Source organism: Microcoleus sp. EPA2 (assembly GCA_020882975.1).
Lineage (GTDB): Bacteria > Cyanobacteriota > Cyanobacteriia > Cyanobacteriales > Microcoleaceae > Microcoleus.
In genome coordinates this window covers 57,672-108,349 of record JAHRFD010000013.1, presented here as the reverse complement: position 1 = coordinate 108,349, position 50,678 = coordinate 57,672, and the positions used below count along the sequence as shown (strand labels likewise).

Annotated in this window: 45 protein-coding genes and 2 pseudogenes (1 of these 47 only partly in view); 28 read left to right on the top strand and 19 right to left on the bottom strand. The window is 44.1% G+C overall.

Annotated features, from left to right (window positions below):
* Positions 1–607: 607 nt before the first annotated feature.
* The 5 genes from AAFP14_RS13935 to AAFP14_RS13915 all read left to right on the top strand — a co-directional run bounded on the left by AAFP14_RS13935 (position 608) and on the right by AAFP14_RS13915 (position 7,079).
* Positions 608–4,123, top strand: a complete 3,516-nt coding sequence (locus tag AAFP14_RS13935; RefSeq protein ID WP_341732845.1) for a HEAT repeat domain-containing protein — start codon at positions 608–610, stop codon at positions 4,121–4,123.
* Positions 4,124–4,151: 28 nt separating this feature from the next.
* Complete coding sequence (locus AAFP14_RS13930; RefSeq protein WP_341732844.1) at positions 4,152–4,406, top strand: hypothetical protein; 255 nt, start codon at positions 4,152–4,154, stop codon at positions 4,404–4,406.
* 7 nt (positions 4,407–4,413) lie between these two features.
* Positions 4,414–4,854, top strand: a complete 441-nt coding sequence (locus AAFP14_RS13925) for an HNH endonuclease (protein ID WP_341732843.1) — start codon at positions 4,414–4,416, stop codon at positions 4,852–4,854.
* A 405-nt stretch (positions 4,855–5,259) separates the two neighbouring features.
* Positions 5,260–5,961, top strand: coding sequence for a Uma2 family endonuclease (locus AAFP14_RS13920; RefSeq protein ID WP_341732842.1), 702 nt, complete (start codon positions 5,260–5,262; stop codon positions 5,959–5,961).
* A 353-nt stretch (positions 5,962–6,314) separates the two neighbouring features.
* Positions 6,315–7,079, top strand: coding sequence for an ABC transporter ATP-binding protein (locus AAFP14_RS13915; protein ID WP_341732841.1), 765 nt, complete (start codon positions 6,315–6,317; stop codon positions 7,077–7,079).
* 423 nt (positions 7,080–7,502) lie between these two features.
* On the opposite strand, the gene AAFP14_RS13910 is transcribed toward AAFP14_RS13915, so the two are convergent.
* The 3 genes from AAFP14_RS13910 to AAFP14_RS13900 form a co-directional block, all read right to left on the bottom strand.
* Complete coding sequence (locus tag AAFP14_RS13910) at positions 7,503–7,883, bottom strand: hypothetical protein (RefSeq protein ID WP_341732840.1); 381 nt, start codon at positions 7,881–7,883, stop codon at positions 7,503–7,505.
* A gap of 50 nt (positions 7,884–7,933) precedes the next feature.
* Positions 7,934–8,608 (bottom strand): lysophospholipid acyltransferase family protein, encoded by a 675-nt coding sequence (locus tag AAFP14_RS13905; protein ID WP_341732839.1) that lies wholly within the window; start codon positions 8,606–8,608, stop codon positions 7,934–7,936.
* A 224-nt stretch (positions 8,609–8,832) separates the two neighbouring features.
* Positions 8,833–9,333, bottom strand: a complete 501-nt coding sequence (locus AAFP14_RS13900; RefSeq protein WP_341732838.1) for a nucleoside deaminase — start codon at positions 9,331–9,333, stop codon at positions 8,833–8,835.
* A gap of 237 nt (positions 9,334–9,570) precedes the next feature.
* Between AAFP14_RS13900 and AAFP14_RS13895 the strand changes: the two genes are divergently transcribed.
* A complete protein-coding gene (locus AAFP14_RS13895) occupies positions 9,571–10,179 on the top strand; it encodes a TerB family tellurite resistance protein (protein WP_341732837.1) in 609 nt (202 codons plus the stop codon).
* 88 nt (positions 10,180–10,267) lie between these two features.
* The gene (gene menB / locus AAFP14_RS13890) at positions 10,268–11,101 is read left to right on the top strand and encodes a 1,4-dihydroxy-2-naphthoyl-CoA synthase (protein ID WP_341732836.1); all 834 of its coding nucleotides are present in this window, start codon (positions 10,268–10,270) and stop codon (positions 11,099–11,101) included.
* Between the two features lie 122 nt (positions 11,102–11,223).
* Here menB and AAFP14_RS13885 read toward each other — a convergent pair whose 3' ends face one another.
* A complete protein-coding gene (locus AAFP14_RS13885) occupies positions 11,224–11,514 on the bottom strand; it encodes a hypothetical protein (RefSeq protein WP_341732835.1) in 291 nt (96 codons plus the stop codon).
* 511 nt (positions 11,515–12,025) lie between these two features.
* Between AAFP14_RS13885 and AAFP14_RS26695 the strand changes: the two are divergent.
* From AAFP14_RS26695 to AAFP14_RS13865, 4 genes and pseudogenes are all read left to right on the top strand, one after another.
* Positions 12,026–12,155 (top strand): annotated as a pseudogene (locus AAFP14_RS26695) (transposase); the annotation flags it as partial.
* A gap of 268 nt (positions 12,156–12,423) precedes the next feature.
* The gene (locus AAFP14_RS13875) at positions 12,424–13,755 is read left to right on the top strand and encodes a hypothetical protein (RefSeq protein WP_341732834.1); all 1,332 of its coding nucleotides are present in this window, start codon (positions 12,424–12,426) and stop codon (positions 13,753–13,755) included.
* A 126-nt stretch (positions 13,756–13,881) separates the two neighbouring features.
* Positions 13,882–14,586, top strand: a complete 705-nt coding sequence (locus AAFP14_RS13870; protein WP_341732833.1) for a PspA/IM30 family protein — start codon at positions 13,882–13,884, stop codon at positions 14,584–14,586.
* Between the two features lie 294 nt (positions 14,587–14,880).
* A complete protein-coding gene (locus AAFP14_RS13865) occupies positions 14,881–15,666 on the top strand; it encodes a PspA/IM30 family protein (protein ID WP_341732832.1) in 786 nt (261 codons plus the stop codon).
* Positions 15,667–16,197: 531 nt separating this feature from the next.
* On the opposite strand, the gene AAFP14_RS13860 is transcribed toward AAFP14_RS13865, so the two are convergent.
* Positions 16,198–16,776, bottom strand: coding sequence for a D-glycero-alpha-D-manno-heptose-1,7-bisphosphate 7-phosphatase (locus AAFP14_RS13860; RefSeq protein WP_341732831.1), 579 nt, complete (start codon positions 16,774–16,776; stop codon positions 16,198–16,200).
* Positions 16,777–17,042: 266 nt separating this feature from the next.
* Entirely contained in the window at positions 17,043–18,005 is a 963-nt protein-coding gene (locus tag AAFP14_RS13855) for a glycosyltransferase family 9 protein (RefSeq protein ID WP_341732883.1), read from the bottom strand.
* A gap of 173 nt (positions 18,006–18,178) precedes the next feature.
* On the opposite strand from AAFP14_RS13855, the gene ispD reads away from it, so the two are divergent.
* Together ispD and AAFP14_RS13845 are read left to right on the top strand one after the other, a co-directional pair.
* Positions 18,179–18,874 (top strand): 2-C-methyl-D-erythritol 4-phosphate cytidylyltransferase, encoded by a 696-nt coding sequence (ispD, locus tag AAFP14_RS13850; protein WP_341732830.1) that lies wholly within the window; start codon positions 18,179–18,181, stop codon positions 18,872–18,874.
* 262 nt (positions 18,875–19,136) lie between these two features.
* Positions 19,137–19,802, top strand: coding sequence for a Uma2 family endonuclease (locus AAFP14_RS13845; protein WP_341732829.1), 666 nt, complete (start codon positions 19,137–19,139; stop codon positions 19,800–19,802).
* Between the two features lie 19 nt (positions 19,803–19,821).
* Here AAFP14_RS13845 and AAFP14_RS13840 read toward each other — a convergent pair whose 3' ends face one another.
* Positions 19,822–20,754 (bottom strand): LysR family transcriptional regulator, encoded by a 933-nt coding sequence (locus tag AAFP14_RS13840; protein WP_341732828.1) that lies wholly within the window; start codon positions 20,752–20,754, stop codon positions 19,822–19,824.
* A 16-nt stretch (positions 20,755–20,770) separates the two neighbouring features.
* Here AAFP14_RS13840 and AAFP14_RS13835 point away from each other — a divergent pair, with 16 nt between their 5' ends.
* Positions 20,771–21,616, top strand: coding sequence for an energy-coupling factor ABC transporter ATP-binding protein (locus AAFP14_RS13835; protein WP_341732827.1), 846 nt, complete (start codon positions 20,771–20,773; stop codon positions 21,614–21,616).
* A gap of 99 nt (positions 21,617–21,715) precedes the next feature.
* Here the strand turns inward: AAFP14_RS13835 and AAFP14_RS26690 are convergent.
* The 5 genes and pseudogenes from AAFP14_RS26690 to AAFP14_RS13815 form a co-directional block, all read right to left on the bottom strand.
* Positions 21,716–21,802 (bottom strand): annotated as a pseudogene (locus tag AAFP14_RS26690) (formyltetrahydrofolate deformylase); the annotation flags it as partial.
* Between the two features lie 58 nt (positions 21,803–21,860).
* Positions 21,861–22,154 (bottom strand): DUF1816 domain-containing protein, encoded by a 294-nt coding sequence (locus tag AAFP14_RS13830; protein WP_341732826.1) that lies wholly within the window; start codon positions 22,152–22,154, stop codon positions 21,861–21,863.
* A gap of 329 nt (positions 22,155–22,483) precedes the next feature.
* A complete protein-coding gene (locus AAFP14_RS13825) occupies positions 22,484–23,239 on the bottom strand; it encodes an LmeA family phospholipid-binding protein (RefSeq protein ID WP_341732825.1) in 756 nt (251 codons plus the stop codon).
* A 155-nt stretch (positions 23,240–23,394) separates the two neighbouring features.
* Positions 23,395–23,985, bottom strand: a complete 591-nt coding sequence (locus tag AAFP14_RS13820; protein ID WP_341732824.1) for a pentapeptide repeat-containing protein — start codon at positions 23,983–23,985, stop codon at positions 23,395–23,397.
* A gap of 116 nt (positions 23,986–24,101) precedes the next feature.
* Positions 24,102–25,511 (bottom strand): HD domain-containing phosphohydrolase, encoded by a 1,410-nt coding sequence (locus AAFP14_RS13815; RefSeq protein ID WP_341732882.1) that lies wholly within the window; start codon positions 25,509–25,511, stop codon positions 24,102–24,104.
* A gap of 275 nt (positions 25,512–25,786) precedes the next feature.
* Here AAFP14_RS13815 and AAFP14_RS13810 point away from each other — a divergent pair, with 275 nt between their 5' ends.
* Together AAFP14_RS13810 and AAFP14_RS13805 are read left to right on the top strand one after the other, a co-directional pair.
* Positions 25,787–26,527: an LmeA family phospholipid-binding protein gene (locus AAFP14_RS13810; RefSeq protein ID WP_341732823.1), complete on the top strand. Its 741-nt coding sequence runs from the start codon at positions 25,787–25,789 to the stop codon at positions 26,525–26,527.
* Positions 26,528–26,766: 239 nt separating this feature from the next.
* A complete protein-coding gene (locus AAFP14_RS13805) occupies positions 26,767–27,339 on the top strand; it encodes a DUF6658 family protein (protein ID WP_341732822.1) in 573 nt (190 codons plus the stop codon).
* 207 nt (positions 27,340–27,546) lie between these two features.
* On the opposite strand, the gene psb35 is transcribed toward AAFP14_RS13805, so the two are convergent.
* Positions 27,547–27,741: a photosystem II assembly protein Psb35 gene (gene psb35, locus AAFP14_RS13800; protein WP_341732821.1), complete on the bottom strand. Its 195-nt coding sequence runs from the start codon at positions 27,739–27,741 to the stop codon at positions 27,547–27,549.
* A gap of 165 nt (positions 27,742–27,906) precedes the next feature.
* Here psb35 and AAFP14_RS13795 point away from each other — a divergent pair, with 165 nt between their 5' ends.
* Entirely contained in the window at positions 27,907–31,014 is a 3,108-nt protein-coding gene (locus AAFP14_RS13795; protein WP_341732820.1) for a glycerol-3-phosphate acyltransferase, read from the top strand.
* Positions 31,015–31,122: 108 nt separating this feature from the next.
* Here the strand turns inward: AAFP14_RS13795 and AAFP14_RS13790 are convergent, their stop codons facing one another.
* Both AAFP14_RS13790 and AAFP14_RS13785 read right to left on the bottom strand, forming a co-directional pair.
* On the bottom strand, positions 31,123–31,902 hold the full coding sequence (locus tag AAFP14_RS13790; RefSeq protein WP_341732819.1) for a Tat pathway signal protein: 780 nt from the start codon (positions 31,900–31,902) through the stop codon (positions 31,123–31,125).
* Positions 31,903–31,905: 3 nt separating this feature from the next.
* Complete coding sequence (locus AAFP14_RS13785; RefSeq protein ID WP_341732818.1) at positions 31,906–32,418, bottom strand: hypothetical protein; 513 nt, start codon at positions 32,416–32,418, stop codon at positions 31,906–31,908.
* Positions 32,419–32,573: 155 nt separating this feature from the next.
* Between AAFP14_RS13785 and AAFP14_RS13780 the strand changes: the two genes are divergently transcribed.
* The 5 genes from AAFP14_RS13780 (at position 32,574) to AAFP14_RS13760 (ending at position 38,607) form a co-directional block, all read left to right on the top strand.
* Positions 32,574–34,268 carry a helix-turn-helix domain-containing protein gene (locus tag AAFP14_RS13780; RefSeq protein ID WP_341732817.1) on the top strand — a complete coding sequence of 565 codons (1,695 nt, stop codon included), beginning with the start codon at positions 32,574–32,576 and terminating at the stop codon, positions 34,266–34,268.
* Positions 34,269–34,365: 97 nt separating this feature from the next.
* Positions 34,366–35,010: an SMI1/KNR4 family protein gene (locus tag AAFP14_RS13775; RefSeq protein WP_341732816.1), complete on the top strand. Its 645-nt coding sequence runs from the start codon at positions 34,366–34,368 to the stop codon at positions 35,008–35,010.
* A 68-nt stretch (positions 35,011–35,078) separates the two neighbouring features.
* Positions 35,079–36,320, top strand: coding sequence for an exonuclease SbcCD subunit D (locus tag AAFP14_RS13770; RefSeq protein WP_341732815.1), 1,242 nt, complete (start codon positions 35,079–35,081; stop codon positions 36,318–36,320).
* 104 nt (positions 36,321–36,424) lie between these two features.
* Complete coding sequence (locus AAFP14_RS13765; RefSeq protein ID WP_341732814.1) at positions 36,425–37,750, top strand: AAA family ATPase; 1,326 nt, start codon at positions 36,425–36,427, stop codon at positions 37,748–37,750.
* A complete protein-coding gene (locus tag AAFP14_RS13760; protein WP_341732813.1) occupies positions 37,747–38,607 on the top strand; it encodes a DUF4435 domain-containing protein in 861 nt (286 codons plus the stop codon). Before AAFP14_RS13765 ends, AAFP14_RS13760 begins: the two co-directional genes overlap by 4 nt.
* Here AAFP14_RS13760 and fmt read toward each other — a convergent pair.
* Together fmt and AAFP14_RS13750 are read right to left on the bottom strand one after the other, a co-directional pair.
* Positions 38,597–39,610: a methionyl-tRNA formyltransferase gene (gene fmt, locus AAFP14_RS13755; protein ID WP_341732812.1), complete on the bottom strand. Its 1,014-nt coding sequence runs from the start codon at positions 39,608–39,610 to the stop codon at positions 38,597–38,599. The genes AAFP14_RS13760 and fmt overlap by 11 nt on opposite strands.
* Before the next feature lie 602 nt (positions 39,611–40,212).
* Complete coding sequence (locus AAFP14_RS13750) at positions 40,213–41,142, bottom strand: OmpA family protein (protein WP_341732811.1); 930 nt, start codon at positions 41,140–41,142, stop codon at positions 40,213–40,215.
* Positions 41,143–41,377: 235 nt separating this feature from the next.
* Here AAFP14_RS13750 and AAFP14_RS13745 point away from each other — a divergent pair, with 235 nt between their 5' ends.
* Positions 41,378–42,049: a hypothetical protein gene (locus AAFP14_RS13745; RefSeq protein WP_341732810.1), complete on the top strand. Its 672-nt coding sequence runs from the start codon at positions 41,378–41,380 to the stop codon at positions 42,047–42,049.
* 10 nt (positions 42,050–42,059) lie between these two features.
* On the top strand, positions 42,060–44,069 hold the full coding sequence (locus AAFP14_RS13740) for an abortive infection protein (RefSeq protein WP_341732809.1): 2,010 nt from the start codon (positions 42,060–42,062) through the stop codon (positions 44,067–44,069).
* 25 nt (positions 44,070–44,094) lie between these two features.
* Here AAFP14_RS13740 and AAFP14_RS13735 read toward each other — a convergent pair whose 3' ends face one another.
* A complete protein-coding gene (locus AAFP14_RS13735) occupies positions 44,095–45,429 on the bottom strand; it encodes an LCP family protein (RefSeq protein WP_341732808.1) in 1,335 nt (444 codons plus the stop codon).
* A gap of 263 nt (positions 45,430–45,692) precedes the next feature.
* Between AAFP14_RS13735 and AAFP14_RS13730 the strand changes: the two genes are divergently transcribed.
* Entirely contained in the window at positions 45,693–46,265 is a 573-nt protein-coding gene (locus AAFP14_RS13730; protein ID WP_341732807.1) for a Uma2 family endonuclease, read from the top strand.
* Between the two features lie 339 nt (positions 46,266–46,604).
* Here the strand turns inward: AAFP14_RS13730 and AAFP14_RS13725 are convergent, their stop codons facing one another.
* A complete protein-coding gene (locus tag AAFP14_RS13725; protein ID WP_341732806.1) occupies positions 46,605–47,687 on the bottom strand; it encodes a PIN/TRAM domain-containing protein in 1,083 nt (360 codons plus the stop codon).
* A gap of 373 nt (positions 47,688–48,060) precedes the next feature.
* Here AAFP14_RS13725 and hemW point away from each other — a divergent pair, with 373 nt between their 5' ends.
* The 3 genes from hemW to AAFP14_RS13710 all read left to right on the top strand — a co-directional run.
* Positions 48,061–49,386: a radical SAM family heme chaperone HemW gene (gene hemW / locus AAFP14_RS13720; RefSeq protein WP_341732805.1), complete on the top strand. Its 1,326-nt coding sequence runs from the start codon at positions 48,061–48,063 to the stop codon at positions 49,384–49,386.
* Positions 49,387–50,116: 730 nt separating this feature from the next.
* Complete coding sequence (locus tag AAFP14_RS13715; protein WP_341732804.1) at positions 50,117–50,389, top strand: DUF1830 domain-containing protein; 273 nt, start codon at positions 50,117–50,119, stop codon at positions 50,387–50,389.
* Positions 50,390–50,582: 193 nt separating this feature from the next.
* On the top strand, positions 50,583–50,678 hold the beginning of the coding sequence (locus AAFP14_RS13710; protein ID WP_341732803.1) for an FAD-dependent oxidoreductase. 1,470 nt of this gene lie beyond the right edge of the window; the window shows 96 of its 1,566 coding nt (coding positions 1–96); its start codon is at positions 50,583–50,585; the stop codon falls past the right edge of the window.

The window sequence follows — 50,678 nt, the reverse complement described above, 5'->3', positions numbered from 1 at the left end:
TTTTAGTTTTATGCGAAAGTTGTCGGTTGAGAACTAATAAGTTCTTTAGATTTTTCCAGAAAAGCAAGTCTGGGGTACGCAGGATGCCTACCCCAGATAAATTATTAGAGATATTTTTTAGTCCTCTTTAGAGGACTGATAAGTTTTTTAGTTTTATGCGAAAGTTGTCGGTTGAGAACTAATAAGTTCTTTAGATTTTTCCAGAAAAGCAAGTCTGGGGTACGCAGGATGCCTACCCCAGATAAATTATTAGAGATATTTTTTAGTCCTCTTTAGAGGACTGATAAGTTTTTTAGTTTTATGCGAAAGTTGTCGGTTGAGAACTAATAAGTTCTTTAGATTTTTCCAGAAAAGCAAGTCTGGGGTACGCAGGATGCCTACCCCAGATAAATTATTAGAGATATTTTTTAGTCCTCTTTAGAGGACTTTCGCTTTGAGGCAGGGGTTTGAACCCCTGCCGGACTGTGGGTATAACGAGAAGTTGAATGCGAGTTTAACGCAATTTTTGACACCAATCCCACTGGAATTACCCTACAGTTGTTTGAGCTTCACAAATCATTGATAATTGCTATATTATAGAGATAAATTTATTGGTCGGGCTAGCTTTATGATTGATTGGCTTGTGGTCTGGGGAGTAACGCAAGGAGTCGGCATTCTCGTCAAACCCATCTTAGAAGAGTTGGCAGTAAACGGCGCGAAGGATTTTGCTAAAGATTTTTTCAAAGATTCCCTAAAAAACGTCTTATTTGGCGAAAAAGATCCGCGACAAGTCGCAGGAGGTAAAGCGCTGAAAAAGTTTTTGGAGTTAGTGCAACAACAGTTGAAAATCAGCGGACTTTCCCAAGACCAGATTAAGCTGTATATTAAAGATGTTAAAAAGTTTATCAGCAACAAGTCAGTTAAGGAAATTTTGGGTAAGGCCTTTGAGAGCGATCGCGAATCCCTCGATGCAGAACTTCTCGAACAAACCTGGACTCAACTAGATTTAGCAGCTTTGCCCGCCAGATTTAAGTGGCAAACCATCGCCAATCAGTATCTCGCCGAAGTTCAAGAAATTCTCTTTGACTCAAAAGACTTGCGGGATATCTTGAATGCTCAAAATCTGGACAGCATTCAGAAAAACTCTCAAGAAATTGCTGGGATAATCCCCGATTTTGATTTGAGGCAATATCAAGAGGCTTTGTGTGAACGTTACAGCAATCTGGATTTAAGCAGCGTCGATAGCAATACCTACGATTATCGCGAAAAGCTGAAAGTTTGGCAAATCTTTATTTTCCAAGATGTGCGCTTAATTTACGAGTCATTTCTGCCCCAAGCTTACGAAATTCCCAAGGAACATCAACGGCGGTTGGAAGATAGCGATCGACTAGAGGCGATCGCACTTGAGAATCTAGAGAAATATCGACGCGGTTATTTTTCTCAGGCGATAGTATCCGTGTTAGATGTCATCAATGACAAGTCAAATTATCCCTACATTGTGATTTTAGGCGATCCGGGTGCGGGCAAATCTACTCTGTTACAATATTTAGCATTAACCTGGGCGCGATCGCCTTTAAATAGCGTAACATCTCTCCCGATTCCGCTGTTAATAGAATTGCGGATTTACATTCGCAACCTGGAATCAGGACATTGCCAGAATTTCCTGGAATTTTGCCATAAAAACTCAGGTTTTATTTGTGACTTGAATCAGCATCAATTGCACGAACAACTTAAAGCCGGCGACGCTGTGGTGATGTTCGACGGATTAGATGAAATTTTCGATTCCGGGAAACGAGAAGATGTAATTACCGCAATTCATCGGTTTACTAACGACTATCCGCGCGTGCGGGTGATTGTCACCTCTCGGATTATTGGTTACAAACCTCAACGGTTGCAGGATGCGGACTTTCATCACTTTATCCTCCAAGACTTGAATCCCGCACAGATTCAGGATTTTGTGCACCGCTGGCATGAATTGACTTTTACGGATGCTAGGGAAAAAGTGCGAATTTGCGATCGGATGAAAAGAGCGCTAGAGTATTCATCAACAATTCAAGATTTAGCCGGAAATCCGTTATTGTTAACGATTATGGCAATTTTGAATCGCAGTCAAGAATTGCCGAGAGACAGGGCAGAACTTTACAATCAAGCTTCGCGAGTATTGCTGTATCAATGGGATGTGGAAAGGTCTTTAGTAGAGGATAGCAGACTCGATCCAAAAACGATTGATGCCAAAGACAAGCAAGAAATGCTGCGGCGAGTTGCTTGGAAAATGCAAGCAGCACCTGAAGGCTTAGCTGGCAATATTATTAGTGCCGAAGATTTGGAAGATATTCTGACAGCATATCTGAAAAATAAAGATTTTGACCAACCGAGAAACCGGGGGAAGTTAATCATCAATCAACTGCGAACTCGCAACTTTATTTTATGTTATTTGGGTGCGGACAGTTACGGGTTTGTGCATCGAACTTTCTTGGAATATTTCTGTGCATCGCAAGTGGTGAATAGGGTTCAGGCTTTAGAACTATCGCTGGATGAGTTGAAAGCAGAAGTTTTTGGCCCGCATTGGGATGATGAATCTTGGCAGGAAGTTTTGTGTTTGATTGCGGGGTTAATTGCTGGAAAGTTGACAGGGGAAGTGATTCAGTTTTTGATGGCTCAGGATGGGGAAGCGCAAAAGTTTACCAACCTATTTTTGGCGGCGAAGTGTTTGGATGAGGTGAGGGATAGAAAGGAGATTGCTGCCGTTGACAGTCAATTGCTTGAACGATTAAAAGAGTTAACCAAATACGATCTCATTTACCATTATGAGTGTTATGAAGAAGAAGCAGATCTAGTTCAGGAAATTCGCACTCAAGCAGTAAATGCGATCGGCTTTACTTGGCAAGATGACCCGGGAATTTTACTTTGGCTAAAACAATTAGCTCAATCTGATGATTATTCAGATGTGCTAAAAGCAGCCGTCCAAAAATTTGTACGGGGGTACAAGAACAAATCAGAAACCTTAACTTGGCTCAAACAACAGGCTCAATTTGCTAATGATTTAGGTGTGCGAGAAACAGCCGTTCAAGAATTAGCACGGGGCTGGAAAGATGACCCAGAAACCTTGCCTTGGCTCAAACAACGGACTCAATTTGACGATAGTGATGGTAGTCCGTTTGTAAGACAAGCAGCAGTCCAAGAAATAGCACATGGGTGGAAAGATGACCCAACAACTTTATCTGTAATCAAACAAATAGCTCAATCTAGTGATGATTTCGAGGTACGAGAAACAGCCGTCCAAGAATTAGCCCGGGGGTGGAAGGATGACCCCGAAACCTTACATTGGCTCAAACAATATGCTCAATGTGATAAGAATCATCATGTGCGAGAAACAGCCGTTCAAGAATTATCACGGGTGTGGAAAGATGACCCAGAAACCTTACCTTGGCTCAAACAATGTGTTCAATGTGATAAGAGTCATCATGTGCGACAAGCAGCACTTCAAGAATTATCACGAGGCTGGAAAGATGACCCACAAATCTTACCTATAATCAAACAAATAGCCCAATCTGATGATGATTTGTTTGTGCAACAAGCAGCAGTCCAAGAGTTGGCCCGGTGGTGGAAGGATGACCCCGAAACCTTACCTCTTCTCAAAAAATGTACTCAATCTGATGATTTTTGGGTTGTGCGACAAGCAGTCCAAGAATTAGCACGGTGGTGGAAAGATGACCCCGAAACCTTACCTATCCTCAAACAATGCGCTCAATCTGATAATAATCATTTCCTGCAAAGAGCAGCAATCCAAGAATTAGCACGGGGGTGGAAAGATGCTCCCGAAACCCTACCTTGGCTCAAACAACTTACTCAATCTGATGATAATTCGTTTGTGCGAGATGCAGCAATCGAAGAATTATCACAGGGGTGGAAAAATGAAAATAAAATATTTGAATTATTGTGCGATCTTGCTATAAATGATCCTTTTGAAGGTAATTCGCACATTCAAATTAACCCGCGAAAAACAGCACTTAAAATCATGGTTAAACAATACCTCGATCGCCCAAAAACATTAGAAATACTTCGCGATCGATTTGTCAACGATCCAGATGAAAAAGTCCGCAACTTTGCCGAGAAACAATTGGCAAAATTAGGCAAGTTGTGATATAAACGAAAAAAAGGAGCAATCAATTATGACTGTAGCCACTAAGATTCCCCAAGCATATTCAGAAATAGTAGAGTTTTTTGCTGCGGGAACCACTCCCGAAAGCATCATCAACTTTCAACTATCCGAAGAAGCAAAAGAACATATCGCCGACCTAATTTACGCACACAACAATGAAGGCTTGACCCGCGAGGATAAAATCGAATTAGACAATTTTCTAGTAGTAGAACATCTGTTGAGGTTAATCAAAGCAGTCGCTCGCAAACACATCGTTAAAGAGTAAGTTTTTTATGTCTCGTCCTTATATTAATGTCGAACTGCGACGCTTAGTTGCTGTTCGTGCCGATCGACTTTGCGAATACTGCTTAATTACAGAAGCAGATAGTTCCGGCTGTCAAGTTGACCACATCATCAGCATCAAACATGGTGGAGAAACAACAGCCGATAACCTCGCCTATGCTTGTATTTTCTGCAACCTCCAGAAAGGAACCGATTTAGGCTCAATTGTTTGGCGCACTGGAGAATTAGTGCGTTTTTTCAATCCGCGCAGAGATTCTTGGGGAGAACATTTTCGCTTAGATAAAGCTGCGATTCAACCAATAACAGATATTGGAGAAGTGACAGCAAGAATTCTAGAATTTAATCATAATGAGCGGATTAGAGAGCGACAACTTTTGATAGAAGTTGGTGCATATCCGTCACCAGCCGCGCAACAACGGATGACTCAGTAATATCGTTTCCGGTAGCGTCGGAATTATTAGTAGCGAAAATTAGGACACGGCAGTGCCCATTGGTGTCAACTTAAGCCTGAAAGCCCTGAGAAATCTGGTTTTTACCTGAGTCTAGATCCCCCTAAATCCCCCTTAAGAAGGGGGACTTTGATCGGACTCCTGTCCCCCCCTTCTTAAGGGGGGTTAGGGGGGATCTGGCCTTAATCGTCAAACAACATTCTCTGACTGGGTTTGACCTTAAGTTGACACCAATGGGCAGTGCCGTGTCCCTACGGGTATCGCGTGTAGGGACACGGCACTGCCGTGTCCTCTATATCATTCCGGCGCACCCGGAATTGATATAACTCAATAAATATCACCCAATCTAGTATAATTAAACCTACATAGTTCTCGGACACAACCACAATGCAAGTCACGAATGAACAAATTATTTATCCATCCAGCGACGGTCAACCAATAGCAGATAGTACAACTCAATTTGATTTAATTGTCAAAATTCAAGAAGGCTGCGAATCGCTGTTCAAAAATGACCCAAACGTCTTTATAGCAGCCGATTTACTGTGGTATCCAGTTGAAGGTAGACCAGATATTTCTCAAGCACCGGATACAATGGTAATATTTGGTAGACCCAAGGGCGATCGGCCTTCCTATATGCAATTTCGCGAAGAGAATATTGCTCCCCAAGTCGTATTTGAGATTCGCTCTCATAACGATCGCCAAATCAAGATGTACAAAAAACTTGCATTTTACAATCGCTATGGAGTTGAGGAATATTACCTTTACGATCCAGAAAACAACGATTTGAGTGGTTGGCAAAGAATTGAAGGAAACTTAGAAATAATTGAGCCGATGGAGGGCTGGATTAGTCCTAGATTGGGAGTAAGATTTGAGTTGGGCGAAGATGGGCTAGAAATTTATCGGCCAGATGGACAAAGGTTTCTTTCTTATGCGGAATTGGAGGAACAGGGTGAATTAAACCGCCAGCGTGCTGAACAAGAATCTCAAAGAGCCGAACAAGAAGCTCAAAGAGCTGAACAAGAATCTCAAAGAGCCGAACGTTTGGCCGCAAAATTGCGCGAATTGAACATAGATCCCGATCGCATTTAAGCCACAAATTGTTTAAGAGAACTCTTGCAAAAATCCAAAGCACCCCACCCCAACCCGGACCTTACTAAGGTCCGGGAGCAAGATTGTTCTTGTTTCCCCCCTTAATAAGGGGGGACTAAGGGGGGTAAATTTGACTTTTGCAAGAGGTTTAATTTAGGACTTACTCACCCACACCAAAGAAACCGGGTTTTTATCGTTTCCGCGCGCTCTAACGAATTATTACGTCAAAAAACCCGGTTTTTGACTACCCCTGCGTAAGTCCCGCAACCGTCTAAACATCGCCCTTCCACCCCCGAAAACCGCTCAGAAGTGTTAAGTTAGTAGTTAGTTGTGTCGATCGCACATAAAAACAAATGCCTGAACTACAAACCGATACCTACCAAGAAGTCAACGAGGAAGTCCTCTCAAAACCAGTTATTGTCGGTCTCGAAGATATCACCAAAGTTTATGGGGTTGGCGACTTAGAAGTTCGCGCCTTAAACGGTGTCAGCTTGACGGTGAGACAGGGAGAATATTGTGCGATTATGGGCGCATCGGGTTCTGGTAAATCTACAGCTATGAATATTATCGGTTGTCTCGATCGACCTACGAGCGGCAGTTATTACCTAGACGGCGTAGATGTCGCCCAAATGCCCGAATCAGACTTGGCCGGAATTCGGAATTTAAAATTAGGTTTTGTCTTCCAGCAATTTCACCTGTTGTCTCAGTTAACAGCATTAGAAAATGTGATGTTACCGATGGTTTATGCCGGTGTTGCTTCAACCGAAAGACGGGATCGGGCTGTAGACGCTTTAACGAAGGTAGGCTTGCAAAGTCGGCTGCAAAATAAACCAAATCAACTTTCAGGAGGACAGCAGCAACGAGTGGCGATCGCGCGCGCCATAGTCAATCGTCCTGTATTATTACTAGCAGACGAACCTACAGGTGCATTAGACACTAAAACCACCCAAGAAGTAATGGATATCTTTACAGAATTTAATGAAAGTGGCATGACAGTGGTGATGGTAACGCACGAACCGGAAGTGGCGCGCCAAACTCGGCGAGTTGTGTGGTTCCGCGATGGTAAAGTAATTCACAATAATCTCAACCCTGAAGAACTTTCCCACGCGGTATTTTAAAATTTTGTGATTAGTTACAGCGGTTCCCGCTGCAAGAGCGACACACTTAATGAATCCTCAACATTTAATAAATTGGTTTGTTATATGGTTGACCGTTGCATGGTCATGATTTAACCACAGAGAGCACAGAGAACACAGAGAGATCGGAGAGAAATGAATAATTCCGATGAAGAGAGGAATTGATATTAATTGCTCCTCGAAGCATCCTGATTTGGGAAACACGCCTAGAGGGGCGAAGCATTCGCGTTGAAAATCTGTGATATATCTATAGGATATGGGCGCGAATGCTTCTCCCCTACAAAAATGTGATGGACTCCGCTTTTGTACTTCATAACAGCAGGAACCGCCGCGCCGTAGTTGCGTGCGTTCGGTTAGTTATTATTAGTTATCTGTTACAAATAACAAATAACAAATAACCAATAACTAATGAAAAGCTGTGGGAAAAGCTGTCCAAACTCGATCGACAAAATCCCGAAGTTGCCTAGATGCAATCACCCCATCCTTTTTTTCAGAATCCAGAGAGTGCAACTGAGTCAATAGCGCAATGACTTCTGTATCTAAAGCAGCCCGAAACAAATTCAAAGGCCACAGCAAATCCGAACCATCCCGCAAATCTAACAAACTGTATTCTGGGGAAAGGCGATCGCCCAAATCCTGTGGTGACGAGAATATAACTAACATTAAAGGGCGCACCCAACAAACTTGACGCGCCTCAACCACCTGAATTACTTCGGAATGCAGACACGCATCTCCACACTCTAAACTGACAATTTGACCAGGCTTAAAGTTCAAACCAAAACCCATTGATTCTCACCTACCCAACATGATGCAAAATAACAAATAACAAATCACAACTAACTACTTTCATCAAGATGTTTGAGAGCCATTTCCAAATCAGCCGTCAACAATCGCGCCTCTTTTTTGCTGCTAGCCGATTTAGCATAATCCATCACCAAAAGTGGAGAACCGATGGCAATTTTCACCTCAGAACCCCATCGAGGAACGCGGGGGCGGTAGCGAATACTCATCGGTACAATTTTTACCCCCAAACCGGGTACACTCGACTCGGCTTGAAGTGCCAAACGAGCCAATCCAGGCTTAATCGGGTGAACTTCACCATCCTGAAAAATTCCGCCTTCGGGAAAAATGACCAACATTTCCTTGGCAATGAGCAATTCTACGCCATAACGCAGACTGCTGATGGCGGGATGCCGGATATCCACAGCAAAACCTCCCAAATGCCTGATGAACCACCCTTGCAGTCCTTTCACTTCATCGGCTGTTACCATAAAGCGCAAATCTCGTCCAGTCACTTTTTGTCCTGTAGAATAGGGCATCATCAGGGCATCCCACCGGGAACGGTGCGTCGGTGCTAAAATTACAGGCCCGTCCTTGGGCAAGTTTTCCTGTCCTGCGATGTGTATCTTGCCAAAATAAGACGGCAGGACAACATAGTGACCTAACGGATACAGCAAGGAAGTTAACCAAGGAGAAACGCGAGATGTATTAGATGCTACCTTGGCAGGCATTGGTTTCACTCTTTGATGAGGTACTCGAATTAAGGGCGATGGTGGCTTTATGGCTTATACCAATTAAGCTGTTTTAGAGAGTTCTCAGGTCTAAACATAAGTTGTTTAGTACATTTTGCGTCTTTTGAGCGGGACACTTTGGCTATTGGCATTTTGCTCATTGGGCGATCGAACACTTAAGGATCTATTATTTCAGTTAATTACACAAGTAAAATTTTTACAGTTTAAATTTTTCTGCGGGATTCAAACCAAGACAGCAACTGCTGACGACAAACAGACTCCATAATCCCGCCGAGCACCTTTAAGCGATGGCAAGAATAGGCGCTATCTGGAATATTCCCCGCAGTCCGAATCGTACCAGTTTTTGGGTCATCTGCTCCATAGACCAACAAACCGAGCCGAGCCTGTACAATAGCACCAGCACACATGGGGCAAGGCTCCAGCGTCACATAAAGAGTGCATTGATGGAGATGCCAATCTTGCAAAACTTGCCCAGCCGCCCGCAGAGCCAAAATTTCAGCATGAGCTGTGGGATCGCAGTCTCGCTCTCGCCGATTTTCGGCTTGTGCAATCAACTTACCACTGCCATCAACAATCACAGCACCGACGGGCACTTCACCGGCATCGCCTGCGGCAAGGGCGAGTTCCACAGCTCTACTCATCCACCGCCGGTGAATGGAATAATTACGATCGCCAATCAATAAAGGTTCTGTTTCGGAATTCACAGTATGGCACAACAAAATTTGAAGGTGAGAGTAATATTATACCTAGATAAATCCAAACACTTAAAGACTGAAAATGTCTCAGACAACTCCAGCTATCCAATATTGGGTCAGGTACAAGTATCCTAGGGAATTAACTAAGCTTGGTTGGGAAATTTAGGGGATAGTTACATAACTAGAAACACTTAAAATAAACCAAGCAAAGTTACAGCAAAACTCGATCGGGAATAATTGAAAATTATGGAAACCACTGTCATTAGCGCTGAAGTCATTGATTTGTTGTCCCGCATCAGCCGACAAAAGCTGCGTGAAGCAGATGTCACTGGGCTGATCGTGTTCCTGGCCGCTCTAATTTCGATTCTCCGGGGAGTGATGATTATTGACAAGACCATCGCCCTGGAAGAAGAAGAACGGTTGCAAAAAACCTTAAAAGTGTTTGCTAGTAGCGATCGCGATCGAGTAGAACTGATTCAGCGGATTGTCACTGGCATCTCAAAACAGCAAGTATATTTCAATCCCACAGAACTGCTAACCCTCACAGCATTGTTTTCCGATTCCGAAAAGCTGTTGCTCATCTGTTTCGGCTACGAAATGTCAGCAGCAGACGGACGCATCGACCTCCGGGAGCAAATGTACCTAACGGCCACGGGACAGCGACTCGGCATCGACCCCAGACATATTGCCACCATAGATGCTTTATTTACCAAAGAAGGAACTGTAGACCCCGAAGCTTTTGCCGAAGTTAAAGAACTACTGTCTCCGATCGAATTCCAGTCACGGGAACCAGTGTTTGCGGCTTCAGCCAAGCACTTACTTTCTCTTTTAGAGCAGCAACAATTACCGACATAGTGACTAAAATGTCAGCGTTGGCAGTTACCGGAGAACGCAAATGGAATATAATTAAAAGTTTGAGTAATTAAAAGCGTCCTACGTACCTATGGAAATTGAATGGCAAAGCGTCAAAACCTACTCCGATATTATCTATCACAAAAGTAAAGGGATCGCCAAAATTACCATCAATCGACCCCACAAGCGCAATGCTTTTCGTCCCAAAACCGTCTCTGAACTGTGCGATGCCTTTATAGACGCGCGAGAAGACACCACAATTGGGGTGGTTCTGTTGACCGGTGCAGGGCCACACACGGACGGAAAATACGCATTTTGTGCGGGTGGGGATCAAAGCGTGCGGGGTAAAGCCGGGTATGTAGATGACGGTGGCATTCCCCGCTTAAATGTGCTGGAATTGCAAAAATTGATTAGATCGATGCCGAAGGTGGTAATTGCCCTAGTAGCAGGTTACGCGATCGGCGGTGGTCACGTTCTGCACTTAATTTGCGATTTAACCATCGCTGCGGAGAATGCAATTTTCGGACAAACTGGCCCAAAAGTCGGCAGTTTCGACGGAGGCTTCGGGGCTAGCTATCTCGCCAGAATTGTGGGACAAAAAAAAGCGCGAGAAATTTGGTTTTTATGTCGCCAGTACAACGCACAGCAGGCCTTAGAAATGGGTTTAGTCAACTGTGTTGTTCCCCTAGAACAACTCGAAGCAGAAGGGATTCAGTGGGCTTCGGAAATTTTAGACAAAAGTCCGATCGCCATTCGCTGTCTGAAATCAGCATTTAATGCCGACTGTGACGGTCAAGCAGGGCTGCAAGAACTAGCAGGAAATGCGACTTTACTATATTATATGAGCGAAGAAGGAGCAGAAGGCAAACAAGCGTTTTTAGAAAAGCGAGAACCGGATTTTAGTCAGTATCCTTGGCTACCGTAATTCCAGCGAAAACAAGTTTTTTATGGGCTGATGTCGCAGATATTTCTGATTGACGATCCGTAGCTGGAATTAAAGGAGTTCGATGCCGTTGTTACCAGTTTAGTTGTGCTGCTGCCGACCAACTAAACTGAAATGGTGGGAACTGATGTTTCGGTGAAGGTTGTCTCTGTTAACTGACAACTTTGGCGATCGGCAGCAGTGAGGGCTGGCGAGGGAAAAGCAACCATCTGCTCCTGCCATAGTGAAAGTTCTTCGATCTTTTCCCAAGCAGACCCAAATGGTGAAACCGCCAAAGAACAAGCTTTCCACTGACCTTGAACCGAAACGCTGAGCTGCTGACACAGACCACCCCGTCTTCCTTCTGGCAGATAGTGGCGACAGTGACGGCAAGCTGAAGTTAAGGGAGTTTTCATAAAAGTTCTTGGGTTTCTCATTTTCATCTCTAATTCTCCTTTGTTGAGCTAGGAGGTCTTAGAGCATCCCAGCCCTTATCCTGTCTGCTGTTTAGCGATCCCCGAACCATAATTTAATTTTATAATTTATTTATAATTCTGTTATATATAGAAACAATAGATTTAGTAGTGCCTCATTTTAGATATAAAAAAGCTGCAAAAAAGTTAATAAACCCACAGGGATCAAGATAAAGCATAAATGGGGAACAAAAAATAGATTTTATAAATCACCACCGATACCATATTTTTGGTTTTCGTAATCTGTACGTTAGATTGCAGAAACAAGATAGACAGCTAGTGAAAAATCCGGGGACATAGGCATCGCAATCAACAATTACCGAAACTCTCTATATTATCGCCTCCTAGTTATTTGTCTGTAGTCTTATTGACCAAAAAATGGGGTTTCAAGCCTCGCCCATAAGCGGGCGACTTTTTGTGCTAGGATATTTCCGAGCAAGTTTTTCCACGTCAAATGATCGTTCTGGAATTTAAAGCCAAAGGAAAAACAACCCAATATACAGCAATAGATGAGGCGATTAGAACCGCTCAATTTGTCCGCAACAAGTGCATCCGTTACTGGATGGACAACAGAGGTGTTGGACAGAAAGAGCCTTATCGCTACAACACAGCGCTGAGGGTTAAATTTTCGTTTGTCAAAACTTTAAATGCCCATGGTTGTCAAGCCTCTGTCGAGCGGGCTTATAGTTCACTAGAATACACAATTGTCAGTGTGGACTTGAATTAGATAGAGATTGGAATGCGGCACTTAACATCCTGAATTTAGCCTTGGGTACTACAGGTCATGTAGGAACCTGGATTTTAAATCCGAACGCTTCGGGAGATTTGACCTCTACTCAGGCTGGAGCAATCTTGTCTAAGCAAGTTAAGTCTTTGAACGAAGAATCCTCACGCCTTTATGCTGAGGAGTGTCAAAACATTAAAATTAATTCAGAGGCGGCAGGAGTTTTACTAATGAGTAAGCGTTCTTCGGTTGAATCCCCAAATCATCAATCATCTTCAACCCCTATCAATCCTGCTTTACAAGCAGCGCTGGGGTGCTTGGATGTAAACCTGGAAACAGAACTAACAACATATAGACGACACAGGCGACGAGCCGAACAGTGGGTGTCTCCATCCGTGCGTCCCAGTACCAAGACAGAAACAACCAACCAACAGCCTGGTCAAAATCAACCACTAACGGCTGCGGAGCCAACCCAGCAATCATTCTCGATACCCCTATCCCTTGGCGGTAGCCCTGGTGAGACCCCAAGAACAACTACTGCCGGCGGGAGCCAACCTATAAAACCATTTATCAGCACCCCACCACCAAACAAATATCTCGAATCTAGCGAAAAACTGATCGAAAGTTTGGACTCACCAACAGCCGAGGCGACCGAGGAAAGAAGTTTAGCAGCCAGTCTGTTGACTCCCTTGGGACTAAGTTCCATGCTGCTGTTTTTGCTATCCTGTACAGCCTTGGGCTACGCAGTCTTTTACCCATCAAGTCTAGCTAAAATGGTAGGCCTCAACCGTTTGGTGGGAAGCAACACACCCTCGGAGACCCAAGGTAGCGCTAGTAAAGTAACTGATACCGGAAGCAAGGAACTACCAAAAGCTCCTAATCTGGTTTCCAAGGAATTTATCGAGCTAGACTTAAGTACCCTGAGCAATGTCAAGCCCACCGCCAGCCCCATTGCTTCCCCCTCTCCCAAAGCCTCAATCCCGCCCACTCCAGCAGCAGTCAGCGACTCCAGCGGGGCTGTCCCCATCCCGACAGAAGACGGCAACCCACCAACAATTAAGGAAAAAGGACTGAACAATCTCAGTACGGCGTTGCTTCCGAGTCCGACTAATGTGGCACAAACAGTCCCAACATTGCCAACACTGCCTCCAACGCCTTCCCCATTGGCGTCGAATTCAGCAACTCCTGCGGCTGCATCTCCTGCTGTGCCATCCCCAGCCCCCGCAGCCACACTGGGAAGCCCTGCAAGGGCTAGCGACGGTTTTTATTACGTGGTTGTCGATTACACCGATGCCAAATCCCTAGAGCAAGCCAGAATTGCAGTACCAGATGCCTACGTGCGGAAATTTTCAAAGGGTGTCAAGATCCAAATGGGAGCGTTGAACGATGCGGCCTCAGCACAACTTTTGGTGAAAGAGCTGCAAGCAAAAGGGTTGAATCCGCAATACTATCAGCCTTAAATTAGTCAGCGGGAATTAAAAATTTAAAAATTAAAAGAGAGCATAATTTAAAAGTTTTCATTTTTAATTTTTAATTCTTAATTCCTATTCATAAAATTTAGAATTGAAAATTTGGAGAAAGGCAAGATGGGATTATTCGATCGCCTTTGGCGAGTAATTCGAGCCAACATTAACAGTTTAGTGGGAGCAGCGGAAGATCCAGAGAAGATTTTGGAACAGGCAACCATGGATATGCAGGAAGATTTAGTGCAGCTCAGACAAGCTGTGGCTGGGGCAATTGCTGCGCAAAAACGCACGGAACGGCAGTATTCCCAAGCGGAGTCCACCGCCACAGAATGGTATCAGCGCGCACAGTTAGCTTTGCAAAAAAACGAGGAAAATTTAGCACGGGAAGCCCTGACTCGCAAGAAATTCTATCAAGAAACGGCTATCACGATGAAAGCTAGTCTGGAACAGCAGAAAGTTGTGGTCACTAAACTTAAAGAAAATATGCGGGCACTGGAAAATAAAATTTCCGAGGCAAAATCGAAAAAAGATATGTACATTGCCAGAGCTCGATCGGCTGCCGCCTCGGAAAGACTAGACAAAATGATGGGTAATCTCAATACAGGTAGTGGTTTGAGCGCCTTTGAACGGATGGAAGAGAAAGTTATGCAGCTAGAAGCTCGCTCTGAGGCGATCGCAGAACTCGGCACCAATGACTTAGAAAAGAAGTTTCTGGCTCTCGAAAGTGGTGGCGATGTCGATGCACAGTTGGCGGCAATGAAAGCGCAAATGCTTCCGGGCAATAATACGCCTAAGTTACCATCGGCGGACTCACCCACATCCTGAAGGTGAAGCCTGGAGCATCCATCCTATTTGAGACTGCTGTTGCAGTAGCTACAGATAGCTCGAAGCGAGTTGGGGAATTCCCGGATCAAAGCTAAACTCAGTAGATAGAGCTGGCAAAGCTTGGCGACACCACTTAGGAAGATCCCTTTAAACTAGATTAATATGTTTGCAAAAATTGCCCAAGGCTAGATCATCGCACTAAAAATCTGACCAACCGAATTTCAAAACCGCAGGCTAGTGCCTAAAGCCTGCTTTCCGCTTACTTCGTACACCTCACCAAGGAAAAATAGGATTATGGGATTATTCGATCGCATTAGCCGAGTCGTCAGAGCCAATCTTAACGACATAGTGAACAAAGCTGAAGACCCGGAAAAGATTTTAGAACAGTCTGTGACGGATATGCAGGAAGACCTGGTGCAGTTGCGTCAAGCCGTGGCCGCGGCGATCGCCACTCAAAAGCGCACCCAGACTCAGTACAATCAAGCTGAGTCCCAGTCGAACCAATGGCAGCAGCGGGCTCAGCTTGCTCTGCAAAAAGGTGACGAGGCTTTGGCGCGCGAAGCACTGGTACGCAAAAAGTCTCATGCTGAAACGGCTGCTACTCTAAAAGCTAGCCTAGAACAGCAATCGACTCAGGTGGAAAGTCTCAAACGCAACTTGATCGGTTTGGAGAGCAAGATTTCAGAAGCTAAGACAAAGAAGGATATGCTCAAGGCGAGAATATCCGCAGCGAAAGCTCAAGAACAACTCAACAACACCATTGGCTCTCTGAATACTGGCAGTTCCATGGCTGCGTTCGATCGCATGGAAGAAAAAGTTTTGCAGATTGAAGCTCGCGCCGGGGCGTCAGCAGAACTAGCCGCTGGTGGTAGCAATTTGGAAGAACAGTTCCGCTTGCTCGAAAGTGGCGGGGGTGTCGATGACGAGTTGGCGCAAATGAAAGCCCAACTTGCTGGAAGTTCTGTATCTCAACCTCAATTACCAGCATCGGGTAAAACTGCTGCGACTAACACCTCTGAATCGAGTCCGGTGATTGACGCTGAGTTGGAAGAATTACGATCGCAGCTCAATAAAATGTAATCTGGATCGAAACTCACAGATTTCTCTGATGGTGCGATCGATCGCTCCGTCTCTCTAAAGCACATAGCTTGTGGAGGTCGGAGCTTTTTGATTGGCGATCGGCGGCTACAGCCGGACTAAATCTTACCGAAACATGACAATTTAGCTATATAGTAGTAAGTATCATTTAGCACTAATTTTTAAGTGCAAAACCCAATTTTAAGTGCAAATTTAAAAATAAAATTATGTCGAAAGTGCAGTTGTTAGTTCTCAGTTCTGTTGCTTCTGGTTTTGGGCTTTGCTCAAGCATTTTTGCCCTATTCAAAATTACTTCTGGACTTTCACTGATGTCTTTTTTTGTCTTTATTTTAACCTTGGGATTTTGTGTGATTAATGTTTTTTTTACATTGCATTATTATACATTCATTGCTAAGCAGTTGAGTGCCAAAAACCGAGGCAAATCTAGAACCATAGGCGGTTGAAACCACTTCTCAACAAAGGAATTCAGCGTGAGCTATCTCATAAATAACGTGGCATATAGCCTAAAAACAATCAAAGTTTAGGCAAAATCCATTCCACCGCAACCGCTAAATTTTCTGCAACAAAATCCGGTTTAGTATGATGCTGATATTCCCCATTCAACACACTTTCACCGTAACCAGTCTGCACCAAAATACCAGTACAACCAGCATTATGAGCCATATCTACATCTGTTGCTTTATCCCCCACCATAAAACTATTTCGCAAATCTAAATCCTGTTCCCAAGCAGCGGCTACCAGCATCCCTGTATTCGGTTTGCGCCAAGTTGTATACCGCGTAAATTCTGGGTTAGTTCCCCCTTCTGCTTCACTCAAATAAGGGCAATAATAAAGAGCATCTAATTTGGCTCCGGCTGCTTGGTCTAATAGCTGACAGAGCCGTTCGTGCAAAGCTTCTACATGACTAACCGGATAATATCCCCTGGCCGGGCCCGATTGATTGGAAACTAGACAGCAAAATATTTGTTGGTCATTTAATTTGCGTACAGCTTGGGCTACTCCAGGGATTAAATGCAAATCTTCTACTTTGTGGATGTAGCCTGCTTCGATATTTAACACACCATCTCTGTCGAGAAATACTGCTGGTTTCATGGTTATTTACTAAAGATTGCTATTTGCTGGGGCAGCTAGGTACTCGCAGGCTGCAAGAGGCAATAGAGTTTGGGCTGATGAATTGCTCGGAGAAATACGCAGGCGGTAACTTAAACAGTTGACAGTTTCCTCGTCCCCAGGCTTTGCCTCCTGTGAAGCCTAGATAACCGAGGCAGAGCAAGAGTGATATGGGTTCCCAGGCAGAGCCGGGGAACCAGCTAACAGAGCCGGGGAACCAGCTTGCATCAGCTAAGATATCCTAGTTTTTAGCCGCCCCAAACTTTCTTTAAAACATCTTCTGGAGAAATGTCCGACATCTTCCCCGTAGGAGATTTAATGCCCAAAAATCGATCGCTCTTAGGTAACAATTTTGCTGGATCGGTGGGACCGAACAAAGCTATTGTATAAGTTTGAACCGCTACAGCTAAGTGCATGGGCGCACTATCTGTACACATCATCAAATTAGCCGCAGCAATCATCGCCGCTAATTTGCCAACATCATCGGGTGATGTCACTTTCACCTGGGGACACAACTTGATTAGTTTGGCCACAAAACCAGCATCTTCTGGCCCTTGAACCACCACAACTGGTAAATTTGGCTGTCGCTTTTGACAATCTTCTATTATTTGCTTCCAATTGTCGATCGGGTAAATTTTGTCAATACCTTTAGACACAGCTAACTGACTAGAACCGCCGTGAATTAAAATGTAACCACTTTCTTTAATCCCCAACTGTTGCTGTTGGGCTTCCGCCCACTGAATGTCCTGTTTTGGTACATTAATTGCGATCGCAGGGCACGGATTTTTAATGTTGAATCCTTGCAGCAAATCGTGGTACATTGAAGCTGCGTACTGTTGTGTTTTCAGCGGTACGGGATTGGTGAGAAATAAACTATTATTGCTTCCGGCATAGCCAACTCTCTTGGGAATGCCCGTCAGCCATAGCAAAAGTCCGACAGTCCAACGCTGACCCAGGGAAATCACTGCTTCGTATTCGCGATCGCGAATTACACCTAGCAAATTACCCCAATCCGCCATCGCATTCCGGTCTTTGAAATTGTAAGTCAAGACTTCTTTGACCGACTTGCAGACTCGGTAAGCACTTTTTGCCCTCGGTTCCACCATGACATCAATTTGAGCATCGGGATAACACTGTTTGAGGTCATCAAGAGTGGGAAAAAATAAAATTTGGTCGCCAATTCCACCAGGGACAAGTGCTAGTATTCGCATCATAAACGATCGGACTATTATTTATACAAAGTAGCTCTCAGCGATCGGCTTTCAGCTATCAGCTTATAGTATTTCTAGACCTTAAAAGCTACGGGCTGACAACTAAACCACTGATTGAAGAGTACAGGACGCTCTTATTATATATATGTAGTTGGGTTAAAAACGGTTAGTAAATGCACTTATTAATTCCTGCGGCGGGTTCGGGGCGACGGATGGGTAGTCAGCGGAACAAACTGCTGCTGACTTTGCTTCTTAAACCTTTGTTGAGTTGGACTTTGGCGGCGGCTGAGGCTTCGCGGCACATTACCTGGATTGGTATCATGGGCCAGCCTGATGATTTTCCCGATTTTGAAGCAATTTTGAGCGATTTATCTTTGACTAAGCCTGTGAAACTGATTCAAGGTGGTGCCACCAGGCAAGAGTCAGTTTACAACGGTTTGCAGAGTTTGCCACCAGAGAGCGATCGAGTGTTGATTCACGATGGGGCGCGATGTTTGGCAACTGCTGAATTGTTCGATCGCTCCGCCGAGGCACTTTTGACCTGTCCCGGCTTGATTGTTGCCATCCCGGTCAAGGATACGATTAAGGTGGTGGATGAGCGTCTAATTGTGCGAGACACACCGGAAAGAAGCAATTTGTGGGCGGCCCAGACTCCCCAAGGATTTGAAGTGCAACTATTGAAAAAGTGTCACGAAGAAGGGCGAGAAAAAGGTTGGGAAGTTACCGATGATGCCGCTTTGTTTGAAAAATGCGGTTTACCAGTGCGAATTGTCGAGGGAGAAGAGACTAATTTGAAGGTGACAACTCCCGTTGATTTAGCACTAGCTGAATTTATTTTGCGTCAGAGAACACTGACAGTTGACAGGTGAGAGTTGGCAGTTCGTAGTTGGCAGTTATTACCAATTATACAAATTTAATGGGTCGTTGCACAGATCTCGATCTCCCTCGCATCCCCCTTAAGAAGGGGGACGAAAGAGAAGAATCTTGTCCCCCCCTTATTAAGGGGGGCTAGGGGGGATCAGATTCGGGATCTGCCTCATAAAAAATTGGTATTACCAATTACCAATTACCAATTACCAAATCTAAAATCGATAGTGTTATCCTATAAATATCATAGCTGGAAATAAACATATGATTTCTGTTGTGCCGATCGCACCACCGTTAACCCTAGGCGAACAGCGAGTGGTGTTTAGAGATATTAGTTGGGAGGGTTATCAACAACTGCTCAAGATTTTTGGCGATAACCGAGCGGCTAGATTGATATTCGATCGAGGGACTTTAGAAATTACCAAGCCTTTACAAGAACACGAATTTTCGAGATGCTTAATCGAACAACTGATTCGGATTTTGGTTGTAGAACTAGGTTTGAAGATTAAAACAATGGGTTCTACAACCTTAGATCGATCGGACCTAGAACGCGGTGCAGAACCAGACAATGCCTATTACATCCAAAATCAGCCCCTCGTAGCCGGTCGTACCGTAGATTTAGCCACCGATCCAGCACCCGATTTAGTAGTAGAAGTAGATATCACCCATACTGATATTAATAAACTAGCTCTCTATGCTAGTATGGGAGTACCGGAGTTTTGGAGATACAATGGTAGAGAATGGCGGATTTATCAGCTAGAAAACTCTGAGTATTTAGAAGTGTCTGTCAGCCCCACTTTTCCGATTCTCCCCAAAGAAAAGCTCTACGAATTTTTGGCCGCAGCGCAGCTAGATGAGGTAGAAGCAGAGGTGAATTTCCGCAACTGGGTAAAAGAGATGACTAAATCTAATCAGTTAAATAATCAATAACCCATAACTAATAATCAATTCAAGAAGGATTAATCGGAAATTCGCCCCCACTGTCAATCTCTGCCACACTGGTAACTAAATCCAAAAACGCAAACACGGCTGGAATTAACAGCCCCTCCCTTAAAATAGCCACTCCAATTACCCTCTGAAAATCCGCGGGGAAACTACAAATTTTCACCTGAGCAGGTATGGGTTCCGCCGCCAAACGAGGCAGAATTGCTGCACCCAAACCTTGTAGTACCATACTGACAATAGTTGAATCTTCGCTGAGTTCGTAAGCGATATTTAGGGGACAAGGGGAAGTTGCTAAATACTTACGAAGTGGTATGGAACAAGCTGTTTCTGGCGGCTGCAAAATCAACGGGTAATTCGCTAATTCTTCCCAGGTAATCTTAGCATTTTTACATTTCGCAGTCGGTGGCAATAAAACCAGATAGTTGTCTCGCAAGATTTCCCTTGTTTCAAATTCATCGGAGATGGGAAGAGAAACAAAGCCGATGTCTGCTTTGCCCGATCGCAAAGCTTCTTCCACAGCTTGCGTATAATAGACTTCGGTAATGCTGACGGCAATTTTGGGAAAGCGATCGCGAAATTTAGCAATAATACGCGGTAGGATATGAGTGGCAACACTGCGAAAACTAACTATCCGTACCTGACCACCCTGTAAACCTTTTTCTAAATCCGCTTCTTTGACCATATGTTCTAACGATCGCACAATTTGACGCCCGTGAGTCACTATCCTTTCTCCCACAGGTGTCAGTTGAGCACCATGTCGCCCCCGATGAAATAGCTGCACTCCCAATTCGGTTTCTAAAGTGGCGATGGCGTGGCTGACTGCTGACTGGGAAAGTTCTAATTGCAAAGCTGCTTCGCTAAAGTTTGCACAATTTGCTACTGCTATTAAAGCCTGAATTTGAGAGAGTTTCATCCGTCGCGTATTGATTTCTTTCATATAACCAATAACTGATATGTCTAAATTTATTCTGGAATTCCATGACACTTGTTACTCCTATCCCTGTAGTTCGCGAGCGGTAATTCATGGCTTAAATTTCAAAGTACCCGCCGGGAAACGTTGCGGGCTAATCGGCCAAAATGGTTGTGGCAAAACTACATTTTTTCTATTAGCAAATGGCTTGTATCAACCGCAACGGGGAATCATTAGCTGGGAAGGTGAACCCTTCAACTACGAGCGCAAATATTTGATGCAATTACGCCAACAAATCGGGCTGGTATTTCAAAATCCTGAACATCAATTAGTTGCTTCGACGGTGGAAGAAGATATCTCCTACGGGTTGTACAATTTGGGTTTGCCCCAACCGGATATTGCTAGAATGGTTCAGGAGGCGATCGAGCAATTTGATTTAACTGAATTAGCTACTCAACCAATTCACAATCTCAGTTTAGGACAAAAAAAGCGCGTATCGATCGCTGATATCATGGTTCTCAAACCCAAATTACTGCTATTAGATGAACCTACAGCCTATCTCGATCCGCGCCATACGGGACAACTCATCGGTTTACTCCAAGAAATTCACGCTCGTGGTACTACAATTCTCTTAGCAAGTCACGATCTAGATTTCATTTATCGCTGGGCTGATTGGGTGTTTGTGATGGATGGGGGACAACTGATTTTAGAAGGAACACCGGAAAGCGTTTTTGCTCAACGGGAGGTTTTGGAGAAATTGCAGCTTGGTGTACCCCTGGCGATGGAGTTGATGGAGCAAATGAGGGCTATGGTTGAGAAAAATGATAGCTCACAAATGCACACTTTTGAGCAATGGCAACAACAAATTTTACAAAATCGGCGACTTTAGTTATGGGTTTTAGGTTCTGGGTGATTGATTATTGGTTTCCGAAATTGATGTTATGTATGATTTTTATCACTCAAAAACCACTGTTTTACTCCCAATTATATGCTGATAAATAAAGTTGGCAAAGGTGGCGACTAAACCGCGTCTATCTGGACAAGCAATCAAAAGAGTTGCTGTAGGAAGTGTCATAGAAAGTCAAAGTCCTGGGGATTAGTGTTGCTCGCACTGTTGTCAACTCTCAAACAGATTAATCTGCTACTCTTTCGGAGACTTCACCTTCGCAAATGGTGAGTTGGGAAGGCTGACATCGTTTAATGATTATACTAACTCTTTTTGCTCCTTCGCTTTCCAAGTCTTCGATATAGCCTGGAGTATGGATTAAGGCTTCTTTATCGCTGTCAAAGGGACCAAAATAGTAAGTGCAGCGGGGAAAATTGGTAATAATTTCTACCCACCATTTTTCTTGTCCTTGACTCTGGGTGGGCTGGGCAACGAGGCACAAGACTACAACACATATAAAGAATAAATAAAATCCGAGCATTGTTCTTCTTGGGGTAGATTTATGTATTATTTAAATTTATCAAGGCAATTTAGGCGATCGAATCAACCTCTGTGCTGATTTTGACTCAATTGAATCAGCAACCCGTCTCACTTTGCGTGTAATCTCAAATCCGGTAGCATCTGAATTATTCATCCCTCTATTCTCTCCCTCTGTGTCCTCTGTGTTCTCTGTGGTTAAATCATTCCAATGCTACCAAAAACGATATAATCTCAAATCTAAAGCAAAACCCGCCTGTGCGGGTTGTTTGCTTGCTGAATAATTGTCTTTTGCCAAAGCCGGTTACTAGGTAGAACTCAGAAGGCTGAAGCTTAGGACTTACCTTTGGGGAAATGGTCAATCCCAGCCCAACCATAAAAAACCAGTTCGTTGTTTTGGACTCGACACCTGTCTACTCGTAGTTGAGTGCCTTCGAGAGCAAATTTGTCTAAATCTAGCAAGTTGTTGACGTGGGCAATTATCGCTTTTCCCAAGTTGACTGCTTGCTCGTCGCCGCCGTAAGAAACGCTGACAAATTGGATTTTACGTCGTTCCTCGACTTGCAGTTGAGCAGTAATATCTATCTTGACTGGTTCGCCAGCATCGCCTACGGTAATTTCGGACTGAAGGCGAATCGATTTATCAGCACCAAAGCTGACTTCGGTGTTTTGAAAATGCAGAGACTGGTCTTGATAATTGAGCCGTTGTAATTTTTCAACTACAAAAGGCGTATTGAATGAGGTGGTTAAGTCTGATTGGCTCAAAACTATTCGCATATTTGCCTGGGTAGGCTGTCGTAATTTAACTTGACCTGCAAAAATTGCCCCAAAATCAATGGAGAGTGCTTGCAAGTAGAGTTCCATTACTTCGATGCGAAGACCGTTGTACATTAACATTCCTTTGCCAATGAAGTCGAAACCGTCGATGCTTCCCTGCAAGAGTTTGGCTACAGGCTCGACTCGGATATTGGCTTGGGCCTGTTCCGAACGTTTGAATAAGGCCGCAATCGCAGCTCCTGCTACTTTGCTGACAAGGCGATCGCCACTTTGACCTTGAAAGGATGTACCGCTAAACAAAGCTGCTACCATTTATTCGTTTGCTCATCTACATTGGCTATTATAACCTCCTATTAAGAAATGTTAAAATAGCTTGTGCTTATGTACATTATAAGAATGAATTGTTTTTTGGCTGGGTCTGGAAAATAAAACTTCGAGTACGCCAGCGTGTAGGACATTCTAGAATTTTACAGGCTCAGGGGGGTGCCTTGGAGACAGGCTTGATCGAGTAATGCTCCATCCCAGACTGTGTGTTCGATCGCAGCACAGAGCAAATTAGCACCTGTGAGATTAGCGCCACGCATGACGGCTCCATTCAGGATAGCTTCTTCCAAGTCCGCACCGGACAAATCGGCGCCGGACAAATTGGCATGACTCAAATCTGCGTGGTGCAAAATTGCCCTCGCCAAATTCACAGCCCGCAAATCGGCGCCGCGAAAATCGACACCGCTCAAATCCAAATTCCCGATCGTCGCCCCAGCCAAAAAAGCTCCCCCAAAACTGGTGTCACCAACTTGAGCATTCCCAAAGTAGACTCCACGCAAGTCAGCATTCCGCAAATCTGCTCCTCGCAAGTCAGCGCCGCTCAAATCAGCGCCTCGCAGGTTGGCGCGCAAGATGGCACGCTGCAAATTCGCACCAGCAAGATTAGCTCCACTCAAGTTAGTTTGAGACAAATCGGCATCGGCGAGTTCGGCTCCCGATAAGTCAGCGCCAGCTAAATGATAGCCCGACAGCATTTTAATTTTGCCTTTGCAAATGGCTTCTATGTTAGTCATTAGTTATTGGTCATTGGTTATTGGTTGTTGGTTATTGGTTATGGGCGGTGCCATGGCCTTCGACTCCGCTGACTTAATCGCGAAGTCGAAAGGTTATTGGTTATTGGTTTGGCAATTTAAGTTGCAGTTACCGAGGGAGTGCGATCGCCCACATCCTCCAACCAGACATTAGGTAATTGACTAGGGCGAGTTGGTAATTCCATCAAACCCATTTCTGCCAACCTCACGACGTTGCCGAGGGTATCCACCAAGGCTGGATCGAAACGACTGCCACTAATTTCCCGGCACTTTTCCCAAGCTGCTGTCAAACCCAAAGCTGGACGATCGCCCCGCCCTTGAGTCCAGTCTTGAAAACACGCAACCAAGCCCAAAATCCGGGAAGAGATGGGTATTTCTTCCCCTCGCAAACCGTCTGGCCTGCCGCTGCCGTCCCAGTGTTCGAGTTTATGCTTGACAATTTCGGCTACAGGTGATAGTTCCGGCATGGCTTGCAACAGTTGGGAACCGATGAAACTGCGATCGCGCCAAAATGTTAGAGTCTGTTGGTCAAAGCGATCGGGAGTTTGAGTAAACACCTCATTGGGGGCGGAAACTAACCCGACTCGAAACAGCAATCCCGCCAACCGCAACCGCCGCAACTGTAAAGCGGGCAAATCCAGAAGTTGACCCAAAGTTTCCGACAATGCGGCCACTTGCAAAGACGCGGTGGGATTTGCGGTATCGCGTTCATCCACGCGCTGGGCCATCCGCAGAAAAGCTTGAAGTTTATTGGCGTTCAAGTTGCGGCTAACGCGCAGGGCTTGACCTTCCAATTCCCATAAGTCACGGGTTTGGCGGTTAATTGCCACCATTTGCTGCTGAGAACTTTGCAGGTAAGTCACGATCCGCGACACTACCCCGCTAATGTCTGCTAGGGGTGGGCCTACGGTGGTGAGGATTTCTCCGTAAAGTTGCAACAGTTGGTCTGCCAAAGCCGTATCGTAATGTCGCGTTTGTTCTATAAAAATTTTTGCAGCCTCCGACACCAAAGATTGGTCAAAGGACCACAAGCCGTAGAATTTTCTTTCTATATCGATTTCTGGCTTACCTTGGGGCTGGTATTCTTGGTGTGAAAGTTCGCGACAAAGCACCATGGCTTTGTAGGTTGGGGCGAGGATAATTAAATTCCATTCCTGGATTATGGGGTCGATCGGATCGAGATTTATTAAAGATACATTTTCTAATTGACCGGTTTTGTGGTTTGCAAAACCGCTGTCGGCTACTGCACCGATGACAACCTGTCGAGATGCCTTAGCAATATCAAAGTAGCGATCGGCTTCTTGCAAATACCATTTTCCCTGCTGGAATGTCACCAACACTAGGGGTTTAACTTCTAGTTCTCCCCCGCCACTGGTTTGCAAGATGTGGTCTTCTAGGGCGTGACACAGGGCTACTAAGGTATTTTTGAAATAAACGCCGTAGCTAGAAGGCAGTTTATTGTCGGGAAGTGTAGCTTGTAATCTGGCGAGAGTTGATTCTGGATTCATTACAAAAGGCGGTGCCGGCTTCTTCATTCATTGTAGCGGGCGATCGCACTTCTGGAAAATATCAATTTTTCGAGAGGGAAATTTGGGATTTTTCACCCCCCCAATAGCAGCTTTCCAAGGCCCTGGCTGATACTGGAGCCAGCTAGCGAGCGCAACTTTTTCTACAATCTGTGTCTGTTGCTGATATGTTTTTCTGGGGAAACCTGTCTTGAGGAAGACTCCAGATAACTTAGCTATTATCTACTATTTTTAAAACAATACTGGGAAATAAAACCGTGATTCAACCAGAGCGGAGTTTAGGGGAACAGGCGATCGACAAAGTAGTTGAAATTGCGATTTCTAGCCAACTGGACGAATCAGAAAGTTTGTCAGTCAACGTCGAAACCCAGCCCATGCAGTTAGCTCAGGGCGAGGTAGATTCAGTCACCATCGACGGTGAAGGTTTGGTGCTCAAGCAAGACTTGCGCGTGGCCCAATTGCAAGTAAAAGTAAACGATATTTCTGTAAACCCCCTCAGTGCGATGTTTGGCAAAATTGAACTAAACGGGCCAGCGATGGGTGCGGCGCGTGCAGTTTTAACAGAAAGCGACATCAACCGCGCTTTTAACTCAGCATATATCAGCCAGAAACTGCGGGAATTAAAAGTTAAGCGCGATGGAAAAACCCTGACAATTGACATTCAATCTGTGCAGTGTCAGTTGCTGTCATCGGGAAAAATCGCTTTAGATGCGCAGGTATTGGTACGGGAGACGGATTCTCAGGAAAGGATTTATTTTACAGCCAAACCTCAGATAGATGCGGGCGGTTGCGCTGTTTCTCTTCAGGATGTGGAATACCCGGAAAACCAGGAGTTTTCGCCGGATTTGACCGTAGCGTTGGCTGCCAAAGCCAGTGAAGTTTTAGACTTGCGAAATTTTGAATTGGAGGGAATGTCCCTGCAAATTCAGCAACTTAATGTGGAAGCTGGTTTGCTGACATTGAATGCTCTAGCAAAAGTAGTAAAATTTCCTACATAAAAATACAGAATACGCAGATACCCGACTTTTCAAATAAGTCGGGTATCTTAACTTATCTCTGTTTTTATATTTTAATTAACTGTGTGTATTGCCATCCCTTAAAAATTTTTAATAAATCCATCTAAAGTTAGAAATAAAGCCACGAGGAGCAGCACGCAACTATCACTGGCGCTAGAGGTGGAAGACAGATTTTTATTTGTATAGTTTACAGGTATTGCTTGAAAGTTTGGGAAGATTTTGTGAACGCTCTAACTACTTTCGTAAAAAAACTACGCATCGGTCAAATCTTGACTGTTTTTCTAGCAGGTTTGTTAGTATTCACTAGCACTGCTTGCAACCCTGGTGATGTTCGTGGTGCTCGGCCCGACAATCCTCCCGTTCAAGCTGGAGGAATGAATAATCCTCAGAAGGCTGGCGGTGATGGATACACTAATTATAAAACCTCCACCGATCCCAAGGTAAATCAGCAGCCTGCTACATCAGAAAAAAATCGGGCTGATTTGTCAATAAAGGATGCTCGCCTTTTGGCCACGACTACCACTGAATCTAATTCTTCCAAACTGCTTTATCCTGGTTCTGAACCCCTAGAAACTGATAAGTTTGACCGGGAACTCGCCGGAGATAAAGATCTCTTAAACGCACCGGATGGACAGCCTGCTCAGCGCCAACCTGTCTTCGATCGCAGCGATCCAGATGCCAAGATTTTGGAGAGAGTAGGTGCGGCTTTTAAGGATGCTTCGAGTTTCCTGAAAGATAGCACTGAAGATGCGAAGGAAAGTTCCGTTACCAAACTCAATCCTCTGCAAAAATAAGGTACGGAGACAAATTAATATCAATCAAGGGGAGCAAGGGTTCGCGTGGCGATCGCTCCCTTTATTGATATTTATTAAGCCCTCTTAAAAATAGCATAGCCAGAGCCCCGATTTCTTCAAGAAGTCGGGGCTTTAAAGTGATATAGATATGCCAGGAGCAATTCCTATTTTTTCTCAAAGCTTTTTCAGAGCTAAAACAAGTTTGTGTTATCGACCTTGTGAGTCAGAAACATCTGCTATCAAATCATCTTTATCAACTTTGGGCACAAAATCAGGTCGTTCTTTGGATTCCCAACCGGGGGGGCGCTTGGAGTTGTACCAAGCAATGGAGCCAATACTAACCGCAGCCACAAATCCAACACCAAGAACTGCGAGGGGAATCATTAGGTTGCTATCTACCATTTTGTGCAAATCCTTATTTACTCTACTTATCTAGTATCTTATCTGCTAAGCGCCCTAAATCAATGTATCTCAAGACAGAAAAAGTGTTGAAGTTGAGATGGGAGAATTATTCCCACGGCTGAATCCGGGACGCCGGACTGCTTTGGTTTCGGTGATAATGTTGAAATGTTGGAAATTGGAGCTAATTTGATTATGCTGTTGTCGATCGCATTTTTATTAGTCGCCAGTTTCGCGATCGGTGCTTTACCACTAACGGGTTGGGCGGTGAGAGTCTTTGCGGGCAAAGATTTGAGGGTATTGGGTACCGGCAATATGGGCGTGTCAGCGGCGTTCATTCACGGGGGGAAAGCAGCGGGAATTGCTGCGGTGTTGGCGGAAATTGCCAGAGGTGTGATACCAGTTTTGGCTGCTAAATTTTGGTTCCCCCATGCACCTGGACTCGGCCTTACCCTGTTAATTCCTCTAGTGGTGGGCAGATATGCGATCGCCCGTGGAGGAGGAGTCACCAACGCTGTTTGGGGTATTTTCGCATTTTCCCCAGCGGTGGCTATCACAGCGGGCATTTTTGGGTTGCTGGTGTGGCGTTTGGCTGAGGTTGTGTGGGGTAAGGGCGATCGAGCGCGGCTGTTTGCTTCCCGTTGCGGATGTCTGTGCACCCCAATCTGGCTTTGGCTATGGCGACAAAATACCACAGAATTTTTAGCAGCGGCAGGATTAGCCTGTTTACTGTTCACAATTAGTCTGCGTCAGGGTGATGATATGGCCTTATCTAAATCGGAAAAATTGCTTTCTCTGGATAACTCATTAGATGCGAAAGTCTGTGGCGATAAAGCCGCCAAATTGTCTCTACTGAAACGAGCCAAATTTAATGTACCTCCCGGTTGGATATTATTACATTCATCGGGAATCGGGAATTTAGAAAACAGTGAAAATTTGTCAATCCCTAATACTTTAATCGAAAATCTAAAATCCCAAATCCAAAATCGAATCATTGTGCGCTCTTCTGCTGTAGGAGAAGACGGCGATATTAGTTCCGCGGCGGGACAATATGAAACGATTGGGCCTGTTTCAACTGAAACAGAATTAATCGATGCCATTAATCGTTGTCGCCAGTCTTATTGGACTTCCGAAGCAGTGGCTTACCGCCGCCAGCGACAATTGCCTGATACCCAAATGGCTGTTTTAATTCAGCCTTATATTGACGGTCAAGTTGCGGGAGTAATGTTCAGTCGCAATCCTTTAGATGGTGGTTCTCAGGTAATTATTGAAGCTTTACCAGGAGGAGCAGAATCTGTTGTTGGCGGACAAATTACTCCGGTTCATTTAGAAATTGATTTTAGTACATCTGAGTCACTAGAAGCAAGTTTAATTAAAGTTGAACATAATTCTGTTATTGCTAAGTCAATGGTAGCAGAATTGGTAAAACAAGCGCAAGCAATCGAAGCATTTTTTCACGGCATACCGCAGGATATTGAGTGGAGTTGGGATGGTGAGCAAATTTGGATTTTACAAAGCCGCCCGATTACTAATTTGCAGCCATTCTGGACGCGAACTATTGCCGCCGAAGTGATTCCCGGTGCAATTCGTCCGCTAACTTGGTCGATTAATCGCCCGCTGACTTGTGGAGTTTGGGGAGAAATTTTTCAGGTGGTTTTAGGCGATCGCGCTGCTAATTTAAACTTTAATGAAACTGCCACTTTGCTGGGTTCTCATGCTTATTTTAATGCTACTTTGTTGGGCGAAATTTTTCGGATGATGGGATTACCGGAGCAGGGTTTGGAATTTTTGCTGAGAGGGCAAAAAATGGGTAAGCCACCTTTGGGGAAGATTTTGCCATCTTTGCCCGGTTTGTGGCGTTTGGTGCAGCGAGAGAGGGCGCTCAATGGAAAATTTAAGGGCGATCGTACTACTATTTTCCTACCTGCAATTCAAAAATTACAGAAGTCAGAAGTCAACCCCCCGCTACCCCAAGTCAACCCAGGGCTGTTTCATTCTCAGATAAATCATCGTTTTGTAGGGGTAGGGGATGGTGCGTGCCTACCCTCTTCGTCCACTGGTGAGATGGGGGCGGGCACGGGGGCACCGCCCCTACAAGAGAATGAAACAGCCCTGCCCGTACCCCCCCCAACGGGGGAAAGAAGAGGGTACAATGCCGAAGATTTAATGGGATTGTTGGAGAGAACCGAGCAAATTCAGGAATGGCTAAAACCGATTACTTACTACAATATATTAGGTCCGATCGGGCTGGCAATTCGTAAAGCAATTTTTCGGGTTCCCGATGAATGGTTAGACAATGATAATGCACCGGAAATTGCATCGGTAAGAGCTTTGCAGCAGTTAGCCCAAAAGTTGCGACAAGCTGCGATTTCGCAATCGGATGAAACGATTTCAACCGCAAAATTAGCCGAGATATTTGCTGCAAGTTCTGCTTTACAAGCGGAATTTGCCCACTGGCTTGATACTTACGGATATTTGAGCGAAGTGGGTACGGATATTGCTGTTGCTACTTGGTCCGAACAACCGGAAGCTTACCAGAAGTTGCTCCTAACTATGGCACAAAAATCGGTGGTAACTAATTTAGATGCCAAACAAAAATTAGGGTTGACTTTTTGGCAGAAATGGCGATTAGATAAATGTCAGGAAAGAGCTACAGTCAAAAATGAAATTAGCCAAGTCTACGCCCGGTTGTTGGCTCATTTGCGCTGGACTTTTTTGGCGATAGAAGCTGGGGGCTTAGCCATGGGTGTATTTCAGGAAGCTGGGGATATCTTTTATTTGGAATTTGGGGAGATTCAGCAGTGGATACGCAGTGGCGATGGTGTTTCGTTTCAGGATACGATTAGCCAAAGGCGCGCACAGTTAAAAGTCGATCGCCTCCGCCCGATTCCTCCTGTAGTATACGGTAATCTACTGCCTAATTCTCAGGAAAAGACAAGAACACCAGCCACCTCCACAACTAAAATCATCCAGGGAATTCCCGCAAGTATCGGCCGTGTCGAAGGCTTCGTCAAGATTTGTCGCACTGTGACTACAGATTTAGGAGAAAATGCGATCGTAGTAGTCCCCTACACCGATGCAGGTTGGGCACCCCTACTATTAGGAGCAACAGCAATTATCGCCGAAGTAGGCGGCCAACTATCTCACGGAGCAATTATCGCTCGCGAGTATAAAATTCCCGCAGTTATGAATATTCCAGAAGCTACAACTCGCTTCCGAGACGGTCAAAAAGTGCGAGTAGATGGATATCTTGGCACTGTAGAATTGCTGGAATAAACTGAAAGAAAAATGTAAAAATTCATACATTCTGTAGATACTGTCTTTACCTGTCAATACAGTATCTACAGAACGTCGTAATATCGATCGTCTTGATGCTGATTTCCCCTAAAATCTCACCGTCACCAAAATCACCCGCCGAGGCTGATTTTCCGCTTCAATAGTATACTGAACCCGCCCAAAACCTCTCGGCCCCGGTTCAACTAAATCGTAGCGAGATGTCACCGTCCCCGCGGCTGTATCGTATTGAGCAAAAACAGCACCCGGATTCCTCCCAGCAGACGCATCCGCATCCCCTCCCCAAGCTGTTGTATCATCTATTCTCGCTCTAGTTGGCAATACCGAAGCTGCGATTTCTGGAGGTGTTAATCTTTGATCGGCTAAGACTTTTTGAGCGTTATGAATAGCGCACATTGTCGGCCCAGAAATTTTGGCATCGCTATATTGATCTTGCCACTTTTGTACGAAGCCAAAGCCAACATTCGGACCGACGTTCTCCTGTCTTTGTCTGCCCCACAAACTACTGATAGTGCTATTCCCCTCAACACCACTGCCAGTCATGGCTAATTCGGTTCTTTTGCTAGTAAAATTGCGGCTGACAAATTCTTTGTCTGCGGTGCGAATCCGGTTGGCTGCGGCTACCTCTATTTTACTGCTAACATTACTATTACCTTGTAAAATTGGTGAGAGAACGCCGGGGATGGGTTCGGCTGCACAATATTTTTGAATACCGTTAAAAACGCGATCGGCTGATAAGGCACTAATCGGAAATTCTAGGGAATAAGCCTCAGCAGGTTTGGGGAAAAAGATGCCGGATGTGGCGGAAGCGGCAAAAGAAGCGCCACCCCAGATGACGATCCGATTAAATTGACGGCGGCTAATACTCATAATTTATCGACCCCCTGGAGAGCTTGCCCCCGGCTCAAGATTAAATTTGAAAAAGTGATAATAACCTTGGTTGCAATTTTTTGCTGTGGAACAAGAGATATCAAGAGCTAAACTTTTACCATTACTAATATCTGCAAACATTGTATTGATTCTCCCAGGCTTACCCACCTGAGAAGCTACTTGATTTCCATCTACATAAACCTCTATTTTGGGCGGTGAAATCCCACTCTGATCGCTAACTCCATACTCCAATCGCAGAGAAGCGCGACCACCTGGAAGTCTACAGGTCAAACCTAACTGCTGTACCCTCATAATACTGGTGTGTAGTTGTCTGCCTATGGAAATGTCTGTAGGTTCCCTGTACAAAAAATTGGTATTGCCACTTGTAACAACACATTGCAGGTCTAGTATATGGATCGGGCGCTGGGCCTGAGCCACTTGTGCGCCAACCGTCCCCAACATCACACATAACATCCCAGCGAGGAACAAACCGCTGAGCCACCGCACTCGTTTCATATAAAATATCCTCTCAACACCTTAATGAATTAATATAAAGGATGAGCTGTGTAGGAAAAGTCCTGACTTTGAACAGATGACAAAATCAAAAATGTCACAATTGTACGAAATGTTAGGTATAATGAATGGCGTAAACTCCAGCTTTTCCCTAATGTATGGATATTGCAGAAGTCTTGACACTGGCAGATCAGCTAATTTTTGCTAAGACGGGAAAGCATTTAGATTACGTGCAAGATGCTATTCTGCGGGGGACATTAGAAGACGCAACTTACACGCAAATTGCTCAAGAACTTTACTCAAGTCCAAGTCATGTCAGAAATGTCGGATCGGACCTTTGGAAAACACTTTCTAAGGCATTGAAAAAAGATATTACTAAAAACAATTTTAGGGCTGTATTAGAAAAGGGTATAGTTTATAATTATCAATCAGCAATTGTTGAAAATATAACAGGCGAGAGTATAACAGTTAATAATAAGCTTAATATTTGTCCTGAAAAAGTGCGATCATCGCCCAAAACACCAAAAAACCCCGAACCAACAGCAAAACAGCCCCGCATCGACTTAGGCGACGCACCAGAAATCTCCACATTTTGCGATCGCACATCCGAACTCACCACCCTCGAAAACTGGATTTCAAGCCGCACCCGCCTCATCACCATCCTCGGCTTATCCGGTATTGGCAAAACCGCCCTGACACTCCAACTAATCCCACAAATTCAACAGGAATTCGACTGCATCATCTGGCGAAGTCTCCGCGACGCGCCACCTCTTCAAACACTCCAAACCTACATAATTCAATTCCTATCACAGCAGCAAGAAACTAACCCCCCCAACCCCCCCTTATCAAGGGGGGGCGAAGAGATTCAGCCTGCTTCTCCCAGGGGTGGCGAAGAGATTCAACCTCTGTCTCCTTCTCCCCCCCTTAGCAAGGGGGGGCTGGGGGGGGTAATAGACTACAGGGGCGAAGAGATTAAGCCTCCGTCTCCTTCTCCCCCCCTTAGCAAGGGGGGGCTGGGGGGGGTAATAGACTACAGGGGCGAAGAGATTAAGCCTCCGTCTCCGTCTCCCCCCCTTAGCAAGGGGGGGCTGGGGGGGGTAATAGACTACAGGGGCGAAGAGACTCAACCTCTTTCTCCCCCCCTTAGCAAGGGGGGGCTGGGGGGGGTAATCCACCATTTGCGATCGCACCGCTGTCTCATCATCCTCGATGACGTCCAAACAATCTTCAGCAGCCAACAACTCGCAGGAAACTACCAACCGGGCTATGAAAACTACGGCGCATTCTTCAAACAAATAGCAGAATCATCCCACAACAGTTGCATAATCTTGCTCAGTTGGGAAAAGCCCAGAGAAATTGCAGCCTTAGAAAGCCACCCGAAAAATTGTCAAACATTGCAACTCAATGGCTTAGGCGAAGCAGCGCGAGAAATCTTCACAGAAAAAGGCTTAGCCGAATCAGAAAACTGGTTAGAATTGATTGAGCTTTACCAAGGCAATCCCTTGTGGTTAAATATAGTAGCTGCTGGAATTCAAGACTTATTTAGCGGCAAAATTTCTGATTTCTTATCCTATGATAGCTTAGTTTTAGGAGATTTAGAATATTTATTGCATCAACATTTTCAGCGATTGTCAGAGACGGAAAAACAAGTAATGTCCTGGTTGGCCAATCAAAACAAACCAGTCGAAATCTCCAAAAAGTCAGCCCTGCTCGAATTATCGCCGTCAGAATTCCTCAAAGCCGTGGAATCCTTGAGGCGGAGGTTGTTAATCGAAAAAGTCCAAAAGGGCGATCGCACCCTCTTCCAACTGCAACCAGCCATCGCAGAATACATAAAAGAGCGCATCAAATAACCGCCCTTAGTTGAGAATTTTGGAGTTTTCACAGCAACCTGGTTTTGGAGATTTTGCTATAATTTGTATCATGTAACTTAAATGCCGATGAGCTTATATGGACAACCACTTGCGGCCCCAAACTCCTCTCGTCAGCACCTTTGCACAAACCTTAGAAAATTGCTATCCCGATGCGCTAACTTTACTCAATCCCGGTGTAGCAGAAACAGAAATCGAATTATTCAAAAATCGTTACCAACGGGAACTTCCTCAAACATTCTACGATTTTTACCGCTGCTGTAATGGTTCAGCCTATGAAAGTTTAGAGGATAATTGGCTGTTTCCTTTCGAGCATGGTAGGAGTCTTTTACCTTTGCAATGTATTGCGAAGGAGAAAGATTTTTGGGATGGGGAGAGTAAAGTTAATTTCTCCGAATGGAAACCAGGGGAATATTGGAATGAAGCATGGATTCCGTTTATGAAAGTAGATAGTTGGTGGCTGCGGGTTGTGGATACTGAAGGCTGTTTCGGCGGTATTCCCGGACAAATCATCAGTTTTGACTACAAGAGTTATCCGTTTAGAAGTATTGAATATGATTCCTTTGACAAGTGGCTGGAAACTGCGATCGCGAAAATTGAGTCTGGGTTTTTGTTTAAAGAGTTTCATGAAATCGGGTTTGATGAGAGTAAGGCAATATTTGCGATGGAAAAACGGATCAATCCCCAGCGCCGCAGTATTGAATTAGAACCCAACAAAGTGTAAAATTAAGATGGAGTTGATAGTTGCACTTTCAATCACGACTAAGCTAACAACCAATCACCAATAACAAAATGATTAAAATTTTACACCTTTCCGATATCCACATGGGAAGCGGCTTTTCTCACGGGCGCGTCAATCCCGAAACAGGTTTAAATACACGGTTGGAAGACTTCGGAAATAGCCTGAGTAAATGTATGGATAGAGCGATTTCTGAACCCGTAGATTTAGTCATATTCGGCGGGGATGCTTTCCCTGATTCCACGCCACCACCGTTTGTAAAAGAGGCTTTTGCGCGTCAATTTAGCCGCTTGGTGGATGCGCAAATTCCGACGGTTTTGCTAGTGGGAAATCACGATCAACATTCCCAGGGACAAGGTGGGGCGAGTTTGGGGATTTATCGGACTTTGGGTATACCTAAGTTTATTGTAGGCGATCGCCTGGATACTCACCGCATCGAAACCCGCAACGGCCCGGTACAGGTGGTAACATTACCTTGGTTGACGCGATCGACTTTAATGACAAAATCAGAAACCGAAAACCTTTCCGTGGGAGATGTTAACCAATTATTAACCGAAAAACTGACGATCGCCCTAGAAGGAGAAATTCGCCGTCTCGATCCAAACATTCCCACTGTACTTTTAGCACACTTAATGGCAGATAAAGCCAGTTTGGGTGCAGAGCGTTTTTTAGCAGTGGGAAAAGGCTTTAATATTCCCGTCTCCATGTTAACTCGTTCGTGTTTCGATTACGTTGCTCTCGGCCACGTTCACAAACACCAAAATCTGAATGCTTCTAACAATCCGCCGGTGATTTATCCCGGAAGCATTGAACGGGTTGATTTTAGCGAAGAGAAAGAAGATAAGGGGTTTGTGCTAGTTAATTTGCAACGGGGCCAAGCTGAGTGGGAATTTTGCGCTTTACCTGTGCGGAAATTTCAGACTATTAAGGTGAATGTGGCTGAAGCGGAAAACCCGCAAACTGAGTTGGTGAAAGCGATTGGGAAGAAAGAGATAACTGACGCGGTGGTGAGATTGATCTACCAATTGCGATCGGAACAATTGGATTTAATAGATAATGCAGAATTGCACGCACTTTTGGGTGCAGCGCACAGCTACACAATTCAACCGGAATTAGTCAGTCAGTTAGCAAGGCCGCGGTTGCCAGAATTGAATGCTAATAATAGTATAGACCCATTGGATGCTTTGAAAACTTATTTGGCAAGTCGTGAAGATTTGAAAGATGTGGCGGAGAGTATGTTGGAGGCGGCGCAGGGTTTGTTGGGAGGGAAAGAGGAAGTTGTGGCAGAATTTTAGGTATGGGAATTATTTAACCGCAGAGAGCACAGAGAACACAGAGGAAGATAGGAGAGATAGGAATAATTTCAATACTAACGGATTTGATATAACTAGAGGTAAAAATGAGAATCAATAAGATTTCAGTCACCAAACTTTTTGGAGTTTTCAACCATCCGGTTTCCTTGAACAGGGAAGATAGAATCACGATTATTCACAGTCCGAATGGATTTGGCAAAACAGCATTACTCAGGCTCATTAATGGATTTTTTAATTCACGTTACTCAGAACTTCGGACTATTCCATTTGCAGAATTTAGAATAGACTTTGATGATGGCAGTCAAGTGCAAGTAACTAAATCTATCGATCAAACCAATGAAAATAAAAAAGACGAAGAATTAACGTTTCATTTTAATCGCCCTGGTGCAGAAGTAGAGATATTCTCACCAGATTTGTTAACACATCCAGGAGTAAAACTGGATTTCCATTTAAGTGCTACAGAGGACGAAGTAAATTCAGTAATTCAATTAGGGGATCAAAATACAATTACGCAATTATTCCCAAGACAAAATATTGCCATGTCCTTTATTGAAGATTTTACAAATTTAGCAAGGAGGCTTAAGCAAGAACCAAAGTGGCTGTCAGAATTAAAAAGCTCGATAGACATTCATTTTATCGAAACTCAGCGCTTGTTAACTCCCTCAAATGTTCCTGAAGCGGCGGTAGACACGAAACACCCCTCAATGATTCCCTCAGTTAATATATATTCCCAGGAACTAGCAGAAGAGATCCAAGCAAAACTGGCTGAATATGGTGCATTGTCTCAATCCCTTGAAAGAACCTTTCCCGCAAGAATTTTCAACAAAAAAGCACCCTCTAACCTAACAGAAGAAACACTTCGCGACAAATTAAATAAAATTGAGGAAAAGCGTTATCGTCTCATAGAAATTGGTCTTTTGGATAAAGACGAAAATCCTGATTTTCAAATCGAACAACATATTGATAATACCACCAAAAACATTTTGTCGGTGTATGTTGAAGATGTAGAACAAAAACTCATGGTTTTTAAGGAACTCGCTACTAAAATAGAACTTTTTACAAGAATTATTAAACAGCGATTTCTCTATAAAAATATGAGCATCAGTAAAGAGAAAGGTTTTACCTTTACAACGGCGGGTGGTAAGCCTTTGTCGCCGACAGACTTATCTTTCGGAGAACAGCATGAACTGGTAATGGTTTACGAGTTATTATTCAAAGTTAAACCTAACTCGCTGGTTCTGATTGACGAACCAGAAATTTCGCTGCATATAGCATGGGAAATCGAGTTTCTCAAAGATTTGCAAGCAATTATTAAGCTGGCAAACTTTGATGTTTTATTAGCAACTCATTCTCCAAGCATTATAGACGATCGCTGGGATTTGACAGTGGAATTAGCAAGGCCAGTTGAATGAAAGAACATATTAACCCTAGCTACATTGCCAACCAAATTCGCCTGCTGAGAAATCAACCTAAATTCACTGAACATTCTTTTCTAATTGCTGAGGGGGATACAGATGCGCGGGTATGGAAAAACTTGGTAGACTCAACAAAGTGTCGTGTGGAAATTGCCCATAACAAAAATAATGCTGTGAAAGTGCTCAATATCCTTGAAAGAGATAACTTTGCTGGTGTCTTGGGTGTGGTTGATGCTGATTTTGATATATTAGAAGGAACTGTTCCACTCAGTCCGAACTTGCTGTTTACAGATACTCACGATTTGGAAACTATGCTGCTGAAGTCGCCAGCACTTGAAAAGGTGCTTTTGGAACACGGTTCGGAAGACAAAATCAAGGGTTTTGGTAAAGATGTTCGCCAGACTTTATTGGAAAGTGCCAGGATTATCGGTTATTTGCGATGGGCTTCGCTGAAGTTTGATTATTGTTTAAGATTTGAAGATTTAGCTTTTAATAAGTTTATAAATAAGGAAACATTGGCATTAAATGAATCCGACTTGATGAAAGCCGTGAAAAATAACTCTCAACAACCGGGACTTAATGAGACAGAAGTTAAAACAAAGATGGATAGCTTAAAAACAAATGCTCACGATATGTGGTATATTTGTTGTGGTCACGATATGATTGCTATTTTGTCGATCGCACTTTGTAAAGCATTAGGTTCCTGTAACTCCAAGCAGGTTGAATCCAATGTACTGGAAAAAGATTTAAGACTAGCCTATGAGTCTGGTCATTTCCGGCTGACAAAACTTTATGTATCTATTCAGAGATGGGAACAAACTAATCAACCATTTCAGGTTCTCTCTAACCCGTAGCTTCAACTTTCCCAAAAATCTCACCCGCAACCAACCGAGTTCCATTCGCAAAATCCACCCCAGACTGCACCTTTTTCCCCGCCAACTGCACCTCCCGTAATAATAATAAACCATTGCCAGTTTGGACGATCGCCCCTAAGCCCTTCACAACCTTAACAACTTCCCCATTCTCCCCTGACAACTGGGACAAAACAGGCCATTCCCGTTCCAAAACCCTCAACTCTGGCGGTAATTGCAGCCAATATTCTGGCCCGACTGGCGCTGTAGCCATCACCTTCAGAGAATTGCCGCGAAAAGTCGTCGTACAATCGGGGTGAAAACCCCTAACTTGATTGTGCAGCGCGATCGCACTTTTCGACCAATCCAACACAAAATCAACACCCTTAATCATCGGCGCATAAGTCGCTTCTGCCTCATTTTGAGGAATAGCTTCTATTTTCCCATCCCTGAATTTAACCAAAGTTTCCACCAACAAATCCGCCCCAATTTCTGACAGCCTATCTCCTAAAGAATCAGCATTATCCAAAAGCGTAATTCCCGCAAAATCCTTCAACAACATCGCCCCAGTATCCATCCCCGCATCCATCAACATCGTAGTAATTCCAGTTTCCTTTTCTCCGTCATAAAGACAGCGCTGAATCGGTGCCGCCCCGCGATACTTGGGTAAAATTGAACCATGAACGTTGATGCAAGCTATATTAGGAATATCCAGTATTTCTTGAGACAGAATCTGACCGTAAGCTACCACTACAAACACATCAGCTTCCGCAGCCCGCAGTTTGGCAATTGTTTCGGCATCTTTCTTGATTCGCGAGGGCTGCAAAACCGGGAGGCTGTGATTTAAAGCCGCCATTTTGACTGGTGAAGGCATCAATTGATTGCCTCTTCCCCGGCGTTTATCCGGCTGAGTGACAACAGCTACCACCTCGAATTCGGGATGAGTTAGCAGGCTGGATAAAGTGGGAACCGCAAATTCTGGAGTGCCAAAAAAGATAATTTTCATATAAATTTGTAATTGGTAATTGGTAATTTGTAATTGGTAATTGTTATTAGAACCAAAAACTAACAACGAACAATTAACAAAAAATAACCAACAAATGACTACTGACTAATGACTAATGACTAATGACTAATGACTACTGACTAATGACTAATGACTACTGACTAATGACTAATGACTACTGACTAATGACGAATGACTACTGACTAATGACGAATGACTACTGACTACTGACTAATGACTAATGACTAATGACGAATGACTACTGACTAATGACGAATGACTACTGACTAATGACGAATGACTACTGACTACTGACTACTGACTAATGACTACTGACTAATGACGAATGACTACTGACGAATGACTACTGACTACTGACTAATGACTACTGACTAATGACTACTGACTACTGACTAATGACGAATGACTACTGACTACTGACTAATGACTACTGACTAATGACGAATGACTACTGACTAATGACTACTGACTAATGACTAATGACTACTGACTACTGACTACTGACTACTGACTAATGACGAATGACTAATGACGAATGACTAATGACGAATGACTAATGACGAATGACTAATGACTACTGACTAATGACTAATTGCTACTTCAATGCGACGATTGCGCTGCCGATTGGCATCGGAACCATTATCCACCGAAGGGCGACTGTCTCCATAGCCGATCGCCACCCAATGATACTTCTGTCCAAGCACATTAGACAAATAGTTCGCCACCGCCTGAGCTCGCGCAAAAGACAAATTGCGATTATCCACCGCTTCCCCCACATTATCAGTGTGTCCAGAAACCTGCACCGTCGCCCCCTGGTAATTGCGCAAATCCGCCACCAAATTATCTAAAATCGCATTGGTTCCCACGCGCAAGGAAATACTGCCAGTATCAAACAAAACATCGCTAGGCAAAGTCACCATCAGCGCTTCCCCTGCAAACACGGGATTATTATCGCTTGGTTGCGCCTCCGTCACAGGCTGTGGAGTTGCAGTCGCACCAATGGCGGGTAAAGCCGGAGTAGGAGTTGTGGCTGTTTCCGGTGATGCTAATTCCCGTGACATCAACTGCAATCGCTTTTCCAAGGTTTCCGTCGGGCGACTGCTACCCAACTGACTTTCCAAAGCAGCCGTGCGCCCGATGAGGGCGTTTAACTCTCCCTGTAACTGTCTCAAATCTGACTGCAACTTTTGTTTGACGGCGGGATTGAGTTGGGACTGCGGGCTCGGCGTAGTGGTTGGTGTTGGTAGCACCGGAATTTGCTTGGCTCGTGGGCGTTTCGCACCGGGGGTCAAATTTTGAGTTAGACGCAGGAATCTCTCGGCTAGGGGCATTTCCGTGGCGCTAGATGGGTAAATTTGGGCGATCGACATTCCCAAAACCCAGGCAAAACCGCTGCCGACCCCCAGCAGTAACAGTCGAAAAATCAGCGATAGTACGAAAACACCTTTCCCCCGCGACTTGGGGACGCGAGTTGGGGGAATTGAAGGTTTTTGGTTAAAAGATGCCGTCATGGCTCCTCCCTCTCGGTACATTTAGCATATCAATTTCGATACTATCAAAAGATTTTAGGTTTAAGATTTGAGATTTGAGATGAAAACATTAACAATCATTCCTTTGGGGTAGGCATCCTGGGTACTCTTGACAGCTTTTTTGCCAGATGTCTATTTTAGATGTGAGATTTTAAATCTGACGATTTTAGATCGGAAATCTGTTAGATAATGCAATATAACTTTTGGAAAAAACTCCATGAACGACCCTTTAAATAGCCCTTATCCCGTTCCTTGGGAATGGATCACCACTACTCATGCTAAGGTTAGCTCGACTATGGGTTCTGGTGTCCGCTACTATCGCAGTCCTTCTCTAGTTTCGGTTAATGGTGAATACGCGGCTTACAGTCGCATTGAGTTACAAGTGCAGCCGGAATTATTCCAGTGTCGAGTTAGTAGTGTGATGTTTGTGGAAAATCTGAAAACGGGGGAACTGCAAACCGTGGCTGCTGCTTCGCCATTGGCTGAAAGCGGGTTTTACGCTACTGACGAAACTGATATGTCTGGGACGATCGCCATTTTAGTACCAGTTGCTTGGAATCAAACAGGTTCCCGCCTCCTCGCCCGCGAATTTGAAGCCATTTTCTGTTCTTCGGATATGTCTGACTACGCTGTCATCTGGGACAAAAATGATAATTACACCTATACTGTTGCTCCCGCTCGCAGTCTTTACACTCATGCTGTATTGTTGGGTTGGAGTCAAGTTTGTCCAGGACAAGTTTTGTTCCGCGCTGGCAATTTGGGGGATGGAACTTGGCCTCTTTGTGCCGTTGATACGACCGGCAAAACCGTAGCTGTCAACGACGATCGAGCCCTAGTTTTCGGCACTCAAACCAGCACCGACTGGATCGAACCAAAAACTCGTTTTTAGATATTATTTTATGACAGTATCTGTTTTTGCCTTGTCTAAAACTCTTCTCCTGTCAGGTCAATTTTTCAACACTTTATTTTTCGGGATGGGGTTGATAATTTTGACGGTAATCTTTTCGTTAACCGCTTTTATTTTTATGATGACTTTCATCAAGTGGTTGCAGGAGATTTTCCAAAAATACCGACAATATTTAAGACCACAATTCGGAAAAAATATCAGCCAGGGAGAGGTGGGTATATTTGATGAAAATAGCAATGTTCCGCCATTGCAACCTGGGGAAAAACTCTACAAAAATTCCCCAGCCATCGCGCATTTATATCAGCCCATCGCTCTTTGGTATGGACGTTTAATTTTGCCCTCAAAGCAAGAACGGGAACCCTACGGTTCAGTATTTTTGGAAGTCTTCAATGCACCGAAAAAGCATCACAATTTTATCGGTAAAAGAGTTAATTTAAAATGGAGTACCAATCGCGAAGTTCAATTTTTTGTCCATGCTGTAACCCAAGATCTTAACTTCACCAAACAGGTGGAAGATAGTAAAAAAGCGGGCAACATCCATCCAGATAGATTGAACGGATTAGCCAATGTCGGCCCTTTAGAAACTCTGGCAGGTAGTAGACTAGAAGACAATGTGACAGTGATGCTGCGACGTCCAGCGATCGCTATTCATTATAGCAGCAGCGATCGCTATGAACTCACCATCGAGCGCGAACCAGTACAAATTATCGGACGTTGGTGCGCCCTCATCTCAATTCTCCAGCGCAACAAACCCAACAGCGACAAATTTATTGTCCGCCACTTTAACAAAAAATCTCAACAGTTTGATGGCCCGGCCGAAATCATTCGGATTCCCCAAGTCAAGCCAGACAAAAATGGCGTAGCGAGGTCTACAAATCACCTGATAGAAAAATCCCCATTAAATCCCGAAGGCTGGTACATTTACGGTGAAAAAGGTCTCGACAATATTTTTGTTGTCCAAGCAATCGAACCCCGAAAAATCACCAAACTAATCCCCGATGAAACACATTGGGGACTGCCACAATCCCTGGCTTATTTAAACAGCAAAAATTGGCAAAATACACGCCAGCAAAAAGGGCAAGCTAAGATAGTATTATTATCGTCGTCAAACGAAGCAGAAAACCATCGTACTTCCCCTTGGGAAGAAGGAGATATGGGTATCGTGATTCATTGTTTCGGCGGTATCGGTGGCAAAAAAGCCGAATTCGCCCCCCTGGGAATTGTCACGGGACATTTTGCTTTTGGGATAGCAAAAGTTGTGCGCGATCGATTTACCGATGAATTACGTTTTGATATTGAATACAAACAAGTGTACGCCCACAATCCCGACGGAATTATCGCCGGTGCGAACAAATGGCAAAGTTATATGGGAGACTTGGCAAGAGGTTGGTTGGGCGATCGCCCAGTTTGCGATATCATTTGTAAATTAGATTGCGTATGTCTTGACTACCACTTCGACTGCATCCAATTGTCACCTTTAGATGAATTAAACCAGCAATTAGATATCATGATGGCGCGTTATCGCAGCGGAGACGGTACCGGGGCGAGTTTAGTCACCCCTGCAACTTCCTGCGTGCAAGATTCCAGTCAAGCAATTTACGCTACCATCAAAAAAATCACTGCCGAAGTAGAATCAAATCCTCAGATTCAAGACTGGCTAAAAACCCATCCCGCCGACGCACAAACTCAAAGATTTCAGGAATTAATAGCTTTAGGCAAAAGTTTAGAAAAAATCTTAATTCCCCTGGGCATTGTCCGTCCCGATTGGCGCAAAAACGCTAGATTAGTGGGGATTCGTGCTCACCCTAAAAAAACTCAGTTCCGCCGTCTAACTAATCCAGTAAAAGCTGCGATTAGTTACCGAACCATGTTACCCAGACGCACCCAAGATGAACTTGCCAAAATTTTATTAAAACAAGCCTCATTCCTCTGGATAATTAGGACAAATCAAGTCGGCGGCTTTGATGCTAATATTGAGCCTGTCCCACCGACAAGGATTTAAATATTTGAGATTACAAAAAGTCTATTTAAAATTTTTTTACCCAATCTTCGCCGATGCGAACTGTCAAGTCCGAATCGATTTCACCAGTAGAAGCTGCCTCAATTTTACCATCCCCTAATGCTTTTTGAAGCATATTTGCTCCCTCTAAATCACCTTGCTGGACAATAATTTGGCTTTGAAGCTGCTTGTCTGGCCAATCCGGGGCTACCGATACATTAGAAAAGCCTTTTTTTCGGAGAAATGCTGCCAGATTTTTAGCTGTTTTAGGTTTACTATTGGCGTTTTGGACAGCAATTTTGAGGTTTTTGAGTGAAGCAGAATCACCAGGATTCCGAAATCGCCCTTGGGTGAAATCCGATCCGCCTTGCTTGAAATATTGTGTCATAATGCGATCGCGCCCCGTCTTATCTAAAATCCAATAACTCCTAGAATCCCCTTCTGCTGAACTAGAACGCCCTGGCAACATCACCATTTTAAAATTATCTGGTTCTAATTGCCAAGTAAAATTGACCAGGGTCAATATTTCCTGAAAGTTTAAATTAGTATGGACATATTTTTGCATGACTCGAATAATTTTTGGTATCTGGGGTAATACCGATGGACTTCCGAGACGATTTCGCATCGCTTGAATCAAAGATTGCTGGCGTCCAATGCGGCCGATATCTCCCAAACCGTCATGGCGAAATCTAGCAAATTGCTCTGCTTGTTCTCCGTTGAGAGTTTGCCAGCCCTGTGCTAATTTGATGGTTAACTTTTGACTATTATCTTGATAGGACATGGTGTGAGGTACAAATACTTCAACTGGTCCCAATAAATCGACTAATTCCCGCAAGGCACTGATGTTAACTCGCAGGTATCTATCGATAGTGATATTGTTCAGCATACTGCTAATTAATCGTAAGGCTAAGGCTGAACCTCCTTTAGCATTGGCTTCGTTAATTTTGCTGAAGCTAATTCCTGGGACTTCGATTTTTGTATCTCGCGGAATCGAAAGTAAATTAATAGATTTATCTCTAGGATCGATGCGGACTAGGAGTATTGTATCGCTGCGCCCGTCAAAGTTTTTCGGGGAGTTTAGCCAAGTTTTGGGTCTGCTGTCAACACCCATGATTAAGATATTAATGGGGCGTGAGAGTCGATCGCCCGCAGCAGAGGATGAGATATCATTAAACCCTGTAGCGTCTAAGACTTTACTCATTATTTGCGGTTCCACGGGGGCTAAGAGTGCGCTAATTGCCGCGATCGCTGCGGAGACTGCTGCTAGGATCGACAGCACAAATACCCCAAATAGATACAGCGTGTGTTTGGGCTTGTTTCGAGATAGGCGATCGACTGGTTTAAATAAGTTTCTTGTAAACATCGACAAGTTTTTCATTGACTTGTTTTTAAATTATGGTATTTTTTCAGCTTTGCAGTATAATTTCGGCGGTGCTGTGGTAAAATATTTGAACAAAGCTGGACAAAGCCAGCCTTCCATATTTTTCGATTCCCACCGATACCAGTTGCCGCCCTATTCTTCTCTTAACAACAACATTTCTGCTTGATATCCGGGAAAAGGATTCATACATTATATTATGCGGTCTGCTACGATTGTGGTGAAATCTTTCCCAAGCTGACAATTTTATGGTTGTAAGCAAAAGTTGCACTTACGTCTCTCCTGAAGATTATTTAGCAAGGGAGAAAATCAGCCAAATCAAACACGAGTATAGACAAGGTGAAATCTATGCAATGGCTGGAGCAAGCAAAGCTCATGTGATTATTACGGGAAATATAGGAACATTACTGAGAAATCATCTTCGGGGTACTGGCTGCATACCTTACATTGCAGATCTGAAAGTTATGCTCAATACATCAAGTTTTTATTATTATCCTGATGTAGCGGTGAGTTGTGATGAACGGGATAAAAATGCTGCGGAAGATTTCATTTGCTATCCGCGCCTAATTGTCGAAGTTCTGTCGCCGACAACAGCGGCTTTTGACAGAGGTGAAAAGTTTGCTGATTACCGCGCTTGTGAAAGTTTACAAGAATATGTGTTAATTAATCCAGAAAAAGTTGGTGTTGATTGCTTCCGCCGGAATCCAGAGGGTTTGTGGGTGCTTTATCCTTACATTCAAGGGCAAGAAGTTGAGTTAAATAGTGTTAATTTTAAATGCGCGATCGCCTCAATATATGAAGATGTCATCGGGCTTGGTTGATTTTAACTAATGACTATTTTTTTTTCCTAGCTTTCCAAGTGCCACCATAGGCGTACAAAGGATTATTTTTACTTAGGGATTCCCAACACTTAAGACATACAAAAAACCACAGCCCCGATTCATCATACCGCACACGGTAGAGAATCGGGGCTGCTAGGAAACAACGATCGCAATTTTTAATCCTAATTGCTCTAGCCATGTTATATCAAATCCGTTAGCATCGGAATAGTAAATTCGAGTTCACTGTTCACTGTTCACTGTTCACTGTTCACTGTTCACTGTCAACCGTCAACTGTCAACATCACCTGACGGTGTAACCGGAAATGATATTACTTTATGTTAAGCAATAACCGACTCTTGAGGGCGGGCAAAAATCATTCTGCCTGCGGTTGTTTGCAGGGCACTGGTAACAACAACTCTAGCTTCAGCACCAACGTAGCTGCTACCAGCTTCCACGACAACCATTGTGCCGTCATCCAAGTAGCCAATTCCTTGAGAAGGTTCTTTGCCTTCTTTGCGGATTTTGAGATCGATGGTGTCTCCTGGTAAATAAGTGGGACGGACGGCCTGAGTCAAATCGTTAATATTCAAAACTGGTAGTTTTTGAACGGTAGCTACTTTCGATAAATTGTAATCATTGGTGAGCAAAATGCCGTCGATATCTAAAGCAAAACGGACTAATTTAGCATCAACTGTAGCAATATCTTCGTAGTCAGCCGAGTGAATTTGAATCCGTTCTGGATAAGTTTCTTTGATGCGGTTGAGAATATCTAAGCCGCGTCTACCTCGTACTCGTTTTTGGTCGTTGGCGGAATCAGCTATTACTTGCAATTCTTGGAGAACGAATTGGGGGATGATAATTTGACCTTCGAGAAAGCCGGTTTCTAGTAGATTTTCAATTCTACCGTCAATAATGCAGCTTGTATCGACAACTTTGGCACTGGCTGGTTTAAAAGTACCCTCAGCCATTAACACTGTCGTGTCTAAGCTTTTGGGGTTGATCAGTCGCAGAAAAGCGCGGCCGTGGGTGTCGGTTAAGCTGACTCCTGTAAAACCGAACATGACGCTACCTAAGACTGCGACTAGAGGTTTGATGAAGCCAAACTCGCGGGGAATTGGTAGCAGGAACAGGGGGGCTAGCATTAAGTTGGCTACTAGGAGTCCGATGATTAAGCCGATCGCCCGTGTCAGCAGCATTTCCACCGGCATATCGCGAAATTGCTTTTCTACCCGTCGGTAGGTAGTTTGAGCCACTAATCCTAGCACGAAGCCGATTAATGCCCCAAAGGCTCCTAGTACAGAACTTAAACCTTGTATATTTGTAACTTGTTCCAACAAGTTAGTGGGTAGGAGCTCGACTCCATAAAAGCCGATCCCTCCCCCTGCGATTATGAATGAGATAATTATGATTGCGTCTAGCATTGTTCGAGGTTAATGAATTTGTTTATATTATATCTTTCCCGTGCCGATAGTTTTTTCTGGCTGACGGACGGATATCGCTCTATTTACTGATTAATTTTCATAAACTTATTTTTCGTGGTTGTCACTTTTGGGGGAGTTGCGATCGCCCTGTAGACCATGAGTCGCCCGCGATCGCATCTACAAAATTGCTCGATGGGGGCGGATGCGGCGGTCGCTTCGGGAATTACTGCTACTCAAAACAGTTTGTGGTTAAACTGAAATAGGCGATCGCCTATTTCTCATGCAGTTAACAAACTGTCATAAAATACATAATTATTATTGAAATTTTAATTAAAATTCAAGATGAGAAATTGCAGTTTTCAGGTGATATTGAATGAAAATTACCACAGATTATTTAACATTTGAACGGGACAAAGGGGCGCAAAGGGCAAATTATGGGATTCCCAGTTCGGCTTACCTGCACATACCTTTTTGTCGCCGTCGCTGTTATTACTGCGATTTTCCGGTGTTTGTAGTGGGCGATCGCAAAAATGGCGAGAATTCCGGCACGATCGTGCAATACGTAGAGGTACTATGTCAAGAAATTCAGAAAACGCCAAATAAAGGGTCAGCCCTGAACACAGTTTTTTTTGGTGGTGGTACACCTTCGCTGCTGTCAGTGAAACAATTAACCACTATTTTAGAAACTCTCGACAGCCAATTTGGCATTGCTGCTGAGGCAGAAATTTCTATAGAAATAGACCCAGGTACCTTTACCTTAGAACAGTTGCGGGGATATGTAGCCGCGGGAGTTAATCGAGTTAGTTTGGGTTCCCAAGCTTTTCAGGATGAATTGTTGCAAGCTTGCGGGCGATCGCACTCTGTCGCTGATATTTTTGCATCAGTAGAAATAATTCGAGCAGCGGGTATAGTCAATTTCAGTTTAGACCTAATATCGGGACTGCCCCACCAAACGGCTGATGAGTGGGAAACTTCCCTGAGATCCGCCGTAGCAATTTCCCCCACTCACCTGTCGAGTTACGACTTAATTATTGAACCCGTCACAGCTTTCGGCCGCTATTTTCAAGCAGGCGAACAACCCTTGCCTGCGGATGAAACCGCTGCTCAAATGTACCGTTTAGCGCGAGAAATTCTCACCGATTCTGGATACGAACATTACGAGATTTCCAATTATGCTCGGCCCGGTTATCAGTGTCGCCACAACCGCGTTTATTGGGAAAATCGCCCTTATTACGGTTTGGGAATGGGGGCTGCGAGTTATGTGGATGGAGTGCGGTGGACGAGACCTCGCAAAACTCAAGAATATTATGAATGGGTGCGATCGATTTCTCCCATCGATTCCCAGGATGATGCTGACTCGACCATTAAGCAAAATTTGTCCCTGTCAGAAAATGAAGTTTTGTTAGAAACCTTAATGCTGGGTTTACGTTTAGCAGAAGGGCTGAGTTTGTCAGATTTAGCTGATAAGTTCGGTCAAAAAACCGTTGAGAAAATTTGGCAATCTTTGCAACCCTACTCGCGACAAGGGTGGGTGGAAATTGTGGCTGCTGATGGGGCGATTCCCGACGGGATAGCTTCGCTTCACACAACTTTAAATCAGGGCGAACTGCTACCACTTTCCGGGAATTTGAGGTTAAGCGATCCCGAAGGTTTTTTATTTTCCAATACTATTTTGGCTACTTTATTTAACAAGTTATAGGAAAATATAGCCATTCTCCGATCCGGTGCTCAGGGACAGAGCGCCTAAGTCCTAAGTAGAAGGAAGAAGATCGATGTGAAGAAGGAAGAAGACTTATGCAGTCAGCTTTTCGGCCATCCGTATTTTACGTTTAATTAAGTTGATTGACTTAGAACCTAGGGAATTGTACGGGAGCTAGCCGAAGTATAGGGCATTAGTCGTTGCTTTCGATCCGCCGATTAAATCGATCCCTATGCTTTTAATCTCAAAAAGGAAGTTGTTTAGATAGCTCCCTGACCAAGAATAAATAATAAGTAAGCCTTAAGATAGACGCAGGCTATTAAATAGTGATGTCATACTTGAAAGTAATGATTTAAAAAGTAATTTAATGAGCACTCTACTTCTAGACCGCAAGAAAATAGCCCAAAAACCAAGCCTTGTAATGGCGGAGCGCGATTGCCATTCTATTTCTAAATGTACTTTTTGCCATCACTATCAAATGCAAACAGGTTCCTTTGGTCAGTGCCAATTGTTGAGCGCACCTGTTATGGGTGCATGGGAATCTTGTTCTTTAGGTACGCCTGTCTTTGCACAAGCTTGAGAATAAATTAAGAAGTTTAAAGACAAATTAAACCGTTGAAAGACCTAGGGAAATAACATGATTATTGCCATTTAAAAAAAATTGTGTTAATTTGGTAAGTGTCAACTTTTTGATTAAATCACCTCCTGACAAAAACAGCAACTTAAGAACATGAATTTAACAATTAACTCCGTAAATTCCGATCCCTCTGTAAAGATTCTGTGTTGGTATATCAATACTACTAACAAGATTCAAATTGCTCGGATTACCAATATTCCTGATTGGTATTTTGAGCGCACGGTATTTCCGGGAGAACGTTTGTTGTTTGAAGCACCACAGCACGCTGAGTTGGAAGTTTCCCGGAGTACGGAGAGTGGTGCAATTGTGTGCGATCGCATTGGGTGCGATCGACTACAGGTAGAAGAAGTAAGTACACTTGATTAAAAATCATTGCCAAAAGCCAGTCACACAGGCCCAAAAGCCTGTGAAATCAGTCTGGCACAGGCAAGATGGCTGTGAATTACTCCATTCAAGAACAGGCAATAAGCCTGTCCCACTTTTAATTAAAAAAAATTAAAAATAATTAAAAATACCAATACTAAACTATAAAACTAACCCTATTTAATATTAAAACTCGATGTCCCTAACCACAGAAATTCTCTCTCAACTGCCTGGAAACGCCCTCGAAGGCTTACTTCAAGTCGATCGACTCTGGGAAAACCTCAAACAAAAC

Bases quoted from the DNA above. Each gene is read 5' to 3' on its own strand.
- AAFP14_RS13935 (WP_341732845.1), top strand. From the start codon at position 608: ATGATTGATTGGCTTGTGGTCTGGGGAGTAACGCAAGGAGTCGGCATT.
- AAFP14_RS13930 (WP_341732844.1), top strand. From the start codon at position 4,152: ATGACTGTAGCCACTAAGATTCCCCAAGCATATTCAGAAATAGTAGAG.
- AAFP14_RS13925 (WP_341732843.1), top strand. From the start codon at position 4,414: ATGTCTCGTCCTTATATTAATGTCGAACTGCGACGCTTAGTTGCTGTT.
- AAFP14_RS13920 (WP_341732842.1), top strand. From the start codon at position 5,260: ATGCAAGTCACGAATGAACAAATTATTTATCCATCCAGCGACGGTCAA.
- AAFP14_RS13915 (WP_341732841.1), top strand. From the start codon at position 6,315: ATGCCTGAACTACAAACCGATACCTACCAAGAAGTCAACGAGGAAGTC.
- AAFP14_RS13910 (WP_341732840.1), bottom strand. From the start codon at position 7,883: ATGGGTTTTGGTTTGAACTTTAAGCCTGGTCAAATTGTCAGTTTAGAG.
- AAFP14_RS13905 (WP_341732839.1), bottom strand. From the start codon at position 8,608: ATGCCTGCCAAGGTAGCATCTAATACATCTCGCGTTTCTCCTTGGTTA.
- AAFP14_RS13895 (WP_341732837.1), top strand. From the start codon at position 9,571: ATGGAAACCACTGTCATTAGCGCTGAAGTCATTGATTTGTTGTCCCGC.
- menB (WP_341732836.1), top strand. From the start codon at position 10,268: ATGGAAATTGAATGGCAAAGCGTCAAAACCTACTCCGATATTATCTAT.
- AAFP14_RS13885 (WP_341732835.1), bottom strand. From the start codon at position 11,514: ATGAAAACTCCCTTAACTTCAGCTTGCCGTCACTGTCGCCACTATCTG.
- AAFP14_RS13870 (WP_341732833.1), top strand. From the start codon at position 13,882: ATGGGATTATTCGATCGCCTTTGGCGAGTAATTCGAGCCAACATTAAC.
- AAFP14_RS13865 (WP_341732832.1), top strand. From the start codon at position 14,881: ATGGGATTATTCGATCGCATTAGCCGAGTCGTCAGAGCCAATCTTAAC.
- AAFP14_RS13860 (WP_341732831.1), bottom strand. From the start codon at position 16,776: ATGAAACCAGCAGTATTTCTCGACAGAGATGGTGTGTTAAATATCGAA.
- AAFP14_RS13855 (WP_341732883.1), bottom strand. From the start codon at position 18,005: ATGCGAATACTAGCACTTGTCCCTGGTGGAATTGGCGACCAAATTTTA.
- ispD (WP_341732830.1), top strand. From the start codon at position 18,179: ATGCACTTATTAATTCCTGCGGCGGGTTCGGGGCGACGGATGGGTAGT.
- AAFP14_RS13845 (WP_341732829.1), top strand. From the start codon at position 19,137: ATGATTTCTGTTGTGCCGATCGCACCACCGTTAACCCTAGGCGAACAG.
- AAFP14_RS13840 (WP_341732828.1), bottom strand. From the start codon at position 20,754: ATGAAAGAAATCAATACGCGACGGATGAAACTCTCTCAAATTCAGGCT.
- AAFP14_RS13835 (WP_341732827.1), top strand. From the start codon at position 20,771: ATGTCTAAATTTATTCTGGAATTCCATGACACTTGTTACTCCTATCCC.
- AAFP14_RS13830 (WP_341732826.1), bottom strand. From the start codon at position 22,154: ATGCTCGGATTTTATTTATTCTTTATATGTGTTGTAGTCTTGTGCCTC.
- AAFP14_RS13825 (WP_341732825.1), bottom strand. From the start codon at position 23,239: ATGGTAGCAGCTTTGTTTAGCGGTACATCCTTTCAAGGTCAAAGTGGC.
- AAFP14_RS13820 (WP_341732824.1), bottom strand. From the start codon at position 23,985: ATGACTAACATAGAAGCCATTTGCAAAGGCAAAATTAAAATGCTGTCG.
- AAFP14_RS13815 (WP_341732882.1), bottom strand. From the start codon at position 25,511: ATGAATCCAGAATCAACTCTCGCCAGATTACAAGCTACACTTCCCGAC.
- psb35 (WP_341732821.1), bottom strand. From the start codon at position 27,741: ATGGTAGATAGCAACCTAATGATTCCCCTCGCAGTTCTTGGTGTTGGA.
- AAFP14_RS13795 (WP_341732820.1), top strand. From the start codon at position 27,907: ATGTTGGAAATTGGAGCTAATTTGATTATGCTGTTGTCGATCGCATTT.
- AAFP14_RS13790 (WP_341732819.1), bottom strand. From the start codon at position 31,902: ATGAGTATTAGCCGCCGTCAATTTAATCGGATCGTCATCTGGGGTGGC.
- AAFP14_RS13785 (WP_341732818.1), bottom strand. From the start codon at position 32,418: ATGAAACGAGTGCGGTGGCTCAGCGGTTTGTTCCTCGCTGGGATGTTA.
- AAFP14_RS13780 (WP_341732817.1), top strand. From the start codon at position 32,574: ATGGATATTGCAGAAGTCTTGACACTGGCAGATCAGCTAATTTTTGCT.
- AAFP14_RS13775 (WP_341732816.1), top strand. From the start codon at position 34,366: ATGGACAACCACTTGCGGCCCCAAACTCCTCTCGTCAGCACCTTTGCA.
- AAFP14_RS13770 (WP_341732815.1), top strand. From the start codon at position 35,079: ATGATTAAAATTTTACACCTTTCCGATATCCACATGGGAAGCGGCTTT.
- AAFP14_RS13765 (WP_341732814.1), top strand. From the start codon at position 36,425: ATGAGAATCAATAAGATTTCAGTCACCAAACTTTTTGGAGTTTTCAAC.
- AAFP14_RS13760 (WP_341732813.1), top strand. From the start codon at position 37,747: ATGAAAGAACATATTAACCCTAGCTACATTGCCAACCAAATTCGCCTG.
- fmt (WP_341732812.1), bottom strand. From the start codon at position 39,610: ATGAAAATTATCTTTTTTGGCACTCCAGAATTTGCGGTTCCCACTTTA.
- AAFP14_RS13750 (WP_341732811.1), bottom strand. From the start codon at position 41,142: ATGACGGCATCTTTTAACCAAAAACCTTCAATTCCCCCAACTCGCGTC.
- AAFP14_RS13745 (WP_341732810.1), top strand. From the start codon at position 41,378: ATGAACGACCCTTTAAATAGCCCTTATCCCGTTCCTTGGGAATGGATC.
- AAFP14_RS13740 (WP_341732809.1), top strand. From the start codon at position 42,060: ATGACAGTATCTGTTTTTGCCTTGTCTAAAACTCTTCTCCTGTCAGGT.
- AAFP14_RS13735 (WP_341732808.1), bottom strand. From the start codon at position 45,429: ATGTTTACAAGAAACTTATTTAAACCAGTCGATCGCCTATCTCGAAAC.
- AAFP14_RS13730 (WP_341732807.1), top strand. From the start codon at position 45,693: ATGGTTGTAAGCAAAAGTTGCACTTACGTCTCTCCTGAAGATTATTTA.
- AAFP14_RS13725 (WP_341732806.1), bottom strand. From the start codon at position 47,687: ATGCTAGACGCAATCATAATTATCTCATTCATAATCGCAGGGGGAGGG.
- hemW (WP_341732805.1), top strand. From the start codon at position 48,061: ATGAAAATTACCACAGATTATTTAACATTTGAACGGGACAAAGGGGCG.
- AAFP14_RS13715 (WP_341732804.1), top strand. From the start codon at position 50,117: ATGAATTTAACAATTAACTCCGTAAATTCCGATCCCTCTGTAAAGATT.